Raw genomic sequence first — 56,377 nt, 5'->3', positions numbered from 1 at the left:
TATTCCATAAATAAAAGCGTCATGGCCAAACATACCTTTACTCTTCCTGTCGGGGTTGAACAGAAAACCAGTATGCCTTGGACATTTATTTTCCCAAGCGATAGTTTTGATGATGCCGAGTCATTTCAAAATGGTGTATTAGAAATAACTATTTAGTCTTTTTACGTATTTTCACCAAAATAATAATTATTACCTTCATGCTATTACTTACTTTTTACACATTTTTAACATAATCATTCCAAGTTCTATCTTTATTATAGTGCATGATCGTAATAATAAATGATTTGCTAGCAGTGACTAGAAAGACGGTGAAAAACAATGGAACTATTAAGTATAACTAGCTTATGCCATATTGTAGGTGTTCCACAAAACACTGTAGAGAACTGGATTGAGGATTATAATTGTTACATTCCGGAAACTGATCAATGGGGTGTTACTTATTATCATTTAGAAGCTATTAATGTGTTGAATTTCATCAAAAACTGCAAGGAACAAAACTATCACAAGTCACAAATTATGAGCATGTTAGCAAGCAAAAATTTTACCATCGCTGTAGAGAATTCAACAGAAGAGATACAAATGTCTCTAGATCAAGGAAATTACGATGAAAACATACTAGCAGTTATGCAAACGATTGGAAAAACTGTAGAAAAAGTCACTTCTCAAGATGAATCTATAAAAAATTTATTAGAAGAGCTAAGTAAACTAAAACAACGGATTAAAAACATTGAAAAACAACTGACCGAGGAACACAACTTAAAATTGGAAAACCAAACACTAAAGCAAGAGCTTGCCTCGAAAAAAGAATACGAAACAAAAAAGATATCTTTTGCTAAGATGTTTCAAAGTTAGTAAACGAGACTGTCTATAAATTAGGCAGTCTCGTTTTGTTACAAAAATTCCATTCAATTATTGTACGTGTATTATCTTTAAAGTTCTACACAAACTATTCAAAAATGAAAGGAGGATTAAAATGGATAAGAGTAATATTAAATTAACAACTGCAGAAATCTCTATTCTTTGGAGAACCTATATTCAGTGTACCGCCATGCAATGTTTTTACAAATACTTCCTTCATACTACTGAAGATAAGGAAATTAAATCCATCACACGTGAAGTTGTTAATAATGTAGATTCAGTTATAAACAAAATAGAATCAATATACAAAAAAGAACATCTGCCAATACCAAAAGGATTTTCAGATGAGGATATTAATTTTAAGGCACCTGCTTTGTTTACAGATCTATTTGCGTTGAGTTTTGTTTATCGTGGTGGACAAATGATAATACCGTATTATGCAATTACTCTGACTAAAATAAGTCGACTCGATATTTATGAATTATTTTCAAGCCTGTTAACAAAGGAATCGAATTTACATAAGAAAGCACTCAGCATTATGCTTTCTAAAGGATTATACGATAGACCACCAAAAATGGAATATCCAAATGATGTTGAATTCATTCAACAACATCCGTCCTTAATTGCTACGTGGGCTGGTGAAAAGAGACCATTAAATACGCTTGAAATAACGGAACTTTTCAAAGGAATTGAAAGAAATGCGATTGGTATGAACCTGTTGATGGGTCTAATACAGGTTACCACAGATAAGCAAATTAAAAATTACTTACTAAAAGGAAAGAAACTTGCTGAAAAACAAATCAATAAATTTGATACGTACTTAAAAGAAAATGATCATTTTGCTGGGTTCCCAACTACGATGGAAGTGAAGAATTCAACAGTTTCTCCATTCTCTGATAAATTAATTTTGTTCATTATAAGCACATCTAATCAGATAGCAGTTTCTGCACTAGGAGATGCTTTATCTGTTTCAATGCGGAAAGATGTAGGGGTCACCTTAACTTTATTTATTGCAGAAATACTGAAGTATGGTGAAGATGGGTTGGAGTTATTGATTGAACGAGGTTGGATGGAGCAACCTCCACAGCCAATTGATAGAAATCAATTTTATAAAACTTGATACCAATGTACTCGATAGAGACTGTTCGCATAATACTCTACATTTGCGGACAGTCTCGTGACGCAGTAAATGTTCGTTTAAAATCACCAAATTCTTTTTGCTTTTTCTAGATTTTCTAAGGAAATGAGTTCCTTTTGCATTGGTGTAGGACAAATTTTATTATGCTTTTTAACCTTTTTATTGATTTCATTAATATCCTTATCTGATTTAGCTTTTTGCAATAAATCAGCTATTTCCTTCTGCAATTTTAACCATGGTGGTAAAAATCCAGAATCCTTTGCGATTTTTTGAAAATGTTGAAAGGTGTCCATCTTCATATAATCTTTGGATAACGGTTTGCCCTTCCCGGACAGATTTTTTTCATAATCATAATTATTTTCTTTGATCATATCACCAATTAGATCATTGTACTTCTCATCCATTTCCCAACCTCCAATGGTTACCTTTTGGTTTAATGAAAAAATTAATTCAACGTTATCATAATTAATTAAATTTTATACGAACACAATTATTTAGGCAATGACATTGTATTTAGTATCACTTATATTGATATCCATAAAATATAAATTTTACTATCAATGATATAAAAAATCCTACTGGCAAAAACCAGTAGGATTCCTCTTATAAATAGATTGATAGATTAATTGACTGTTGGGAAACCAAAACCAGATGCATAGTCATCACCTGAAGCTGCTCCGTATCCACCCAATATATCATTGGTTGTTGCACGATTTTGTAACTCTTCGCGTAGTTGTGCTGCTGATAAACTTGGATTTTCTGCCCAAATTTTAGCTGCTAAACCTGATACATGAGGAGTAGCCATGGAAGTCCCGCTTATTGTATGATATGTTCCGTCGTTCCAAGTAGATTCGATAGCTCGTCCAGGTGCTGACAACTCTACATCAAGCGCACCAATTAAGTAATCACCATCTGTCTCTGGGTTACCGCGAGAAGAAAAATCTGCTACTCGGTACGTTCCATTTTCTTGAACATCCTCAAGAGCCGCTACGGCAATTGCATCAGGATGTGCTCCAGGATATCCAATTGTGTTAGCTGATGGACCAGAGTTTCCTGCCGCTGCAACTACTAAAACACCTTGATCATAAGCGTATGATACAGCGTCTGCCATTAGAGAAGACGAAGAACTTGCTCCTAATGACATGGAAATAACCGCATTCACATTTAAACGATTCGCTTCATCAGCTGCATGACGAATCGCTGCTGCAATATCATCAATATATCCTGATCCTCGTCTGTTTAATACTTTATAAGACCATAACTTAGCGTCAGGTGCTACTCCATAAATTCCATCACCTGACCCACCATCTGCAAGAACGGTTCCGGAAACGTGTGTACCGTGACCATTGTCATCTTCACACGAACCGACCACAAGATTCGCTCTCCTTCGGGTAAAGTCTTTACATTGTTCTATGTTGTTTTGTAGATCCTCATGGTTGATAACACCAGTATCAAGAACCGCTACCCTTACTCCCTCTCCACCAGAAGTAGTAAGAAGAGTCTCATTTTGATAGATTGCCTCCATACCCCAAGGCGTTTGATCATTTGGTACGACAGTAGAATTTGAGCCAGGCTTGGCATTAAGCGTTACCTTTTCTACAAGCTCTACCTTTAAATTCTTATTTTTTTGAAGGGCTTGGAACTGTGCTTTTGTAACGTCTGTAGTGAATCCTTGTTGATTAAAATCCCACCGCACACCATAATTCTTCTTGGCATGGCTTTTTGCATGCTTATTGACTGATGTAATCAAAACGCGGAGCTTTTCTGACTTCTCCGCCGCATCAGCCGCTGTTGCATTGAACGCTGGCGCGATAAGAATTACTGCCATCAAAAGAATTCCGAACAACTTTAAACTTTTCATCTGCAAATCCTCTCCCTTTAAAATTTTTTCTACTGAATTAGTAGATGTAGAAAATTCACGAAACATGACTTGTTTGAATTTTCTATATCTACCATATCACAGGATATTCATGTCGAGTATTGAGAAAATTAGTTGGAATAACCGGTCTTACAGCGTGGTTTTTGTCAGGTTTTCTAAACCAAGACAATAGTAATGGTCTGAATTATCTATTTATTAATTATCTAAAAAGTATTAATATATAAACAATAATTTCTTACCTGCCAACTGTATCATTCTTACTGATTTTCATAGGTCTTTTTCATGTAGAAAGAGAGGGATTTTATTGACAATAGTAGAGAGTTATCCCGAAATCGACTATGGAAAACTGATTTATCACTACCGAACAAAAACGGGAGTAACCCAGAACGAACTCGCATTAGGGATTTGTTCCATTCCTTATTTAAGCAAATTAGAAAACGGTAAGCTAGAGAGTACAAACAATGAAACCGTTCAACTGCTGATGAAGCGACTTAACGTTGATCTTACCTCCTTCGAAAAAGAAAAAAATGAAATACAGGAAATGTTGGAGGATTGGTATAAGTTCATCAAGTTTAAAAATATACAAAAAGCGAAAGAAGCCTACTTACAGTTGGAGGATTATTTTTCAGATGACGACTTATTCTTACACTTAACATACTGGTTTAAGTTATTTGAAATTAGATACTTTTTGTTACTAAATGAATTGGAAACTGCAAATGAATTGACTGTAAAAATGAGTAGATATGAAAAAAATCTCAGTGAGATGCAATACTGTTACTTCATCTATTTTACTGGAATCCTACGGTGTATAGAGAAAGAGTACAGTCAAGGGTTAACACTACTAAGTGAGGCTGAAGCAAAGTTTATCGAATTAAAGATAGCAAATGAAGAATTGTTCTATCATTTAGCCTTGACGCATAGTTATTTAAATAATATTACGCTAGCCATTTATTATGGAGAAAAGGCGTTAAAGTTATTTAACAAACTGGCTTTTTATCCACGAAGTATTGATTGTCAGTTAATACTTGCTATCAATTATACGAGGGTCCAAAAGTTTGAAGAGGCGAAAAAATATTATTCAAATCTACTAGAAATTGCAAAGTCATCTGGAGATGACACACTCACTGGAAAAATATTAAATAACCTAGGATATTTATATGCACAGGCGGATGATAGCGAGAAAGCAATAAATTATTTCGTAGAGAGTTTAAACTTCAAACATCCAGAAGGTGCTAATTATGGTAATACAATTTATGGACTAGTCGAAGTGTATTTGAACAGAAATGATGTTGATAATGCTGTCAAGACGCTAAATGATGGGCTTGAAAAGTTGCATCCAAATGACATCACCAATAAGCTTCATCTTACTATGAAAAGACTAGAAATCAATAAAGATAGCAAACTCAAAGACTATTTAGAAGATACGGTCATACCTTTCTTCCAGTCTAAAGATGATCATGTTCAATTGTGTAAGGCTTATGAAAAGTTGGCTCATTTATACGCTACTAATTTTTATTATAAAAAATCTAGCTACTACTATTCGCTAGCAATAAAACTTCATAATAAGCTTACTACCTTGAAAGGGGGGAAATTATAATGAAAAAAATGATTAAAGTACTTATGGTTACTGCGCTATTATTTGGAGGATATGTTTTCGTTGGTCATGCAAACAGCAGTGTGTCTGCAGCAGGTGACATTCAATATGGGGAGGATCATCCTGAGTATGGTGAAGATCACCCAGAGTACGGCGAAGATCATCCTGAGTGGTAAGAAATGAAATTAAAGAGACCTGGCACCTGTTACACTGTGTAACGAAGTGCCAGGTCTCTTCACGTAGTTCTAGTTTTTTATACATGAACAAGAATGTTAATCAGTTTGCCGAACGGATCACGTACGTAAAATCGACGAACTCCCCACGGTTCTTCAGTCGGTCCGTACTCAATCGGGATGTCTGCTTTCTGTATACGAGTTAATACTTCGTCAAGGTCATCAACTTCGATTGACAAATCAGGTGTGGGTGTTCCTGATCCCCCTTCTGAAGCGAAATTGATTTGAACTTTCATTTCCTCTTGGGAACCATACGTCGCTAACCAACCATGATCCATTAATTGATCAAGCTCGAGAATCTCATAATAAAAATATTCTCCTTTAGCAATGTTCTGGGTATCAATATTTGCAACGATTCGCTTAACCTTCAACTATACCCCTCCTATATTCAACTAGCCAACAATCGCGCATCTCACCTTCATGTAATTCATGTTTTGGCAAAAACCTTACCTTACGAAAATCACATTTCTCATAACAAGAAATGGCACGTTCATTCCATGCTTGTGGATCCATCACAACGCGATCTGCACCTTTTTCATCAACTAGATAAGCAATCATAGAACGGACAAGATGGGTTCCAACACCTTTATCCCAATAGTCAACTTCTCCGATAAATTGATCGGTTCCATAAATTGTTTCCGATAAACCAGTATATCCGTACTCGTCTTTTTCCGAATCATCTAGTTTATAGAACTGAATATAACCTATTGGACTATCATCGTATTCTACAATACAGCCAGTTACTCTATCATCACCTTGATTATAAAAATGTTCCGTGACAAGTTTTCTATCGTGAGGTCTATCGCGTCCTTCATAATACTGTAGAACAGTCGGACTTGATAACCACCTAACCAACAACGTTTTGTCAGTTTCGCTAAGCTCCCGAACAACCAATTTATCATTCTTGAATATCATGTATAATCTCCTTACTTTTTCAGCGGGCTAAATTTTTTATAAAGCATAAGTTCAATTCATCATCCAATCGAACCATTTCTCCAGGTTCGACTTCCTTATAAGCGTAAAGTGAAACTTCATTCAGTGGGGGGCCATTCCACTGAATGTTAGTTGAACAGAATCGGACCTTTACGGGCAGTTGAGCCCCTCTTAACTTACCCTAATTTTCTTTGTAATCTTGAAGAGGGGATTCTACTGCCCGTTAAGGCGGGATAAAATACGCCGCAGTGATCCGGGGTATATCCCCTTTTTACATATAAGCGCTGCGCACTACTGTAATCTTTATAAAGACCTACACCAAGACCAATTCGCTTATAATTTTCCGATTGAGCAAAAACCTCTAATGTTTCCAATAACTTGTCCCCAACACTGTTTCTTCTCCAAGAAGGAATAACCACAAGATCATTTATCTCCGGAATGTCCATTGATTTAAACTGCGGGTAGTTGGAATGGTACAAAAAGTGGGCCGTACCCACAAAATGGTTATCCACGCAAGCTACAAATGTCACTCGCACTCCATTTTTCATTTCATCTAGACAGAATTGAAAGTATTCCTTATTCCGATCCACACCTTCATTATTAAAATCATTAACAAGTTCTTCAACATCATTTTCTTGTAAAACTCTAATTTCTATATGACTCATCTGAAACCTCCGCTTACGTTTTCTTACTTTGTTTTATGTACGAATTTATATAATTACGGTATTCCTCCGATAAACTATCTGGTAGATTATCAAATTCAAAATACTGTAAATCAATTGATTCAGATCTATCCATTTTGATATTGCCCTTTATCTCGTGAGTTACATAAACAGCAGTTACAGAATACAATTCATCACCATTTGATACCTTGAAATAATAATCCGGACCTGAAAAAATATTTATTAATGCTATCTCCCCAATATCAAGACCAGTTTCTTTCTTCACTTCTCTTCTAGCAGTTTCCTCAAGGCTTTCACCTAATTCCATCAGACCACCAGGAAGTCCCCAATCGCCATCTGTTCTCAGTTGAAGTAACAATTCATTGTTCTCATTTACTATCAAGACAACAGAACCAGGAAGTATTAAAGGTCTGTGACCAACTACATTACGTAAATCTCTAACATAATCCATTATTAACTCTCCTTAAACGTACTTACTTCACACAAGAAAACGCTAAAACAATCGGTATTCTTTTTCTTCTTTCATATTCTTCATCACTACTAAAATGCTCCCGAACCGGTTTGCCTTCTCGCAAATCTTTAACCAAAAAGCCCGCTTCCGTTAGCGTTCTGAAGTATTGTTCAATTGTTCGATGATATTTCACAATTACTTCGTCAATCCATGGTTCCTTTCTTTCTCCTTCATGAAAGTAATCATCCACTATCCAATTTTCACGCTTATCTCCTGATTTTTTACTTATGAATGAAGAAGTAGTTAGAGGATGTTGAACACTGAAAATGAACTTACCCTTTTGCTTTAAAGATTTATATACATTCCTAAATAGATTATTTATATCTGAAACATAATGAATGGCAAAACGGGAAGTGACAATATCAAATTCTTCAGTTGGAAATTGAAAGGACTCCATAGTAGCATGGTGAACCAATCCATTTAGCCCACTTAAAGTAGTTTTTGCAAGTGTGATCATTTGTTCAGAGCCTTCCACCCCTTTATAATACTTCGCGCCTTTGCTAAGTAATTTTTTGCCAAAAAATGCATCTCCACATCCTAAGTCCACTATACATTTGCCTTCAACATCCCCAAACAATTCATTAATAATTGGACCTTCAATAGCATTATTTGGACTATCTTTTCTCTCTCTTCTTTTCATATAATTGGATAAAAAATTCTTTTCATCGTAAGCACTTGATCCTCTGAACTCCATCAGAAAACACCTCTCTAAAAGTTAATTACAATACCAGCTTTATCATCTGATTTTTTAAATCTCGGATATTCTATACATTCAGGGTCCGTTTCCTCAACACTTATTAAATTCTCTGTATAACGTTGTAATCCTTTATCTAGTATGGAGGAAGTAATGTAATCCCAGAAGTTTTCCCCTTCTGGTATCATTTTTTGTGGCAAAAACATTCCATCTGTCATTATAATGATATGTGTTAAGCCATTCCTATTGATTGTCCCTGATTCTATGTATTCCAATGCTGCGGCCTCACCGTTTAGAACACCATATCCGTTTACTGAATTACTCTTCTGACGATTAGCTAGTAAGATAGGTTTTACCTGCTTTATTAATTCATTTCTTGTCTTTACCCCACGGGATATATTTTCTTCCCAGTTTTGTAGTGCTATATTTTCTAAATGCTCTACTTGTAACCTAGTTAATACCCTTACCTTTTTATTGTCGTATACGGCAATACACATACAATCTCCAGTCTGTATATAGTGAAGTTGCTTATTTGTAATTTTAACAATAGCTAATGCTGTTCCCCATAATTGTTCCTTTTTATTAGTATCTATCTGATTTTCTTTCATTTTTTCTTGGATTGAATGATTGACTTTTGATAATCCGTGATAAAATTTTTCGCTACTTTTAATAGATTCAAAGTAACGCTTCACTTCATGAGAAGCCAAATATCCTCCAGTTAGATCTTCTTCATTTTTAAAGGAAACCAGCGAAGAAACACCATCAGCAACACCGTAAATCTGTAGTTCATTATTTATAATTAATGCATCCTCATTAAGTTGGTTAACACCCCTAGCAATATAGGATTGTATTTGCATTTATTCATCCTCATTTCATGAAAAAACTTTTCCACAAGCTTCTTCCCAAGCTTGGAAAAAATCCTCAATTGTTGTGAATCTATCATTTTTATCTTTTTCTATTGCTTTTAATGCAATCTGATATAGTTCTTTGCTTGTATCCCACTTTGAAAATGAACGATCAAGCTCTCCACCCAACAATACAAAAGCGGTTGCACCCATATTGAACACATTGGTTTTTTCATCAATTTCAGTACCCTGTTCAAATTCTTCAGGAGACATAAAGCGTGACGATCCCCACATTCTTCCCATTGTATTGATAAACGGCTTATTACTGTACAAGTCAATGTCACAAATTGTGGTAGTATCACGTTCAAAATCATAAATTATACTACCATCATAAAAGTCGACTGCAACATAGTTTTGCTTCGCTACATTTTGATGAAACGCATAAATACAATTTAAGGATTTTAAACGAAGTTCTACTGGCAGTTGTTTAAACCGATAAAATGGTGAATCTGGATGTGTATATTTAAGAGGTGGAGGAAACGACCAGTGAGGATGAAGACACTCACCATCGACCCATTCAAACACTAAAGCATACCCATTATCCACTTCAAAATGATTCAACAAGGTCACCGAGTTGGGGTGATTTAGTTCTTCATAATTAAGGACAGAGCGTCTTAAGTTTACTACTGCGTCTTCCGGATTTCCTTTATATTCTGTTGTTCTAGCACCAGCATACTTCACAAATTTTTTCCGTCCATTTTTGAGAATACCAAAGCAAATGTTTCCCGAATCTTGTTCAGGAAAGACGGAGAAAACTTCACCTAGTGTTTTTAACCATGTGAAATCGTGGTGTTCATTAAGATGAAATGAAACACCATCAATTTGAATCGTTTGTAACCCCTTCAACTGACCACCCCTTTTTCTTCACTTGATTCATCATACCATTTTTTAAAACCTTCTGAATACAAAAATAAGGAGCTATTTAGAAAAACTCGGCATTCGCCTTGTCCTTAATTGGGAATGCCGAAGTTTTTCTTATTTTATTATAAATGTCTATCATAATTTATATTTTCTGACGTTAGAAGATACGCTTCTTCGTATTTCTATTCGCTGAATTGTTGATTTTTCTTTTTAACTTCTTCTGTATCTGTACCACTATAAACTTTCGTGCCATGACCTCCAGTTGTTTTAGCAATCCATTCTTTCGCTTCATTATACGAAAGTCCTGAATTACTATTTTTCTGTTTAACAGCTTCAATATCTGTCCCTGCAGCTGTATATTTTCCGTAATGCTCATAATTATTGTCCATGTTTTTACCTCCTAAAACTTAATTCCTTTTCACCTTATAGTATTACCCTCATCATTGTTTCCATGTAATTTCAATTGGCTATACCAAACATAGGTATAATTCCTTCAGAACAACGAAAACTAAACTAACTTTATCAGTGAAGGTGATGAATAAAGAATGTCGGAAGAACAGCGAAAACGCTTGGCCGAAATCTCAAACCAAGAGGAACAAATTACACAGGAATGGTTTGAGTACTGGAAAACTTTCTCGACCTGGGATGATTGGCACTTTTGGGCAATTGCCATCATGTTAGTTATTCCACTTATTGTTGTGTTTTTTGCTATTGATAAACGTAAGGTGTTTCAAATTGGATTTTACGGATTCAATATTCATGTCTGGTTTGCATATTCTGATGCACTAGCGATGGTTACAGGACATGTAGCATATCCATTCCAAGTAATCCCCGTTATGCCTGTGAATTTTGCATTAGATGTTTCATTAGTTCCGGTCTCATTTATGCTGTTATATCAGTGGTGCTTAAACCATAATAAAAACGTATTCTTGTATGGCGCATTATTAAGTGCAATTTTTTCTTTTTTATTTAAGCCTCTATTAGTGGTATTAGATTTAATTCAACTTCATAAAGGGATGGGATATATTGATCTATTTTGGAATTATCTCTTAATTGTAGTACTGGCAATGTTCGTTACGCGAGTTTTTCTTTATTTGCAACAGAAAGGAATGGAGGAATAATTCAACAAAGTGGTAACATGAGTCAAAAATCAACTTTTCACAATACTTAACTAAAAGATAAGAAATATATGTTATGATAAATTAAATAGTTAAAAAAGAAAGTTGATTGGAGAATAGTTAATGGAAGCAACTTCTAAACAAAAAACAAATAAAGGCGTCTGGGGATGGATTGCTGTAATTGGTCTCTTTTTACTAACGAAAGCCAAATGGCTCTTGGTAGTCTTAAAGATTGGAAAGTTTGCTACATTGATTTCCATGTTCGTATCACTTTGGGCATATGCCTTAATTTACGGATGGAAATTTGCTTTTGCAATTATATACCTAATTTTTATACATGAAATGGGTCACTTGGCAGCAGCTAAAATTAAAAAAATCCCGACGAGTCCCGCAGTTTTTATTCCATTTTTAGGTGCTGCAATTGGAATTGATCCGAAAAAAATTAAAGATGCGAAAACAGAATTCTTTATTGCCTATGGAGGGCCCTTAGCAGGTTTACTTTCAATCATTCCAGCACTTCTACTTTACATGGCAACAAGTGATCCTTATTGGGTACTTGTTATCCATTTAGGGGCACTGATAAATTTATTTAATTTATTTCCTGTCTCTCCACTTGATGGCGGAAGAATTGTAAGTGTACTATCCACGAAAATCTGGTTCGTGGGACTGCTTATAATGATCCCGGTTATATTCATCTCACCGGATCCAATTCTTTTCTTAATCTTTATTTTTGGTTTTATTACCTGGTGGGGACAATATAAAGAGAGCAAGAACTTAGCAGTTAGAGAACACGAAACAAAGATTATATCGGATATTAATGACGATCTAAATCGATTTTTGCAAGCGTACGATGATGAATATGATGAGGAACGTAATTACAATGAATACAATGACTTAATCAAAAAGCTAAATACTCATAAAAATAATGCGAAACGTTACCTTGTAAACAATTCAAATTTTAAAATGCCTCTTTTACAAGGCAAGAAACGATTGGATATCAAGAAATACAAAGCAGAAGAAAAAATATTGATTAATACGTTAAATGATATTAGTCGAAAAAAATATGAGATGGGAGAAAACCCTTCTTTAGATAAAAATATTGAGTATGCTTTAGTAAAAAACCAATCTAGGCTAACAGAAATTAAAGAAGAAATAAATCGCACTAAGACATATTATAAAACCTCATTAGGTACAAAAATAATATCGCTCTTTCTCTATTTAGGTTTAGCGATCTTACTCGCAGTAATACTTGTTTACGCTATGAATCTATTGGATGCAAGTCCATTAGCAAATTATTAAAAAATGCATTCCTGCTTTGGTCAGGAATGCATTTTTTTACGTGTTTTTCTTTTCATAAACATGAAAATAATAGTCATATGGATTCTGGTCATTCTTTATTCCTTTTTCAACTGAAGTTTCTTTCCATTCATCATAATCAACCTCTGGAAAGAATGAATCACCATCGAATTCATGGCGTACCTTGGTAATGTACATCTTTTCCACGTAAGGCAAAAATAACGTATAAATGTGTTCTCCACCGAAAATGAAAATCTCACCTTCATCTTTACATAAAGATAGAGCTTCTTCGACTGAATGTGCAACTTCACAATTAGCACATTTAAAACGCTTATTTCGTGTCACTACAATATTTCTTCTATCTGGTAGGGCTCCATCAAGTGAATCAAGCGTTTTTCTGCCTAATATAATCGCATGTCCTTTTGTTGTATTTTTTACATACTGCCAATCGTTCGGAATGCTCCATGGGATGTCATTATCTTTTCCAATTACTCTATTTTTGTCTATAGCAACAATTAAAGAAACCTTCACTTATAACACATCCTTTTGGGTTAGGATATTTTCAAACACATTTGTACCATTTTTGTAATATGACCGTATAGGTTATCATCAAACTCTGATACTGTTTCAAACCCCTTTGCTTTATAAAAATTTTTACCCGTTATATTCTCTTTTTCCACATTAATATATATTTCCTTAATACCGTCTATATTCTTAACTCCTTCATTTAATAAAGCAGTACCTATTCCTCTACCTTGGGACTCTGGTAACAAATATATTGCCCCTAGCTCCGTTTCTCCTCCCTCTTTTACAGGAGAAAAATTAGCATATCCTAAAACTTTCTCGTTTTCTTCTGCAACAAATATGTACGATCGTTCTAACCGATTCCTCAACATTTCTTCGTTATAGGCTGATTTCAAAAAGTTTTCTTGTATTGTCAGTGGTATAATTCCATCATAAGTAACGTTCCAAGTAGTCGTTGCCACTTGTTGAACTTGTGGAATGTCATCTTGAATCATTTTTCTTATACTAAACGTCATTTGTAACTACCTCTCAATCTAGAATATTGTCAGGATTTAAAACTTCCAATTTTGACTGGACAAAACGGCAAAATTTCAATCAATAAATTCATTATAAACTAAATACTATATTTTCTGTATCTTCATTTTATAAAAATTCATAAGTCAGTAATAGGACCTAACCCATAGGATTAGAAATGAAGTGGTGGGAGTATTCATACTTCTTTTTGAAGCATCTTATCTTTTTTCTTTTTTCGTATTCGGTAAAATATATAAACGGCCGCTACTACTATTAAAACAAGAATAGCGTAAAACTGGAATTCTTCCATAAATGTTTTCACCGATTTTAGGTGACCGACACTTCCTAACCAAAGTACGCCCACTGTCCAAGGGAGAATTCCTAATAGTGTTAACGATAAAAAAGTCCATTTATTGACTTTGAAGGTTCCAGAAACATAAGAAATATAATTTCCAAGTCCTAGTGGTCTGGAAAATGCGATACTCCAAATACCGAACTTTTTAAACCAGCGCTCTGCCTTTTCTATTTTTTTGCGGCTCGTTTTTTCTTTCAACTTTTCCTCAAATTTATAACCGATGAGATATGGGACCAGGCTGAAAACTCTATACACCGTACTTGCTAGTAGACCATACAAAACAATTTCAATAAACGAAAGCTTTAAAACATACCCAAAAACCAACGTAACCAATCCACCTGGAAACGGGACGGCAGAGGCTTCAACTGCCAGACTAACCAATAATCCCCATATTCCATACTCTTGTATAACGTCTACTACAACCTGCAGCATTTCAAGAAGCCTCCTCTCTAAACGTATCATGTTAGTTAAATGTATTTCACTGTGTTATAAGGGTCTCTTCCCTAATGCTTGTAACCCAAACCATCCATTTATTGGTCTATTTTTGCGATTTAAGAAAAGTTGGTCTGTACTACAAAATTGCCACCAAACCAAATTTGATTATTCAGGAAACTTATATTTGTTTTGTTCATTAACTGCACTTAGTTCAACAACAAGTTTCTCATTTCTCCTGTAAAATGATCGTAAAAATAATATGGATTTATTTATCGTTTTCCTATATTTTGAAGTTAGAACAAAATTATGATCACGAGGAGAATTTGTTGATATGAATCAGACAAAAAATTTACTTAGGAGTATAAATTCCTTGAAAGGTCCATTTCCGAAATTTAATACATCTGATGTACCTGATGAACCGACTGACCTGTTTGTGAACTGGTTGACTATCGCGATTGATAAAGGTGTGCCCGAAGCTCATGCTATGACTCTGTCTACAGTTGATAAAGATGGAAAGCCTGATGCTAGGGTTTTGATTCTAAAAAACGTCACACCTAATAATTGGTATTTTGCAACTTCAGCAACAAGTAGAAAGGGTGAACAATTAGAGGACAATCCAAATGTATCCTTAACATTTTATTGGAAGGAACTCGGGCGACAGGTTCGAATACGAGGTATTGCCTCCAACATGGGTTTTAAAGAAAGTTCGAAAGATTTTCTAGAACGATCAAGCGCTTCACGTGCTTCTGCCTTAATTGGAAAGCCAAGTAAAGAAATGAACTCACGAGATGAATTAGAAAAATCATTAGCGGAAGCCAAAAGATTAGTCAAACTAGATCCTCAAGTTATTAATCCTAATTGGAAATTGTATGCTGTATACGCTGACGAAGTTGAGTTTTGGCAGGGGGATCCAGAGCGGAAACATACTAGGTTACAATACCAAAGAGATGGTCATAGTTGGAAAAGACGGTTGTTGTGGCCATAAATTTTAATGGCCACAACAACCGTCTTTTTCTTTCATTTCCTACAATTCATATTCCCACTCTTCCTTTAAGAGTAAGTAAAGAACCAAGAGTTCATTTTCTAATTCATGAATCGTTTTGTTGCCAACTTCTAATCCTATTTTCGGTAATAGAATCATTGCTATTTCTCTAGTTAACACCTTCCGTTCGATTTCAGGCAACTGCAAAAAGCGATTGCTATACGTTTTCATTATATTCCATTCTTTCGTTCCAAGGGATCTTAACGTCCACTCGTCGACTGAAATATACGTTTTTGAAAGTCCTCTTGATTCCATTTCTCGTTCAATTGCAGATGCTTTTTTCCTCTTCCCTTTTATTTCATGAACTACAATCGTACCTGCAACAAGGTCACCTAATCGTTTATGTTTCGAATGAAAAAAAACCATGAGCATTCCTATTAAATACGCGGTTGGTAAGGAATCTATAATACGCAGAAGATTACGTAGGAGACTTGATAGTAACGTTAAGCTATGTCCATTTTCTTGTATAACTCTTACACCCAATAATTTTTTTCCAATCGTTCTTCCACCTGAAAAGAATTCAACGATAAAATAATAGCCCCAATTAATCAAAAATAAAAGGATAATCGTAATTGCAATTGCTAAGGATGACGTATCTGGCATATACATCATTGATAACTGTCCGAATTCCATAAAAACCAATCCAAGAACCACCAAAATACTGACAATCGTTAAGATGATTTGATCAATAATGAGTGCCGCTGCCCTACTTCCTAATCCAGCTAATGGGAACTGGAGGGAAACATATTCAGGTGTTTTAATTTCGACTTGTTCATGAGTCATTTCAAAAACCTACCTTCTAATATCCGAATAACTGTTTTAATTTTTCAACAAATTATTTATAATGAGAACAGCCATACTAAAGAGGTGTCCAAATGAATGTAAGACAATTTATAAAGCAACACCGAGATGACTGGAAACAATTAGAACAATTGATTACACATATACATAAGAACAAAAGGAATCTTTCAACTGCTGACATGACACAATTTGACCGGCTCTATCAAAAAGCAGCCCACCACCTATCCTATAGTCAAACCTATTTTCCAAACGAGGAAGTGACAGCTTACTTAAATGGCATTGTATCAAAATCACATAATCTACTATATAAAGATCAAGTTTCAAGCGCTAAACAATTACACTATTTTTTCAGAACAAAATTTATTAGTCTGCTAATAGACCAATGGAGGTTTGTCGTCGTTGCTATGGTATTATTTGTTGCAGGTGGATTAGCAAGCTTTTTCGCTGTGCTAGACGATCCGAACCATATCTATTCCGTGATCCCAACTGAGCTGGCGCAAGGTGTTGACCCTGACAATCTTGGTAAAAACAATGGATCGGTTGATTCCGCTTCGATGTCAGCACAGATTATGACGAATAATATTCAGGTCGCCATCCTAGCATTTGCGGGTGGCATCACGTTTGGGATTCTCACTGTTTATATATTGATTACCAACGGCATTTTGATTGGCGCGCTTGCAGCCCTGTTTTGGTTAGACGGGAAATCGTATGAATTTTGGGCGTACATCGTTCCTCATGGGATGATTGAGCTTACAGCCATATTTATTGCAGGTGGTGCTGGATTACTAATGGGCTATAAACTATTTGTTCCAGGACAATTTTCACGCGGATATCAATTAAAGGTTCAAGCCGTGCGTTCCGTTCAACTATTACTCGGTACAATTCCTTTGTTCGTCTTGGCAGGTGTGATTGAAGGATTCATCACCCCGGCGTCACTTAGTTTAGAAACGAAGTATGTTGTGGCATTTGTCACGGTAATTGGCTTGATTCTATATGTTGCTTTCGGCCATTTTAGTAAAAGTAAATCTAAAGTAAGCCCCGGTTCATAACGTCAATGTAATGGGAAACGGCTGCAGTTGCCAGTCGTTCCTCTCTTACCTCAACAAGTTGTAATCCCTGTCGTTCCCAATTCCATTTCGCCTTTTTTCTTGAGTGAATTTGTAGCTGAGCCATACTTTTTTCCATCGCCTTATGTAATGTACTCGGCTCTGCTTTTGCTGTTAAAAATAACGCCGAATCTTCTATACCAATTGTTAAGAACAAATGCTTTTGCCTTAATCTTTTCACTTGAATAAGTGCACTTTCTTCGTTTAGAAGTGTTCCTACATCGCTAAATAATAATAGTAGACTTCGTTTCTTTTGTACCGTTTGAAGATAATTGAAAACTACAGCATAATTAGGCTCACTTGCTTCCACTTGTAAATCATAAATAGATTGTAAAATCGTCTGTAAATGACTGAGTCCTTTAGCAGGTGGTATATACACCTTAATATCTTTTGAAAAGGCAATGACAGAAACATAATCGCCTTTCTTTAATGCTGCAGCAGCAACAATAATCGCTGCTTCTAGCACTTTATCAAGACGATTACCTTTTGCCAATTCCTGCCCCATCATCCTACCGCAATCAATTAAAATCGTAATATATTTTCCATGCTCGGGTTCGTATTCATTTGTCATAACCTCTTGCAATTTAGCTGTTTGACGCCAGTTGATTGTCCGCGGGTCATCACCAACTACATAGTTTCGAACCTTATTGAACTCTCCTGCGCCACTTTGACGTTTGCGAAGCTTTTCTCCATCTGCCGTAAGAAACTGTTGTGCATTTGCTAAATAATGCTTCGTTTCGGTTAGATCTGGAATTACTTTGACAATATCCCCCAACTCAACAGTCGTTTGTTTTTCCCATAGTCCTATCACACTACGGTAACGGACATAAAGTTTTTCTAGTTGATATTTTCCACGCACAGTTGCCTTTGTCTGATACGTAATTGTTGATGTTGCCTGCCTTTCCATACGTCCACGAACAGGGAAAATTGTATGAAAGGACTGTGGCAAATCATCAGCAATGAGTAGTTTACCTGTATGTTCTGAAGCATTTTTCACTTCAATGGTGACGTGATAGGAAATACCTCTTTCGAACTCCTCAGAAATATTGCGAGTGAAAGCCAATTGCTTTTTTCTAGGTATTTGGAATAAATCTAGTAAACTGACTACCAAAAATGCACCATTGATGATAATGATATTTTCCCATGATAATTCTATGAAAGTAAGTAAGGTTACACAACTTGAAATTATAAGGAAAATTACAAGTAGTCGTTTCGTTGGTAGTATACCCCTACCGTGGAACAGGAATCGACCCCACAAGCTCTTGAATAATTTGGTCAACAGTCGCTCCCTCCAATTCCATATGCGGTGATAGTTGCATACGATGTCTAAGACCAGGTCGTGCAACCATTTTAACGTCATCTGGCGTTACATAGTCACGATCCGCAATATATGCCCACGCCCTTGCAGAACGTCCAATAGCTATTGCTGCTCTCGTACTCGCACCAAAGCGAATAGCTTCTGACTCACGCGTTTTTCGAACAATTTTCATGATGTAGTCCATTATGTCATCACTTAATGTAACACCTTCCATTTCTTTTCGAATTGTAAGAAATTGTTCGACAGTCAACACTTGCTCCTGCTCGACGCCTTCGTCACCCTGAATCAATTCATTTTTCAACACCGTGATTTCCTCTTCTAATGTCGGAAAATCGATTAATAGCTTAAATAAAAATCTGTCCTGTTGCGCTTCTGGCAACGGATATGTACCTTCAAACTCAATCGGGTTTTGTGTTGCTACTACAAAGAAGGCTTCTGGTAACTGATATGTCTCCCCTTGGATCGTTACTTGCTTCTCTTCCATTGCTTCAAGAAGTGCAGCTTGTGTCTTTGCAGGTGTCCTATTAATTTCATCTGCCAGCAAGATATTGGTGAAAATTGGCCCTTTGATCATTTGAAAATTACTTTCTTTCATGTTAAAAATCGTACTACCAGTGATGTCACTTGGCAGTAAATCAGGTGTAAATTGAATCCGATTAAATGATCCGCCAATTAATGTTGCAAGTGTCCGTACCATTTTCGTTTTCCCAGTACCTGGTACCCCTTCGATAATCACGTGTCCTCCAGCTAAAACAGCCGATAACAAGAGTTTAAGATTTGTACGTTGGCCAATTATCGTCTTTTCATACTTTGTCAGTAAGGATGTTAGCTCGTTCCTCATCCCCATCCACCTCTTTCCGTATTCTATCTATTTTTTTCGATCCTAATAGGTATTCTTGTTTCGTTATTTTTTCTTTATTCAATAATACTGTAAGTTCTGTGACGAAGGTTTTAATGTCTGAGTTTGGTAGTTTCTTTTCCAATTGACCCATTATGTCATGCCAATCTTTCTGATAGGGAAATCCGAATTTCTCCTGTAACCGTTGCTTTAAATAACTCGCTTGAATTTCAATAGAATCGCTATAATTTCGGCCGCGAAGATTCCATGCAGCTAAAGCTTTGATTCGTTCATCACTAAATCGTACTGTTTCTTCTCTAGCAATCATAATCGGTCCAAAGCGTTTTCCACGATACCATAACCAGAGGATGGTAAAAAGAATGGCTTGAAACGCGATAACTACCATCCATTTAGGATAGACGGCGAAAAGACTCGCAGCGTTTTCTGCACCATGACTATATTCATCAAACAATATAGTCGTACCTGGCCTGCTTCCTTCTTCCATTAACAATAAAATTAACGATAAATGGTCTTTTTCGAGAATTGCCCCATTTGTTATCCACTCCGGCGAATTCACTACAATTAAATGCCCGTCCCCAAATGAACGTTTGAAAGCAATTGTTCCGAGATCATCGTAAAGTAACACTTCATCTTGTTCATTCGTTTTCAGCCTAGCTGGAGACAATATTTCGGCCATATACTTTTTGTCTTTCTGATTAAACAGCTTTCCTGATGCCTCATCTTCTATGTAGGTTGTTTGCACACCAAACATCCCACTCGGATTAGACTGCAACAAAAGAATGGTATTCCCTGATTCCATAAATTCTGTATAAGCTTCCATTTCACTTGAATTTGGTATAAAGGAAGGCTCCACCATCACCAATATATTTTTCTCGTTTTCGTCTGGTAAAAGCTCAGGTCGATGTGACCATCTTTTTGCACCATCTAAATATGTATAAAAACCTTTTACACCTGTAGGGGAAGGCGAGTTGGAAACATAGCCTGGATAATTCTTTGGATCAGGTGAAGAGACGAAATAGCTAATGCTAATAAACAGTACAAGAATACATACAAGCCACAGCCATGTTCGTTTATTTGTTTTTGATTTCTGCACTACTTGCTCACTCCACCTTTCCACCCAACTGAAGGTTATTTTCTAAACTGTTCATGATTTTATCTTTGTATTCTAAAAATGCATCTTGTGTTATGTCTCGCTCACCATAAGCAATTTCATCAAAAACTTGTGCTAGGTTAAAAAATTGATCAGCTCTATTTTTGCTATCTTTTCGAAGTTCCTCATAATATTCCCAGTTCGTTTTCCACAACCTTGCTTCTAGCCACTCTTTATCATCAAAATAGAGTAATAATGCTAAAAAAAGATGACGCGAAGCAATGGAATATTGGTTCTTACTCTCTTGTTTTTGCGCCTCTGACAAATGGTTATGATACGACCAATTAACCTCACTTGTAGATTGAAGCGGTTTGGTATCACGAAATTTTCGCTTGCGATGGTAGTTACGTCCAACTAAAAAAACAAGTAATACGACTGCCGCAACAATACCGATTAATAGAACAATTCCTCCAAATCCACTGCCTGAAGGTTCAATTGAGTCAAATAGGTTCTTAAGGAAATCTCCTACCCAGCTTTTTACGTTATCCCACCAGATTTCTAGAAAATTTCGGTTGTCTTCATAATAGATTTGATATTCTTTTTGATTCAAAATATCTTTCAGCTCTTCTTTGGCTTGGTTCTTATCGTACATGTTTTCCCCCATCTATTCTTTAGAAGGTATTCTCCTATTTATTCCTTTGGCTCATTGTAATCTTCAATCATTTCCTTTAAATCGTCGGCGTTAACACGTAATCGCAAATCGAAGAACATAATCGCGTATCCAGTTGAGAAAATGACTGTTGTTACAACCGAAATTAGATTGATAATAATCCCATATAAAATACCATTACCTAGCAGTGCAACTACTGGAAGTTCTATTGCCAAGGAAATAATACCAGTAATAATACCAAAGATTAAATAAAGTCCTAATAGTTTCCACGTCCGACCATGTGTAAGACTCCAGCTTGGTGATAGGGCTGGAGCCGGTTCGTTAAACGCGATTAACCCTAAATAAAAACTCCATCGGATCACTAACAGTGCAACACCTAATCCGACACCTAGTAATATAAGCACAGCAAATAGAAAACCGCCAAATGGGTCTACCACTGCTCCTGCTATCCCTATAAACGTCACAAAAATAATTGGTACTACAATTAATCCAAACGTGATTACCGCCATTAACAATGTGCTTCCAGTAATCGGCCAAAATTTAGAAAAGGCTTGTTTAATTAGAGAGCCAACCGTATACGATTCTCCCTTTCGAATATGGTTCACCAGATATAAAATTGCCACCTGGGCAACTGCTAATAATACAATGTGCGGTATGCCAAGTAAAAAATATCCGATATCCGCCCCTACATTAACGCTAGGCTCGGTTTGTGTGTACGTAGTTTGTAATTGTTCTAAGAAATTATCACCTGAGCCCATTCCACCGATAAAGCTCATTCCGGCTAGCAATTCAATTAATGCCTGTAATACATAAATCGGCCCTAAGAGAAGAAGTAAAATTAGAAAAATATCCGAAAAATGATTTTTAACTACTCGAAAGGTATGATCGAGTATCTCCCCAAACCCTTTAGGTTTACTAAATTGTTCATTCATGCTAAAACCCCCTGTATCATTGTTATTGCTTTAACAGCACTCCGAAAGAAGTCTCCCACCTCAAGGAATGCGAAGGGCGACAGCCCAAAGAGTAGGTGGGAGATGAATTTCGGTTGGCGTTAGCCAAATGCTTTGTATGCCAATTGCCAATTGTTATGATGGCTGATTTGTGTTAGCTTCCTAAGGCTTACTTGTTTATAGGTTTTATTTGGTACGGTAATATAATCACCGTCAATCGTTTTGACATAAGCCCCACTTGTTCCTGTAAAGCCCGTAATATAGCCTGTTTTTCCATCTAATCTTACTTTATCATTCAGATAGAAACCACCCAACGATTTCTTGTTCTTCTCATTTCGCTTGCTGGTAACATTTTTCGTTTTCCGTCCTTTTCTCGCAGTTGCTTCATGCAATGACCGTTTCTTTTTGCGGAACTGCTTGATTTGGAAAACAGTTTGAACATCCTCTTTGATGATAGAAATACCACTAATAGCCACTGCATCATTCGCATGGGTCTTTTCCAATCCCAACTCTTTTCGTCTTGGTGTAGTTACAGATCCATACGTTATTTTTGCGTCGGGGTATTTGGCAAACACCCGCCTGCGAAACGTATTCATAAATGGTCCTTCTTTATATCGGGACAGCTTCTTTCCTTCTACCATCCAATTCCAAAGAATCTTACCCTTTTGATGATTGTCATGGGTATGGCAATCTGTGCAAACGGAAATGAGATTGTCTGCCCGGTTGGAACCGCCATGTGAACGGTATATAACGTGATGGGTGTTCAACATTTTGTTCTTTTTTTTGCATACCTGGCATGTATACTGATCCCTTGCCAATACAAAGTAACGGACATCATGGTAACCATACGTTTGGCCTTGCTGGTAGGCTACACCTTGTATATCCGGGTCGATCATTTTTTGCACGTTAAATTTGCCCACTTCCAGGCTTAACGCAGGGTCTGGTACACGTGCACAATAGTTATCAATCCAAAAGAAGGTGTTATCGATGCGACTCTGGATACTTGGCGGCAGCCATCCTTCTGGTCGCCTCCGATTTCGAAATTTGGGCTTGCGATAACGTGTTTTTCGGTTTCTTCTGGAACGCCTGTAGGTTTTTCTTGTATCCAAATTGTTTTTGACATCCTGGCGAAGTTCTATTTCCCCTTTGGCAAGCAGCTTATTTTCACTTGTAATGGCAATACCAACATGTTTTGCCCCCAAGTCCACGCCGATTTTCACCTTTTGGGTATAGCTGTTTGTTTCATACAATAATTGAATCTGAAATGGATCACGGGAAACAATTTTTGCTTTCTTATCTTGGAGCAGCAATCTTGCTTTTCTTGGTTTGCATGGCATCAAAGGTTGTCCATGCTTGTTAATAACGAACACTACCATCGTGTTCCTCCTCTCTGGGAGTGGTTACCCTTCGCCAATGTTGGTAAGACTTTGCGGTAATCCGCCAAATTCAGGTTGACCGTTCCTACCCAATCAGAACTGTTACAGCGCCTGCACAGAGCAACGGACTAGGGTATCATCCGAGGGTGTGATAACCAAACCAACGTAGTCAATCAAGACTTAGGCTAGACAACAAAGGCTTTTTCAAGCCCCCACTTCAATCAGACCGAAAGGTTGATAAGTGGTGGGTTGTTGACTGGTGTATTCATTCGCTATTTGTGTACTTATATTCTATCAGATAATTAGTAGAAATATGGGAATAATTGTTGAAAAGTCTAACTATTTCTCAGAATAATTTTTATTTCTTTAGTTACGGTTATTTTGTTTTATAATTACAAATAAATATATTTCCAAACAGTGAATTTTCTGATAAAATTGTAATGACGAATAGTAGAAGCTAGCTTTTACAAGGTGGTGATGGTCTTTGAAGGAACTCATCATAATTTTTATTAGCATCTTTATATCTGAAATTGTCTCTGATTGGATACATTCCCTTATCGGTCTTGATTATAATTGGTTTGCAGATAAATTTGATTTACTATTGCTATTGGCTGATTTCAGCATTTTCTTGGTAGTCTTCTTGCCTGTTTATGCAGTTTTAAAGAAGTTAATCATAAGAGATGGAAAATGAGAGTCGGATATTAGTATTTAAGAATGGTGTGAAAAAACGCTCCGGAAATTTTCTTCGCGCTTAGGGCTTCTAGTGAACATCGTCGTACTTTGTTTATCTGGAGCTCCTAGAAGCTTCCTTGAAAAAGCATCGCGCGCAAGAAGTAGTTTTTATCTTTTTCAAGGAGCCCTACGTGTATTTCCGGAGCTAAAATTGACCTTTGTTCGCCACTAATAAAATTAACCTTTCTTCGTCAGTGGAAAAAAGACACAATCTTTGATAGTATCGCTATCTGTCAGTACCATCAGCAACCGTTCAATTCCAAATCCCCACCCTGAAATCGGCGGCATTCCATATTCCATAGCGATTAAATAATCTTCATCCATTTCCATTGCTTCTACATCTCCGTTATTTCTGAGTAACGCCTGATTCTCCAACCTTCTTCTTTGCTCAAGCGGATCGACTAATTCAGAATAGGCGTTTATTACCTCTGCACCATTTATTATCAATTGAAAGCGATCTGTCAAATTTGGATGGTCATCATTTGCTCTTGCTAGAGGTGACAAATCAATTGGATGCTCGACTAAAAAAGTCGGTTTTACTAAATAAGGTCTACACATTTTTTTGTACAGAAGATCAATAAGATTTCCCCTTCCAAGAGTCTGGATATCCGTATGTTCAAGTTCAATATTTTTTCGTTTGGTCTCCTCATACAAATCGTTCACGTCTGGAAAATGATCAATGTCAATACCTGTATCCTTTAAAATTAAATCCCTAAACGAAACAATATCCCATTCTAACGAAAAATCAATTGTTTCATCATTGATTTTTATCGTAGTTTCACCAAAGATCTCGTTAAGAACATATAGCACCATCTCACGCATTAATTTCATAGTGTCCTTAAAGTTCCAGTAAGCAGCATATCCCTCGACCATTGTAAATTCTTGAAGATGCTGAGGACTGATCCCTTCATTCCGAAAGCATTTAGCAAACTCGAATACCTTTGTAAATCCACCAACAATTAATCGTTTTAAATAGGTTTCTGGAGCAATTCTCAAATAAAAATCAGAATCTAAAGCATTATGATGCGTCTTAAATGGCTTAGCAAGTGCACCAGATGAAGTTTGTTGTAAAATCGGTGTATCTACTTCTAAGAATCGTTGCTCTTCAAGAAACTTGCGAATGGAGCGAACCATCTTTGTTCTGGCTATAATACGATTTTTCGTTTCTTCCGTCATGATAAAATCTAAATAACGTTTTCTATAGCGTGTTTCAATATCTGTTAACCCATGCCATTTTTCAGGAAGCGGACGCAACGCTTTACCGAGAAATTGGTAATCTTGAATCCGAAGCGTTTTTTCATTGGTTTTTGTACTGTACATGTGACCTTCCACGCCAATAAAATCACCAATGTCGATTAATTCATGGAAATTAGTAAAAGACTGTTCATCAATCTCCCCTTTTTTCAATAAGAGTTGTAAGCTTTCATTGATCGTTGAAATAGTTATAAAACTTAGCTTACTAAACCTTCTAATTCCCGTTATTCTTCCAGCCACGCGAACACTTGTAACACCATCCTCTAACAGCGCCGCTTCATTCAATTCATAATTTGTTGAAAACTTATCTGGATAAGCGAAAATTCCACGTGCCGTTATACCATCTAACTTTTCTTTTCTACGCATTGTTTGCTCATTATTCATCTTTTCACTCCTTTTCTAGAATTCATTTCTGAGACATCTATTATTAAGCAACAAAAAACTCCCACCCCCAAGATTTATCATCTTAAGGACGAGAGTTGTTAACTTTCGTGGTACCACCTTAGTTTATTGATACGTTACCATATCAACCTCTTCGGGTACGTCAATAAAAATTGGTTATACCCTATCTCGTTAACGGGAGAGCCCGTCGCATTATCATTAAGAATTATCTTAAATCGATGCGAAGTTCCAAGTCTTTTTTCATCAAGTTCATTATTACCCCATTTCAGCTACAGGGGCTCTCTGAAAATAACTACACTTAACTACTCGTCTCTTCATCACTGTTATAACTGTTAATAAATATTAGATGTTATTATATGCAACGACCTTGTTAAAGTCAATACCTTCATGTTTGGTATCCTTTTTAAATTCGTTGAATGTGTCTCCTTAGTTTGATAGAGTAAATAAAACTATAAGAAAATGGGGCGATCGCATGCAAAGTAATGTTGCACTAGTAACTGGTGCGAATTCCGGTATGGGACTGGCAACAACCATTGAATTAGCTATCCAAGGCTATCAGGTAATCATGGCTTGTCGAAGTGCTGAGCGAGGAAACCAAGCATTGAAGCAAGCTAAACAAGAAAGTGGTTCTGAATTAATTGATTTAATGCTTTGTGATCTTGGTTCTTTAGAAAGCATCCGTTCCTTTGTAGCAGACGTTAAAGCTACATATAACAGCTTAGATGTTTTGATTTTGAATGCTGGTGTCGTATCGGTAAAAAGAGAAACAACAAGTGATGGATTCGAAAGCATGATTGGCGTAAATCATCTTGGGCACTTTCTTTTGACGAATCTATTACTCGATTCTTTAAAGACAGCTGAGCAAGGTAGAATAGTCGTATTATCTTCTGGTGCTCATAAGGCTGGCCATATCGATTTTCAAGATCCGTATCTTTTAAATGGGTTTAATGTTTGGAAGGGATATGCTCAATCAAAACATGCGAATGTGTTGTTCACTAAAGAACTTGCTGATCGTCTACAGGGAACAAATGTTACCGTAAACGCTGTCCACCCTGGAGCAGTCAGTACAAGTCTTGGTGTAAGTAGAAAAACAGGGTTCGGGAAAAGTGTCCATGCTGCGCTAAGACCATTTTTCCAAACTCCAAAACAAGGGGCAGAAACTGCTCTTTACTTAGCAACTAGTCCTGAAGTCGAGCATATTAGTGGCGAATATTTCTACAAAAAGAAGGTTGCTCATCTATCCTCCAAAGCAAAAGATATGGAGTTAGCAAGAAAATTGTGGGAGTGGAGTGAACGAGAGATTGGTTTAAGCTCGCATTTGTCTAGAGGCATACTTAGGGGCTGAAATTTTTTCAAAAAGCTATCACGTAACAACCAATTACGCGATAGCTTTCCTATTATCCTTCCTGTTCCTCTAACCTCACACCAATAAATTTCATTTCGGTCATATCCTCGATAGCGTATTTGACACCTTCTTTACCCATTCCGCTCTGTTTCACACCGCCGTATGGGTGATTATCCTGTCTATACGTGGATATTTCGTTAATCCAAACTCCGCCCATCTCGAGTTTATCAGCCACGCGTAATGCTCGATTAATATCTTTTGTGAAGACTCCTGCTTGGAGACCATAAATGGAATCATTCGAATAACCCACAACCTCTTCTTCCGTTTCAAATGGAATGACTGAAACAATTGGTGCAAAAACTTCTTGTGCAATAACTTTCATGTTAGCATCAACATCAGTCAAAATCGTTGGAGATAGCATGGTACCATTTCGTTCTCCACCGGTTTCGATTTTTGCTCCATTATTTGCTGCATCATCAATCCACTCTTTTGACCGTTTGGCTGCCTCTTCATCAATCATTGGGCCAATATCAGTCGCTTCATCAGCCGGATCACCTAGCTTTAATGCTTCTGTATTTTTAACGTATTTTTCTAGGAATGAATCGTAAATATCCTTTTGAACGTATACACGTTGTGCTGAGATACATACCTGACCAGAAAAAGCGAAAGCACCTTTGACCAAAGCTTTTGCAGCATAGTCGATATCCGCATCGTTAAATAAAATGTTTGGGGAATTGGAACCAAGTTCAAGTGTTACTTTTTTAAAACCAGCATTTTTCGCGATGCTTTCCCCGACCTTTAAGCTTCCGGTAAAACTTATTTTGTGGACTTTCTCATGGGTTACAAGTGGGGATCCAACATCCTCCCCTGTACCGATAAGTAAATTCAACGCACCTTTTGGCATGCCTGCCTCGTGAAATAATTGCACGAGTTTGTAGCCTGTGACTGGTGTATTTTCCGCCGGTTTAAAAACAATCGTGTTTCCGGCTGCAATGGCTGGTGCAAGCTTGTGCAGTGCCAAATTTAATGGAAAGTTGAATGGTGTAATCGCACCGACAACACCAAGTGGAATTCGTTTCACAAAGCCTAACCGATTTTCTCCACCAATTGCCGCATCCATCGGGATAACCTCACCTGAGATGTTTTTCGCAAGCTCAGCTGCAAAACGGAGTACCTGGATGGATCGTCTAATCTCACCACGACTCCCTTTAATTGGCTTTCCTGCTTCTTGGCAGATTGTTTGGGCAAAATCCTCCCTTTTTTCCTCCAAAAGATCTGCTGCCTTTTGTAAAATGGCTGTTCGTTCATGTGCTGGCATGGTTTTCATTGTTGAATGGAAAGCATTAAAACTTGAATCCACCGCATCATCTAAATCTTTTTTTGTAGCCAATTTTAGTTCTGCGACGTTCTCTTGATTGTATGGGTTTTTTACCATTAACGATTCCCGCGAATCTTCTTTTCGTTCCTTACCGTCTATTATGGAACCTATTATCATGGCTTCTACCTCCTTTTAGCATGTGATATTATCAAGTTTTTCTGTGAGCTTCATGTTCTCGTCATAATCGACAGGGCAATCGATTAGTACTGGTTTATTTAAGTTAATAGCTTTCTGTAATGTATCTTTAAGTTTCTCTGTTTTATCAACTTTTAATGCTTCAAAACCATACGACTTGGCAAGTTGAATAAAATCAGGATTTCCAAATTTGATATGGGAAGCACGTTTAAATGCTTTCAATTGATGCCATTCGATTAAGCCGTATCCTTCATCTCTCCACAACAGGATTACAATAGGGACTTGCAAACGCATGGCCGTTTCAAGCTCAGCTCCCGTCATTTGAAACCCACCATCCCCACACACGGCAACAACATTTCGTTCTGGGTGAACCATTTTGGCAGCAATTGCTCCAGGTACAGCTACACCCATGGATGCTAGTCCATTTGATATCAAGCATGTATTCGGTTCATGGCAATGAAACATTCTTCCAACCCACATTTTGTGAGCACCTACGTCTGAAATTACAATACTTTTTTCATCTAAAATAGCACGTAAATCCGAAACAATTTTTTGCGGTTTAATAGGAAAAGCATTGTCATGTTGAAAGCTTTCCAACTCATCTAAAGCTTGTTTTCGTACGTTTTGAATCCAATCAAGTGTACGTTCCTTCTTTGGTATGAAATGTTTAACCTTCTTAATATTTTCTTTTATATCACCGATAACATTTATAGCAACAGGATAGTTAGCATCCGTTTCCGCTTCCTGTGTATCAATATGAACGATCTGCGTATCGGCATTTGGATTCCAATTTCGTGGTGGGTATTCGGCTATATCGAAGCCAATCGCAATGATTAAATCTGCATCCTTGAACCCGCATGTAATATAGTCCTTGCCCCCCATTCCGGCAGTAAGCATACTGCGTTCATCTGTCCACGGTAATGCACCTTTTCCCATGAATGTATGGACGACTGGAATATTCGTTTGTTCGACTAACGAACGGAGATGATCAGTGGCATAATCACGCGTGATTCCATTTCCAGCTAAAATTAGCGGTCGCTCAGCCTGATCGATTAGTTTGACGGCTTTTTCAACTACCGGATCATCCGCTTCGTTCATCGTGTGAGTCACAATAGGGAGTGGTGATTCTTCCACTTCTAGTCCAGCTACATCCTCTGGTAAATCAATGTGTGTTGCCCCAGGTTTATCATGCGTTGCAACGTGAAACGCCTTACGAACCACCTCTGGGACTATTTCTCCTTTTTTAATTTGGGTGTTCCATTTTGTTACAGGCTTAAAAACGTCGACCATATCGTAATACTGGTGCGAAATTTTGTGTTGTCGTTCTAGTCCTGCCTGCCCCGTTATAGCAACAATCGGGCACAAATCCATATTCGAGTTTGCAACTCCAGTTAACAGATTGGTTGCACCTGGCCCAAGCGTTGCTAAACATACCCCTGGTTTGCCAGTAAGCCTGCCGTATGTACCAGCCATAAAAGCAGCACTTGTTTCATGTCTCGTCACGATAAATTCAATACTCGAGTCAAGAAGCGCATCCATGACATCAATATTTTCTTCTCCCGGTACCCCGAAAATATATTCAACCCCTTCATTTTCCAAACATTTCACAAGTAATTCAGCAACTTTCATCTAAACCCATCCTTCACAAAAGTTAGTTCTTTGTATTTTTTGTAGAAAGTGCTAATTTTATTTACTTATTGGCAAAGTTTTTTCGTTTGTTGAATTTGTTGTTTATAACAGTTGTCAATAAAGTGGCATTTGGTTTTAAAAAATAGCAGTAAGGGAAACCATCAAACCAAAGGGGGTAATAAATTATGATTTATCTTTTAGCTCTCCTACTCCCACCAGTTGCAGTATTGATGACTGGAAGACCAGTGCAAGTTGTAATCAATGTACTATTAACAATCATTGGATGGGTACCTGGTGTGATACATGCTATATTTGTGATTAAAGGATCGAGATAATTGAAATGTGGAATCTGCCTACTTTTGCTAGCAAAGTAAAAAGACGTTCTGGAGATTTATAACTTCTCCCGAGCGTCTTTTTTTCTATCTATAAAAATCTGCAATAAAACAGCAAATAATTCTCCGAATATTGCTAGACAATGAAAAAATATAATCATTGGACTGATCACTCCAGTGATTATGTTTCTAATAACCTCTACAACATGACCCTTTAACGATAATTGTTATTATTGAACCGCCTAAAAATGCAACTGAACTTAATTATCATTCTCAATTAAAATAAAACATTATCAATTGATGCTTGATTTATTTATTGATAAGTAGTATTATTATTACATTATAATAATTATAATTAAAGAGGTGATGTAATGAATACTACGGAAGAACACAAAACTACAAAGAAAAATAAAAAGTTATTTATTTGGGCTGCTTCCCTAACCCTTATTTTTGCGGCACTTGAAATCGTATATGGGTATATATCTGGTTCACTCATGATTATCGGTGACGGATTCCATATGGGTTCGGATGCAATGTCGTTAATTCTTTCTTTAGTCGCGACAATCATGGCAGCAAAGGCGGTTACTTCAAAGCGGACCTTTGGATATAAACGATTTGAACCAATTGCGGCTTTCATTAACGGACTCATGCTTATCATTATTCCGCTTTATATCGTCTATGAGGCAATTACACGGATGATAGATCCAGTTGAGATAATACCTAACCAGATGATTGTTGTAGGTATCATCGGTTTAATCATAAATGCTCTAGTAGGATATATTTTATCCAAAGGAAATGCGAACCTTAATATGCGGAGTGCATTATTACATGTATTTGCAGACATGATTACAAGCTTGAGCGCAGTAATCGTCGCACTTGCCATTTTATTTTTTGATCTTGTATGGTTAGACCCAACAGCAAGTATTATTACGTCAATCATTATTATTCGTGGCGGTGTTTTAATAACGAAGGAATCGTTCAATATTTTGATGGAAGGTACGCCAAATGGCTATTCTGTTGATGGAATAAAAGATGTCATATTAGGAATGAACTCGGAATTGTCCATTGAAGACGTAAAAGTATGGTGTGTGAATGAAGATGAAGTATACACATTGATTCGGGTCAGATCTTCAAAAGTGGTTACAAATATGCAAAATGGAATTAAGGATTTAGTTGCAAAAACAATGAAGATCCCATCTGAGCATGTGTATGTGGATGTGAGTTGAGGTTTAGGTACCGAGCACCTACACCTCAACCAACTTTAGAAATTCTCTGACTGTATTCATAAATTTCTTCTCTTCTTCTATATGTGCATAATGCGAGGAATTTTTAAGCTCTATGTGGCTACTATTTCTAATACCATCATTAAACAGTCCTGATTGACCAACTGATATGCCATCATATTTACCACTTATAACAAGTGTATGACATTTTATTTCACGTAATCTATAACAAATATTATAATCAGCCATTTCTCTATTAATTTCTGGATTCCAAATTAAGTTATTCGTTTTTGAATCTTTATCATTCAATGCTTTCGTTAAGTAATTTGGATAATTGCTTCTACAATAAAAGAGGCTATTAAACATTCTCTTATAATTCTCTAGTTCATTTTTCGTAAAATTTCCTTCATTTATCTTCTTATAAAGCAGTTTTAAATCATCAGTAAAGTGTTCTATTTGAAATTGTTTTCTTGCCAGAAGACATTCTTTCCAGTCAGCAATACCACTATGTAAAATTAAACTTTGTACATTCTCTGGATATTTCAATGCAATGTTTACGCCTAATACTGTACCCCATGAATGCCCCAGAAGATGATAATTTGAAATTCCGAGATGTGTCATCAGACTATTAAATTGAACTATAAAATCTTTTACACTTAACGAATTAAACTGTTCCGATCTAGTTGAATTTCCACTACCGAACTGATCATAAGCAATAACTGATCTTCTATCAGATAAATTTAATAAAGGAGTTAGAGTTGTATAGGATAATCCGGGTCCCCCCGCCAATAATATAATAGGTTTCGAATTTCCATTAAGTAAATCAGGATTATGTATCTCATAATAAGTTTTATACTGATTATTTCTTAAGTAACCATGCTTTGTTCTTATTGAAGCTTTTTCCTCCTCAGTTTTCAAACTTACCCCCCCTTTACTAATTACCTTATATGATTCTTGTTTACTGCAATTAAATAATGTTATTTATTTTTTGTTTTTGATGGAGTCAATTTTTTCTTCCATCCTATTAAGTTGGCTCTGCAGATTTTTTCTACCATGAAAGAAAGAACGAATAAACCTAACGATTAAAACAGTGATTAGTAATAAAACTAGCAAAAATATTATTTGAACAATAACATCACCGACGTGAATACCACCAATAGCTGTAGACACTCTCATCTATTCCCCCTAAATATATCAACATATTTTTACTATATTGTATCAAATATCATATCAAATACTATGAGAAACGGTAAAAAATGCCACCATCCAATAGTTATGAATGGTGGTTTATTAAAGTTTACTAATTAGCCTCTAAAGGAGTAAAGTAAGCTACATTATCCGATTCAAATACTTTAAAATGCTGCTGTCCAACCTGCATCTGCTGTAATCACAGTACCGTTAACAAAACTTGAATCATCAGAAGCTAAAAATAGTGCTACTTGAGCTATTTCCTCTGGTTTACCTGTACGTGGCATTACGGCCTGTGCTTTTTGCGTTCGGCTGTAACCGAATTCATTAATGTTTTTCATAGTAGACGCAATATTTGTTTCCACACCACCTGGTGCAATCGCATTGCAACGAATTCCATTATTCGCATACATGTATCCAGTGTTTTTGGTGAAACCAACTACTGCATGTTTAGAAGCTGCGTAAGTTGCCCCGGCGTGAGCTCCGTTTAATCCACCAGTTGAAGCTGTATTAATGATAACACCTTTTTCCTTCTCTAGAAAAATTGGCAATACTTTACGTGTAGCACGCATGACAGCCTTCGTATTGATATCAAAAAGTAGATCCCACTTTTCATCATCGATATCCCCTGCAGGTTCCATGCTGTCCATAATTCCTGCATTATTTACTAGAATGTCTAATGTTCCATACTCATTCACAGCAGTATCGATCATATTCTCAATGTCTTTCAAATCTGCAACATTCGCTTTTACCGCCTTGGCCGAACCACCATTAGTTGTGATTCCATCTACTACATTTTCTGCACCTTCTAAATTTAGGTCAGCTACAATGACTTTAGCGCCTTCTTTTGCATACAGTTCTGCAATAGCTTTTCCCATTCCAGATGCTCCACCTGTTACTACTGCTACTTTATCTCGAAGTTTCATCAATATGCCTCCTCTTTTTTTGAATGCATCTACTATAGAGATAATGAACAGATGTCCATTAACCTACATCTATAGTATAATGGACATATTGTGCTTGAACAATAAACAACACGATGGCCGTCTGTTGTTTACCAGACACCATTAATAATTTTGTTTATTTATTTGGAAATAATCAACACAGGGGGATTGAAATGTCTATGAAAAATGTTGGAGTCGATAAACGTGTTAAAAGAACAAAAAAAGCATTACACAAATCGTTATTAACCTTGATGCAACAAAAGGACCTTAAGGATATTACGATTACAAATATAGTTGAACTTGCAGACTACAATCGCGGAACATTTTATAAACATTATAAGTATAAAGAAGATCTGCTCGATGAAATAACAGAGGATATCATTTCGGATTTGGTTGAATCATACAGAGAACCGTATCATAATGTAGAAACGTTTGAAGTTAGTAAGTTAACTACTTCCGCAATTAAAATATTTGAGCATGTAGCTATGCATTCAGATTTTTATCAAATCATTATTCAATCGAATGCTCTTCCTGGATTTCAAAAAATAATCACAAATGAATTGAAAAGATTATCTTTAGAGGATCTTTCAGTTATTGAACCAAAACATGAGATAGCCTCCGATTTGTATGCAAGTTATCATGCTTATGCAATACTCGGGATGATTATCGAATGGGTTGATGGTGGTTTTAAACTAACCCCTGATTACATGGCACAACAATTACTTGAAATACTTAAAGTTAGTCCACTAACTACAAAGTTCACAACAAGAAAACATAGATGAGAACTAACTATGTTTTACTGTTCTCCAATGCTGAAATTCTTTTATCTAGCTTTTCCAAGTGCTTACTAGTGGGTTGGTTAATACGCTGTGTAATCCTCATTGACAATAGCAACAATCAAGATAATTATGCCCACAAAAAAAGAAGCATTATTTCCAATGATAAAAACTCCACTACAATTTATATTAATTAAAAAACACAATCTCCGCTCGAACTTCATCCCCAATTTCAAGTACACCGTACGAGTGATAAGGAAGTTTTCTTTTATACGTTGGAGAACCCGGATTAATTAACATTGTTTGTTTGAAATATCGCACAAGCGGTATATGCGAGTGACCAAAAATAATGATATCTACTTCCTTATCTTGAAATGCCGCTAATGCCCTTTTTTCAGTTGTTTTCTTTTCACCGTCTCCATGGACAATACCAATTTTATAACCCAAGACCTCTACAATTTGTTCAGCAGGAAAATTTTTTCTAATATCATCCGAATCAACATTACCAAAAACACCTTTTACCTCAGCTAATTTCGATAATTCACTATACACGTCCATTGAATTCCAATCTCCAGCATGGATAATGAGGTCAGCTGTTTTACATGCCTCCATCAAACGTGCTGGTAATGCTTTACCTTTTTCCGTAACATGTGTGTCAGCCGTTATGATGATTTTCATTTTGCGTTGCTCCTTTTAAAAAACTCTCTTTCTAGCCTACATAAACATGAATTAAAAAAAGTACTTTATTGTACTTTACCCATATGTAAATAAAAATGATGCTTAATTTTAAGCACCATTTTTATTATATCTTTCTCTATTACTCACCAACCATGGAATCGACCAATGTTTTAGCTAGAACTTTATTTGACAATACTCCACCAAAAACAGGTGTATCTCCTGGGATTTGATGGGTATTACCTGCCTTTACAAAACTTAACTCTTCCCAAATTGGGTTGCCTTTAAGTTGATTTTCGAAAACATTATCATTTTCTTGAACGATATACAAGAATTGTAGATTTTCTTTTTGGAAGTTTTGAAGTGCTTCAATTCCTGCTTCAGTAAATCCATACGGTTCGACCTTATCCGATTCATACGCATTTTCAAAGCCCAGCTTCCCCATCACATTTGCCACGATAGAATTATCTGTATAGAGACGTAATGTTGGTGTGTTTTGTGTAGAGAATGCGAGTGTCGCGATATATTCTGATCCCTTTAATCCTGCTTCTGCAACGCGTTTCTTTTGATCCTCATAAAAAGTATTCAATTCAGCAATCCTTTTTTCAGCCTTTTTCTCTTTATCTACTATTTTTGCAACCGTCTTAAACTCATTCATCATGGAGCTATAAAGATTTTTCGATGCTTCTTCACTGTACGGTGCAAATGTTACCGTTGGTGCGATATCCTTTAATTGCTCAAGAATACTTTCGTGTCTGAACTTTGCAGCAATAATCAGGTCAGGATTTAAACGTGAGATTGCTTCTAAATTCGGTTCCTGACGCGTTCCAACGTCTTCCACACTATCTGCTAGATCTTTTTCAATATTAATCCAGCTATTATATCCTTCAATATCTGGTACTCCTGCTGGTTGAATTCCTAGTGCGAGTAAATGTTCAGCAAACCACCATTCCAGTACAACAATTTTTTTAGGTGTTCCTTTAATGGTTTGTTCTCCATAAGCATCCTCAATTGTTACGGTACGGTTTTCATCTGTAGAAGTATCGTCATTAGAAGTACTCGTTTTCTCACTACTATCCGCGCATGCTACTAGTAAAGATAAAGTAAGGATCCCTACTATTAGTACCCACTTCTTCATAAATTTCTCCTCCTTGGTTATGTATTAATACGAATGATAATGATTATCAATTTCATTTACATAACAACTATACTATAACCAACTCCAATGTCAAGGTACCTTTTTAATTTGTTTTGTTTTCCTTTCTTCCATGTAAAATATCCTTAATTATCTCGATATGAAACGCCGCCCAGGCTTTCTCTTTAAAGTGAAAAATAACACTTACAGTTAACAAAATGAGATAGAACAAAATAAATATCGTCCAATGAATACCATTATGTGAAAACAAAATCTCCTGTACTTTACTTGATATTAAAAATAATAACCAAGGAATGGATGTGACAAAAATAGGGATAATCCCCATCCCGTTTTGTTCTTTAATCATTCGGTAATGCACCAATTGAAGTGTTTTACTGTCAAGTGATTCATAAAAGGACTTAATTTCAGCAGTTTCTTTTAGTTCTTTATTGGTTTTAATATCGTTTTGTTCCTTTAATTTTAGATATTCTTTATGTGCGTCACCTCGATAGGAAAACATGCCACCCCACCTTTCTTCAACTTCTATTATTTGTTTACGTTATGGTGAAAAAACATACACTGTTCACATGCTTTGTCTTCTTGTCAAATTAGGTTTAGAATGTTCATGAAAGGAGTTCTCTCAATGATTGCAAACTATAATCTACCTGAAAATATTGTTGGAATTTTAACTAAAAATAAACGTACAAACGACGATCTAATTGATTTAATCAGACAAGGGGGCTATATGCCTCCCCATATTGATTTATTAATCGATGCCATCACAGCACTAAGTATGGGCAAAAATATTTTATTAAAAGGACCAACTGGTGCTGGAAAAACCAAATTTGCCGAAACCTTATCTAACCTATTTCACCAACCTATGTACAGTATCAATTGTTCGGTGGATTTGGACGCAGAAAGCTTGATGGGATTTAAGACATTAGCCTACTCAGATGACAGGCAAAAAATTGAATTCGTTCCGGGTCCCGTGACAAGTGCCATGACAGCTGGTACCTTTCTTTATATCGATGAAATAAATATGGCAAAACCTGAAACATTGCCACTTATTAACGGTGTACTTGATTACCGTAGAACGATTACCAATCCCTTTACAAACGAAATCATTACGGCGGAAGAAGGTTTCAACGTAATTGCCGCGATCAATGAAGGCTATGTAGGAACAGTCCCCTTAAATGAAGCATTGAAAAATCGATTCATCGTTATCGATGTGCCATATATTGAAGGTGAACAACTAAAGGAGCTTATCCAAACGAATACAAGTTTGTCTAAAGAAAAGACCATTGATTTATTTGTTACCTTATCTAGTGATTTGATACAAGCCGTTTCCCAAGGAAAGCTAGCCGAAGATGCAGCATCGATTCGTGCATTGCTTGATGCGTGTGATCTAAGTGTTGTCATCCCACCTGAACGAGCAATTTTACGTGCAATCGTCGATAAGTTGGACGAAGAACGAGAACGAGAATTTGTACGAAATTTGGCTGGGACGTTGTTTTAGATGGGAATAGAATAGTGGCACGATTTAGTGGTGCGGTCGCATGAGTTCGGGTGCTTGTCTCCCGGGTTGATAGTACCGTCGCCCGATTTCAGGTGGTTGACGCCCAACTTGATGGCACTGCCTCCCGAGTTCGGGTACTTATCTCCCGAGTTAGTGGGGCTATCGCCTGAGTTCTCATGGTTGGCGCCCGAGTTGAGATCGGCCCGAGCTAAGACTATTCTCTCTAGGAAATAAATTCCCGAGCAAGCTACAATTAGTCCGGAACGAAAGGAGGTTACTATTATGAAATTTAACCGTTGGGATGATTCAAAGATAGACACAGATCTATTCTTACTACTACAAGATATGGCAAGTCTTCTATCTAAAAAGCCTGACTTATCTTTTGAATACAAGTATGGTTCCTATATTGATCTAATTGGTGAAAAAGTTACGGGCAGTCATTTTTGGGATGTTATTGATAACACTACTAGGGAATCCGGCTACAAATCGGATATTTTTTTACGAACAATTGGCACGTTAAAAGCATCTCACATTCCGACATTGAAAACCTATTTGCAGACAATAGCAGAATCCAATCTACCTAAGTTTGCTGTTCAAATACTCACATTGCTTGAGGACATACGGTTAGAGGGACTTATTACGAAAGCTAGACCTGGAACAAAGAGAGACTTTACTGTACGGACAGCGTATTTGAAGCACCATTTCGAAACTGAATTAAATGCCCATATTACCCGAGGATTTGCCCTTGATGAATTGTATTGTCTCATTTATTTAACCATCCAGGCAGATCAACCAGATCCCATTTTTTCAAGAGCAAATCAACAGCAGCTAAATCAATTAGAAAAAATAAAACCGATTCTTTATGAATCGTTTGAAGCAAAAACAACCAAAGACATTTCCAAAACTGCCGAGAAAATTGTCTTTCAACTAGAAGGTTATTACAAAGACATGTTAAGTGATTATTTTACATTTCCGATTTTACATATCGAAAAATATGAAATGAACACATTATTTGATGAATTAACCAGAACGGATGATTTAGCGAACGAAGACGAAGAAGAAGTTGATCAGGAAAACAACGAATACATGGATGAGAAATTCTCTTCCTGGCATAGGGAAAATCAGAATAGTGACCGAAAACAAAACTTCTTACAGTTTGAATTAGAAGTAGGTACAAAAACAAACATCATGGGTGGTGGAGCAAGAGAAACAGAAGATGCGGATCAGGCAATGGGATCGATTCAAGGTACCTCTGGTCAAAGTGACCAAAATGATTATTCAGAGGTTGATACACTAGAAAAGCAAAGTGAAAATCAAGGAAAAGAAACTAATGAAGCACCATTCGGTGAGGAAAATAAAGATGCAGTCGCAATCTTTAAGGAAGCATCGAAGCCCTCCAAGAATGACGAACTAGCTTATCAAGAGGTAGTTAGCTCAATTGAAGCTTCCAAACGAAGACTTTCAACCACAATTGAAAAAGTATTGGAACATAAAAAAAATGCTCCTCGAAAGGATTTAGCTATCGGAAGGCTTTCAAAAAAATTATTGCCAATTGTATTAGAAGAAAATCCGAGAGTATTTTATAAGAAAAATCAAGAATCAAAAGAAATTGATGCTGTTTTCACCTTACTCGTCGATTGTTCAGCATCAATGCACAATAAAATGGAAGAAACAAAACGAGGCATTGTTCTGTTTCATGAAGTTCTAAACAAGCTAAAGATCCCCCACTCCATCGTCGGGTTTTGGGAAGATGCAAATGACGTCAAGGAAAATTATCAACCGAATTATTTTCACGAAATTCATTCCCATAGAGACGCTTTTCATCAAAATTCTGGAGCCAAAATCATGCAGCTTGAACCTCAGGAAGATAATCGTGATGGCTTTAGCATTCGTGTCGTTACAAAAGAACTTACGGGAAGAAGAGAAAAAAATAAATTCTTACTCGTATTCTCAGATGGTGAACCAGCTGCTATGAATTATGATCAAAACGGAATTATCGATACGAATGTAGCTGTGATGGAAGCACGTAAAAAAGGCATCGATGTCATCGGGATGTTTCTGGCTGACGGAGAAATCGACGAACGTGAAGACCTAACAATGAAAAATATTTACGGTAAAGAACGTGTTATGGTTCCAAGCGTTAGCGAGTTACCAGATCATTTCGCACCGTTATTGAAAAAGTTACTGCTACGATCAATGTAAAGGTACTGGATGTTCATCTAGTACCTTTATGCTGATTTCAACCAATCACTATGCTATACTTTTTCATACTGACTTCTTTAGAAAGTGTGAAACCGATGAAGCAACTTATCGTATTAATCGCAGCTTTTTTAGGTGGATACATTTTCACCTTTCTAAACATACCCGCTGGGTGGTTATTAGGTGCAATGGTCGTTGGGGCATTGTATCAAATTTTTATCGACGACATAACTTTTCCATCGGTTTTGTTTGATATCGCACTTGCTATTATTGGGGTAAGTATAAGCTTGTCCATTAGGCTTACCATGTTCCAAGATGTAGCCAGTTATTTGCTACCCTTTTTTATATCATTAATTATCATGTTCGGTGCGAGCTGGTTTTTGGGGAAGTTTCTGGAGCGCTTCTCTAACCTAGATTCGAAGACAGCACTTTTTTGCTGTATTCCTGGTGGGGCATCGGTGATGATTGCTTTAAGTAGAGATTACCAAGCAAATGTAAGTATGGTAGCAGCATTTCAATCCGTCCGGATCATGTTACTCGTCTCAACCATCCCAATCATTGCTGGTTATATTTCTCCGTTAATTGACTCAAAAAAGGTACAAAATAGCGACATGGAAACAGTTGTCCATTCAACAATTCCCATGTGGGCAGCAATTCTTTTCTATGCACTGATAATCGTTGTTACGTTAGCGATTGCAGTTAAATGGCGAATACCAATTGCACCATTTTTATATTCGATAATAGTTGGATTTCTTTTTCATACATTCATTCAACCACTACCATCCATGCCAGACCTACTAGTCGGAATAGGATTGGTTTTGCTAGGTGTAATAATCGGATCGCGTTTTGACCGCAAATCACTTTTGGAGTTCAAAAGTATTGGTCTAGTTAGCCTAAGTATTGTATTATCTTTTTTCGTATTAACATTTGTGGCTACCATTGTTTTTTTCCTTTTGACACCAGTTGACCTCTCAACGAGCTTGCTTTCAGTCGTCCCGGCTGGAGCACCTCAAATGTCATCTGTTGCGGCAGTATTAAACCTCGACGCGAGCATCGTAGCTGCGATGCAAGTTCTCAGGTTATTGTTCATTATCATATTCATTCCAATGATTGTACCGTTGTTAGTGAAAAAGGATGCAGCGAAAAATAGATCATAATCGTGAAATCGTTCCGTTATATTGAATACAAGCAATCAACTTTAAGTGTTGAAAAAAACACAATTTTTTTAACCTACATTTTTAAAGCAGATTGTAGAAAAGTACCCGCTTTTCTACAATCTGCTTTGTTTTTATTACTTAGTACCAATATTCGTTTCGTTCAATTTGAGCATCATGGTCCGCATCCCAATAATCCACTTGGTAAGAGTAATCATAATTCATAATGCAGCGAATACCACTACCTTGGGCATCATGTGGTAATCCGAAATTATGTGAGAATTCGTGTTGAGCTGCGTGCCATGTATTATACGTTCCTTGATCTAAATTAACACTAAATGCGCTTCCTCTTGGTTCATAAGAGTAGCGATACGCAATACCACCAGCATTGAAATCACTTTCTCTCGTGAAGCCTACAACAAAATCATAATTGTATCCACTCCAATCACGACTTAAATCAGATAAGATTTGAGACGCATTTCCACCTTGTGAACTCCAATTAGCAATTGCTTGTACCTGAAAATCGATTGCATGATCGCGATTAAAAGCATCATCTGCTTGTTCTACAATATTTTGAATACGTGACTGCCAATCACCATAAGCTGCACGATATTCTTCATCCGCAACCGCAAGAACTGTTACAGTACGTGTAGCAGCCAACGAAGCTTTACTTTGTGATTGTAATTTATCATTTTGTGTTGTTGCCTTAAATTTTTTGATTCCAACGTTTTTACCTTTTTCATCAAGAATCTCTACTGTTGTTGAACGTTCGACTACTGCTTCTTCCTTATCTTTGTTCTTGTGCTTTTTCTTCGCTTTTGGCAGAATTTCCACTTCGATACCGTTTACGGTTTTCGTTGCTCCATCCAAATTAATTGATGCAGCTGATGCAAATGTTGGTGTGAGAATTACTGATAATGCAAGTGATATTGTAAGTAATCGTTTCGCTTTCATATTTCAGTTCCTCCTCAAAATTTTTAGCGCGCGCTTATTACTAACATTACGACATCACCTGTCAAAAACCTTCTAGTTTTTCCAAAAACAGGAAGATATTCCTTGTCTATTATTCTATTCGGTTCAATCCTACCAAACCAAAATCTAGTTAACTTTAGAATACCTCAACCATTGTATTAATCCATTTGTCTCACTTTTGACAAATATGGAATTGCTTTCTAAAGCTTTGTAAATGTTAAGCCCTTTTTCTGTTCCGTCATCACTATCAGTAACTTCTCCGGTTGGTTGTAACTCAATATCCTTTATTTCATCAGCTGAATAACTCGCTTCATAGATATATTTATTTCCTTGAAATACTATCCACGATTTTGGGATTGAAGACTCAGGGCTAGATTCTGCAGTAGAACATGCATATAACAATGGTAGGATTAACAAGATTACTACAAGCAATTTTCGGTTCATTAACATAGCCTCCCTCTCTTTAAATCTATTAAAAAGTCGGATAAAAATGCATAGTAAAAACGGCAGAATCCTTGAATCCACCAAACTAAACATTTAAGATGAAAAATTTTCGATTCATGCGTATCTTTTTAATCATTATATTCGTTATACGTAATGACCAATAACAAGGAGGAGTATGTATGGGCAATTTAAAAATTGGAGCAGTGTTTGTACCTGTAACAGATATTAATAATTCAATAGAATGGTACAAAAACGTGCTGGAAATAACGTTTGTTAGAAAGTGACCAGACAACGGTGGTGCCGACTTCTATTTCCCCGAAGGTGAGGAGTACCTGACTATTGTTAAGGTTGAAAAGAAACAAAGCATGCATTTCAAAGCATACAATAATATGAAAATATGTTTTTTTAACTTAACATCAACTAATCTTGAAGCTACGCATGAAAAACTGAAAGAGAAAGGAGTGGAAGTCACAAATATAGAGGACGAAGGACCAATTATTGGATTCGAATTTCATGATCCAGATGGAAATACATTTGGCGTTATAATAGATAAAGATAAATATTAATGTGAAGAAATATCCTAACGAATGATAAAGTTCAGTAGGATATTTCTTTTTAACGCATCTATATGCTCACGATAATGTTTCGTAAATCGAATAATCCACTTCACCAGTTATAGTCGCCAATCCATTCGGATATAGTTCGAGTGCCATTAGGTATTCTTCAGATGGCGGAAGGTTTTTCGTAGAAGCAGAAATTCCGAAATCTGTGGAAGTTTTAAAACCAAAACGTCGATAATATCGAAAGTCACCCTCCACTATTATTCCTTTATATCGCAATTCAGTAGCTAATCTGATCCCTTCACGCAACATAAGGTTTCCGATACCTTGTCGTTGTTTGGAAATAGCAACTGAAACTGGTGATAACATCAGCATTTCATTTTCGTGCTGTTTACATATCGGAAATTTTGATAAAATGAAATGTCCAATTATTTCTCCATCATCTTCAACAACTAAGTCTAATTCAGGAATGTAATGCCGCTTCTCACGAATCTCTTTAACTAACTTCTTTTCCACGACTCCATCTGAGAATGTGGTGTTTTGAAAAACTTCGTGGACGAAGTTTTCCGTTTTCATAAATTCTTCTATTTTTGTAGGTCTAATTTTCATGAGGTACCTCCTAGAAAACTCTATCATCATGCCACCCATCCACTTGATAAGTCGATTGTAATAGTGGATACCTTTATAATAATAATCTAAAACAAAGTGTTATAAGGTGGCATGATTTATTTATTTTCCATTTAAATATATTCTAACCGGATCTAAATACATTGGTATGTTAGAACTTATTGCCCCTAAATTAACTCTCACTACGTAATCATCTGGGTCAAAATTGTTTCCAATTTGAAAACTACTTCTAAAACGTAAGCTGGCTTTATCTAATACTTTTATATCATGGTTTATAGGTTCTTGATACACATCTTTTTCTGATTTTTTTACTAACAACACATCATTTTTCGCGAGGTTCTCAAAAAACGTAGCGTGTTTATCATAATTTTCACCTTGATTAAACTGAAAATCCAATACAAACTTATTATTCTCTATTTTCATATCTTCCACGATTACAGACAAGTTCTGTCTACTCGTTTTTACATTGATAGGTGTTTGCTGGTCTAATTCAACAAATTGATCCTTTAGTGATAAGGCTATCTTCGGATGAATTTCTATATATTTAGTTTTTCCTACAATTTCTTGTGGAATAATACTTCTCCCTTTTACAGTAAATTTCTTATCAAGATTCGTTTTTTCTAAATCAATCCCATCAACAGAAATGTGAATTTCTTTTCCTTTGTCATCATAAGCTTCTAACCGAATTTGATCATGCTTTCCTTCTCTTGGAAAAGTTGCCGTATAGTTTATTGAAGTAGATGCTTTTCCTGCAATTATCGAATCAATATGCACTTGTACGTCCGCTTGCTTATTACTTCGTTCATAATCCAAAAGTATTGTTTCATATGGTAATTGTTTTATCGGTACATTAAATTTCCAAATACCTTCCTCTTCACCAATCCGCATAAACTTTAGAGGCACGGAAGCAGTGTCAGGCAATTTTGTTGCCGGATAGCTCATTTGTATGTGACCAGTAAATCCCTTATCAGTTGGTTCTAAGTGTGCGATTTCTTTTGTCTCCGATAAGGTTTTATTTCCATCAAAAATTTCATAGAGTGCCAGTAAACTATCATCCTGAACTGACTCAACATCTCCTTTCACATTAAATGTCACTCCAATAACCGCACCATCATAATAGGCACTTGTTACGGTGAGGTCTATTCCGTTATAATGAGAGGTTTCATTTAACTGTGTAATTAATTTTTGCGATTCCAGATTTCTTCCTACAAGATCATTAAAATTAGTATACAAATGGCCAACTAACGGAACATTTGCCATTACATGTGATACAGAAGGAACAAGGAAACTTGAAGAAAATAAGACAACAGCTGCAGCGGTTGAAATAATATAGTTTTTAGTTCTACTCATTCTATTTTTTCGTGCAGCCTGCTTATTCACTTTTTGTACTCCATTTCTGATTGCCAATTGTACATCATCATATGGTACTTCAATTTCATTGTATTTATCTTGAAATAATTTTTCTTTCATTGTACCCCATCCCTTCTAGAATTGTTCTCAATTGTTTCTTTCCTCTTTGTAGATATGTTTTCACCGTATTATCTGGAATGTTCATGATGGTAGCTACTTCTTTAATCGGTAAATCATTAAAGTAAAATAAAATGATGGCATCACAATATGTACTTTTTAACTGCCCTATTGCACTAATTAGATCCATATAATCGATATAACTTTCTTCTTTTTTCAATGGTAATTCTTCTATAGTTTCAAACGGAATTTCCTTTTTTTGTTTTCTTCTCAAATCATATGCAGAGTTAATAAGTATTCTTGTTAACCATGTTAAAAAATACTTATCATCTTTTAATTTTCCAATAGCTAAAAAGGCTTTGTAGGCTGTCTCTTGAACAATATCGAGTGCGTCTTCCCGATTTCGTGCATATAGAAATGCAGTACGATAAAGCTGTTCAGTATGTAATGAAAGGAGATCCTCAAAAGTTTTTTGGTTTCCTCTCTTTGCTTTTTTTATCAGTTTTAATTGTTCCATGTTTGCCCCCCTTAACCATTAGAGCATCATTCCTCTTAAAAAGTTTCAACTTTCCCACAAAAAAAATGTAGAAAATCTAGTATGATTTTCTACATTAATTATAGATGATAGTTACTAGCTACCCATCTTGCGTCGAGTATTACTAGGTTTCTTTGTTTGTTGACTTCTCATTCTTTGTGTTGTATTAGACATATTCATATTGTTCTTATTGGTCGCTTGCGCCTGCTTTTTCTTTTCCAGAAGTTGCTTCATTTTTTCTTGTGGACTTAATTTTTTCTCTTCAGTCATTGCGTGTCACCTCGATCTTTTTCTAGTAGATTTATTATAATACAAGACCACCCTAAGCACCATTTATTTTAAAAGAAAAAGCAATAAAATTGTGATAAGATTAATATTACCTAGATACTAAATTACTGATTTAGGTTACATTTATTTATGGAGGGTATTATTAATTGACGCTTGCAATAGGGGTTCTTATCATCCTAATTATATTAAATGGCTTTTTCGCAGCTTCTGAAATTGCTTTGGTTTCATTAAATGAAAACAAAGTCCAACGAATGGCATCAAAGGGAGATAAAAAAGCAAAGAAAATCTATGATCTAATCTCTGAACCTAGTCGTTTCCTTTCAACAATTCAAATTGGAATTACATTGGCTGGATTTTTGGCAAGTGCATTTGCGGCAGATTTTTTTGCAGGGCCTCTAGCAGAAACGCTATATGAGATGGGTATACCTGCTTCACAAGCTTTTCTTGAAACATTTTCAACAATTGTTATAACAATTGTTTTATCGTATTTCACATTGGTTTTTGGCGAACTTGTCCCGAAACAACTTGCCATACAAAAAGCTGAAGCAATTTCCAACCTTATGGTCACGCCTCTTACTGTATTGTTTAAAGTTTGTTTACCAATCGTAAAATTTCTATCTTTTTCTACAGACACTATCGTACGGCTGTTTGGTGTTGACCCAAATGCACAGGGGGACGATGTTAGTGAAGAAGATATTCGTATGATGGTAGATGACGGTGGTGAACGAGGCACGATTCAAAAAACTGAAAAGCAAATGATCAACAATATATTTGAATTCAATGATAAATCAGCTTCGAATATTATTACACACCGTACCGATATGACCGCTTTATCCGCTGATGCATCTTTAACAGAGGTTATTCAGTTGGTAAACGCTGAAAAATATACCCGTTTTCCAGTATACGGCGAAGATCTTGATGATATCATTGGAATATTGCATTCTAAGGATTTAATTCAATTTCTAGAGAATTCAGTCGAAGGAGTATTCCAACTTAGCGACATTGTGCGTGAACCTTATTTCGTATTAGAGGCACAAAAACTTGATGTTATATTTAGAGATATGCAGCATCAAAACCTGCACATCGCAGTAGTACTCGATGAATATGGTGGCACAGAAGGGATTATTACAATCGAGGATATTATTGAAGAAATTGTTGGCGATATATTTAGCGAGAATGCTAGAATCGATACACCAGTTGAAGAAATCCAGAAGCTTACCCCAAGTAAATTTTCAATCTCTGGTACATGCCACCTTCATGAGGTGGAATCCCAATTAGAGATTTCATTACCAACGGATGACTTCGATACGTTAAGTGGTTTCTTAATTGACCAACTGGGCTATATCCCGAATATCGGTGAACAACCTGTAATTAACTATAAAGATATTCAGTTTGAAGTTGATGAGGTGGCTGATAAACGTATTGCAAAGGTAACTGCCACAATTGAATACAGCAAAAAAGTAACTAGCTAAACTAATCATAAAATCCGAGGTAACAGCGTTAGTGCTAACCTCGGATTTTATGTTTCCACATCTTTTTCGTACAAGATCTACACATATAAAAGAATTTGACCTGTCTTGGTGTCATTTCAAGCACTTCTTCCTATCTTATCCGTCCCATCACTATCGTATCGTAAAATTTTCCATCAGAAAGAATCTTGTCTTTCTTCAAAACACCCTCGATTTCAAACCCCAAATCTTGGTATAGTTTAATAGCCTTTTCGTTTGTTTCTAATACATTTAAAGATACTTTTTTGATATTATTGGTCTCTGCCCATGAAATCGATTCTTGTAAAAGATTTTTTCCGATACCATAGCCCCAAAAATCTTTCAAAACACATACACCGAATTCTACTTTATGGGAGAATCGCTTCAAATTACTACCTTCACACCTTGAAAAGGCTACAATTTTATCACCTACAACTGCAACTAAAAATAAGTTCCTTGGATGTACAGTGTCAGTGTTGATAATCTCTTCAAAACCTGCGGAGTCGATAAAGGCTTCCCCTTTTTCTCTATCCATATTTTCCGTTTCTCCATCAATCTGTAATCTAACTGCAGATAATTCGTTTGCATCATTTTCGATTGCAGATCGAATAGTATACACTCTTCCTTTAACATGAAACACTTTTTCATTCATAATCATAAACTACTCCGTCCCCTTACCACCAATCTCGGGTCTGCATCTTTTGTTTATTTCGCTTATGTTCGTTCATTTCCTGATCAATGTTTTTCCCTCTAAATAACCCAGCGACGACAAAGATTACAATAATCGGGACAATGATCCAGAACATGTTAGCACCTCCATTCAACTTAAGCTAAATTGTTTCCCCACAAAGCATTCAAAAATATCATATATAGTGCCATCAATCCAGTTAAGATAATGAAAACGATTGGGATGCTTTTCTGTGACTTACACTTTTTTAAAGTAAGAAAGTACATAACAAATGCTAGTATCACAACCGCATAGTATAGATAAAACATCCCAAAGTATGAGAATGGACCTAAGAACAAACTTAATACCGAAAATTGAAGTAGGAATACTACTATCGACAATGCTGTCCATCTTCGGTCACTTTTGATCGTCACACTACTTCTAATTGCAAACATTAAAGAAAAGATGATTAAAGCTAACAATAGCCATTCGTATACGAAAAACAAAGATTCGTTGTTTGATGAAAAATAAATTCCTAACGCCAACACCGGTATGATTGCAGCCAGTAGGTATACACTTATTTTAATCGAAACAATCCCTTTCATAAATGCTCCACCTCTATTCATCAACATCAATAAAATAATGACTTTTACGATAAGAAACAGAATCCATTGTTGCTATTAATTCGTCTTCGTGTAATATGTCAACACGGTAAAATCCTGTGCGAAAATTCCGTTTTAACTCAGTCGCACGGGCAATAATCCTGTCACCTGGCTTCGCTGCTTGAACAAACTGAATAGTTGTCGACAGCCCAACAGAGGTTTTTCCATAAGCATTACAAGCCACTGAAAAAACGTGATCGGCCAACGCATAAATAATTGCGCCATGAACAGTGCCATGTGTATTTACCATATGGTCCTGTACTTCTAACGTTGCTTCTGCAATTCCCGCTTCAAACTTCGTTAATTGGATACCTAACGATTTCGCATACGGATCGTTTTCTACTTGCTTCAAGATAGCTGTCCGATATTTTTCATGTATATAACTCTCATCAATTTGCTTCATTTTATCCCTACTTTCATTCTATGAAATTAGTTCGGTTGGACATTCTAAGAATTCACTTATTTCATCTAAGCATTTATCACCAGTCCAATGCACATAGTGATGACTATCTAATTTTGATATGGTTACATGTTCAGGAGGTTTGAGTTTTGTAATTGCTTTTTCTGTTTTACTTGCCCTTTTTTTATCGATTCCGTAAAAAGATGCGTAGATAAGTAGACTTTGAACGGATATATTTTTAAGTATGTGAGGCAAATTCAAACGATAATAACCAAATAAAAGACGAAGACCTTCGGCCGTGAAGTTTACTTCCTCATTAAGAGCTTTTCTTATGTATTTAGATTCTTTCACTTGAAATCTTTCACAAAAAGCTTTTATCTGTGCATCAAGTTCTTCAGAAGTTGGTTGATTGCCTTCACTCGAAATAAAAAACCTTTTAATCTTTGAAATGAATTTATCACCAAATGTTTTTTCAAATGTGTTCAATATTGGCATGACAAAGCCAAATACCGATCAGCTTCCCTTTGGAACTACCTTTTCTTAAACAAATCCATCCTTCATTTCTAACCATCTTCTTTGCTCTATCTTGTGAATTCCAGTCAATCATTTCATCGGTCCATTCACTTGGAATATCTAGTGTATATGGAGCAGCTTTTCTCATCGAAATAACATCTTCAACATATTCCTTACCTTTTGGTATCATCTCAGGGTATTCACCGAATGATGGAACGATGGCTGGACCATAAAAAGTAACAAGTCCTATTTTCGAATAAATACCTAACAGCAATGCTGTCACATCACTGTAACCCATGAAGATCTTAGGATTTCGTTTGAGATACTCATAATCAATATAAGGTAATATAGAATTAGAATTTGTTCCACCTATTGTACTAATTATTGCCTTAATATCGTCGTTACGAATAAATTCATTTATTTCAGTTGTCCTACCATTTATGGTTCCAGAGCGATAAGACTGTTGTTTATTGGAACATGATCCCTCAACTATTTCGTACCCAAGCTTTTGTAAAAATGTTAATCCTCTTTGATATCTCTCTGGAAATTTCACTGGTGCAGGAGTAGACGGTGTAATAATACCAATCTTATCTCCTTTTTCTAATTTTCTTGGCTTTAACATGTATAAACATCCTTTTATCCCTTATTCCTAGAGCTTTCCGCTTCGTTTTTAACTCGCTCTAAAAATTGAACGACTACTTTGTCATTACCGAACAATAAGAACAAGTTAACGTACCACTTTAACGGGCGATTGGTTACCGTATAAGTTAATGAAGTTTTTGTATCATTGATTTTGTTTAATTCATAAAGAGCTTTAATTTCAAACATATTCGCAAGCGTAAAACCAACCATTAGTTTCTTTCTGTCTGCGCTATTCATATATTCCAATGTCTCGACATCATACTCTTCTACCCGTTTACCTTCTTTGTAGCTTTGACGATATACACTTCCAACTACCTCATCCGTTACTTTCACCGGTTTGTGTTCAATTACTTTTGGCATAATACGCTGCATGTTTTCTAACGAACCATCAAAAAATTTCCATACCTCTTCAATCGGTGCGTTTATTTCTATATCCCGCTTCCATTTCTTCACTACTCTTCACCTCTACTCGCTATTTTTCTATTTTTCGCATATATCTTAATGAAACTTGTTCTTCCCCTGTTTCAGTTTTTGTCAATCTTTTTTCCTGAAAAATAAATCCTCTAGCTTCATAAAAAGGGATTCCATGCTGATTCCCATCTTGTACGGATACCCACTGTTCCTTAGCCCCTAGTGTAATTTGTTCATTTGTAAATGACTTAAGGAGACGACGTCCAATACCCTGATACCGATATGTTTCATCAACATACAAAACAAATATTTCGCAAGTTTCTTTACCAGTCATTACTCCACCGATAACACCAGCTACTTTTCCGTTAGATATAGCTACATATGTGTAGTTCTCGTTTTGTATGTCACGCTTAACACGTTCTAGGTTGTACCAAAAATCCACATTCTTTATGATATATTCTTCAGTTAACTTCCCTTCTACCGTGAGCCTCCATCCCTCAGAACAGATTCTAGCAATGTCCCTTACTTGGGTGGCAGTTGGCTTTTCTATAATAATAGCCATTATATACCTCCAGACATAGGTGAAAAACTTTACAAGACAAATCGAAATTTTCTTATTAATTATACCATATAAACCTTCGTGCAAATAAAAAGGCGCGGTTGGTAGGTTTCTACTTCCTGTACCAATCCAACGCTTTTTTTTCTAACTCTTTAACGAAAGAATCTTTTCCATTAACATATGATTTGCTGTCACATGGAAATTGTTTCGCAAGTTCCGCCTTTAAATCTCCATATGTTTGAGCATCATCAGCATGTGTACGTAAGTAATCTCGTACAGCCAAATGACGATCTATTTCCTCGTTATTATTTTTTTGAAAGACATGTATATGATGCGTCCGGTTATCTCCACCTTTTCGGAAAAACCTTCTACCTTTAATCCCGTTTTCTCCTAATGCTTCGTACCCAATAGCAGCCATTTCATCGTTAAAATCATCCACATTTTCAATATTTCTGACTACCGGCATCATGTCAATGATTGGCTTTGCTTTTAAGCCCTTTACGGAAGTGCTCCCAATATGATGAATTTCTACTAATTCTTCACCAAAAATCCCCTCTAGTTTTCGAGCTTCCTCTATGAATAGTTGTCCCCACTGATCATTGTATTCCGTCACCTTGATAGATCTCATATCCCCTACTCCTTCCCAATCATGGTACTATTTCATCTTCTCCAAAATTAGATAATCCTTTGTTTTCACTACATTTACTGCATGCTTGTCTGCAAAATCAAGTAAGTCATCATAGCCACTTTTTGGTTCAAGTACTTTAAGTCTAATTGCAAATCCTTTTTTTAGCTTTATTATTGCACCTTTCTTAGCCCAGCCAACTCGTATGAATTTCATCTGGTCTATATGTTCATAGGAGACTACTTTTCGATATAAAGGCTTCGTGAATAATTTGATCTGGTAAATTAAATGGCTATCATTTATTTTTAATGAAAAACGAGTTAACGCTAGTCCGATTGCCAACAATAAAAAGAATACTAATGGTAGTGTTGATGTTCCCACAAAATCAGTAAAAATGTTCCAAGAAATTATGAAAATGAAAATCAAAATTATTGGCAATTGGTGAGGATTTATTCTATAAAGCATGTAATGTCTCCTTTAACAAACTTCTAACAATTCATATAATCCCGATAAATGTCACCAATAATACCTTTCAGCTGATGTACACCTAAATCCGTATTCGTTAGAATAGCCATCCCGGATCCAGATTGGGGAAATCCCACTAGCATGCACTGGAAACCAATTCCCCAGCCAAGTGATGAGATTTCAAATTCATCTCCTGAATCATCTAGGAATACACCTAATCCTGTCCATTCCATGCCATTTTGGGATTGAATCATTTCTTTTGCGACTGATGACGAAATTCCAAGTCTACTTTTCTCCCTAATTGCCTCGAGCAACTCAAGTAGTAGTTTCGCTAAATCACTTGCAGTTGTCCAAAATCCACATGCCGCTGGATACGGGTAAATCGGGTGTTTTCCATCAACGATTTCGCCATATTTATTGTGACCACATGAAACCTTGAAACCATTTATATCAAAAGTACTATTTTCCATGTGTAGAGGCACAAAAATTTCTTCACTCAAAACCTCTTGGAAAGGCTTTTTCATAACATCTTCTATTAGTTGCTGAATGATACAAAAACCTGCATCAGAATAATGAAATTTGGTGCCTGGTTCATATGTAACTTCAATTGGTATAGTGTTGTACAAGGAAGTCCCTTTCAATAGTCCTGTCATTGAAGGGAAACCTTTATCAGTTTGATATTCATTAAAACTACCATCTGGATCTATTATTCCAGATTGATGACTAAGCAAGTTTCGTAACGAAACCTTGTTAACTGCAGTATATTGGTTATCAGGAATTTCCCAGGATTTAAGCTTGTTATTTACGTTTTCATCCAAATCAATGATACCTTGTGCCGTCAACTTCATCACTAGTATAGATGTTAGAAATTTACTAATCGAACAAGCATTAAAAACAGAATTGTTGTCTACAATCCGCTCTGTTCCAGCTTCAAGTACACCATAGTGTTCCGTATTGATAATTTGGAAGTTATTTATTAAGGAAAGACTTAAACCTTGTACTCGATAATGTGTCATACATTCTTTAATATCCATAACATGTCCTCCAAAACTTTTATATATATTATATCACAATAAGAGAACGTATGTTTCTGTTATTTTTTATAGAGAACATAATGATCATATTGTTCGGATTCAATTTCAACAGTTCCTTTAAATTGAAAACCACTTTTCTGTATTACTCTAACCGAGCTTTCATTCCTTTTCAAAACAACTGAATTTATTACCTTGACGTTTGTATGATCAAACAAGTAGTTAATCAACCCTTTAACTGCTTTTGTCGTGTATCCCTTATTTCTATGGTTTGTCGAAATTGCATAAGCAATTTCTCGGTTAGGTGCTGGCAACTCTTCTTTAATCCCAGTATTGCAGAAGCCAATGAACTCGTTCGTTTCCTTTAATATAATTCCTAGCTTCAAATAATTTTGTCCATCAATGTTCGGCACTGCATTCAAAAAGGCATTATTTGATGGTATTTCGTAATTGGTAACCCACTCCAATCGTTGCTCTCTCGTAGATTTCCAATCTGGCAAAAATTCATAGACTTCAGGTTGAGAAGTTAGCTCATAAATAGCATCAACGTCATCAATACTGAATTCCTTTAATAAAATTTCACCACAATCAATAGTGAATTCTTGTTTCATTTGCAATCCTCATTTCGTTCTTTTTCACCTATAACTAGTTTTTCATCTCTAATTCTTTTAACTAAAAATCTTTTTTTAAATCCTCTAAAAATGCTAAAAAAGTCTCTCTATCATATGTCTGAAAAATCATTTCATTATAGTCGAAAACCATAAAAGCAGGTGATTTTAGTAAATCTAGGAATGGATAGCCTTTCCTAGCGTTTTCTATCGATTGTGTTGTCTGGATTGTATTTGCAATCATTGTTTCTTTTTCCCTTAAGATTTTTATCCAGTCAGTTCCAGAAGAGTCAACTATAAAAAGTGAGTATTCACCTTTTCTTTCAGCAAGTAATGGATAGACTTCATCAAAATTAAATGTTTCAATTGCATGCAGAACTGTATCTTTTTCACTATTAAAGGTAATATTCTCAGGTTTTTCCTCACTAACATAAATAAAAAATCCATTGTGCAGAAAACTAATGTATTGATTGTGCTCTGTTTGAACGCGAACTTTCTCTATAACCTCCACACCTGATCCAAAACCAATTCCATGCTTCACGTCATACCAATGACCATATCCAGAAAAATCTTCCGCTGCTGCAAATAACAATTTCTTTTTAGTACCATTGTTATTCATTTTAACTTCAACAATTGCGTGATAAGGAAATCCATCACCGACAGTATACTTCATCAAAAGAATCCACCTGGAATCCTGCTCCACCGAAGTTAAAATTTCTATACTATGTATGTCTTCTTTTGTAATTGCACCAAAATACCCTTCTGTTAGCGCGGTAGTCATCTCTTCCGGTTCAAACGGAGATTGTTGATACTTAAAAATATTTAGTGCTTCCGTAGCAGTTTCATGATTCGGTGATGCCGGAGTATCTACAAACTGAAAATAGGACACTAGGAACCCAAAGAAAATAAAAGATCCGATAGCTATTATTCTTTTTCTATTCCTACTCAACCTTAACCACAACACTTTCGTAATATTAATAATAGAAACAGCTATTTCTATATACCTGTTTTTGAAAAATACATACTTTATTTTACCATAAATATTCTGAATATGTTGAAATCATTATAAATTTGCGCGGATTATTCTTATAAAATGTGTTAATAGATTATTTTATTCTATCAAAAATCCTTATGTTACTAGGATATTATTGTAGTAACTACTGACGAAAAAGTTAATTGGCTTTTAACATTTTACTAATAGTTAGTATATAAATACTTACAAAAAAATAAGCTCTGTGCCTCGAAACGAGACAAGAGCTATATTGAATTATTTACACCATATTAAAAACTATCCAGATTATCTAAATTATTTTCTTTTATTCCATCTGGTTCACTTCTGATGATATCTCTCCCATATTTATGGAATACATCAACATGGGCCAGTTTGCCATTTTTTGCCTCATCAAGAGCTGTCATATAATCAAGTTCTCTTCCACTTTCTGTTTTGAAAGCAATGATATCACCGCCATCATTTTTGCGAACAGCAACTATTTTTTCCTGTTCAGATCCGGCTTCTGATTGATCTTGACTTTCACTTTGACTTTTATACTCGTTATAAATTTTTTCAAAGTTTTTATTATCAAAAAGCGGCGTAAAACGTCTGCATTCATGTATGGGGATATAAGCCGTGTTGATTTAAACTAGCTTTTGATTT

Annotated in this window: 66 protein-coding genes, 1 pseudogene and 1 other annotated feature (1 of these 68 cut by a window edge); of the genes and pseudogenes, 18 read left to right on the top strand and 49 right to left on the bottom strand. The window is 36.1% G+C overall.

The genetic code is table 11. The features are described 5' to 3' along the window. From ACY9Z2_RS09110 to ACY9Z2_RS09100, 3 genes are all read left to right on the top strand, one after another. Nucleotides 1–156: the 3' portion of an SLAP domain-containing protein gene (locus ACY9Z2_RS09110; RefSeq protein ID WP_463609321.1), read on the top strand. Its footprint begins 222 nt before the window's first position; 156 of the gene's 378 nt are visible here — the last part of the coding sequence; its start codon lies off the left edge, out of view; the stop codon is at nt 154–156. 162 nt (nt 157–318) lie between these two features. Next, complete coding sequence (locus ACY9Z2_RS09105) at nt 319–852, top strand: MerR family transcriptional regulator (protein WP_463609320.1); 534 nt, start codon at nt 319–321, stop codon at nt 850–852. A 121-nt stretch (nt 853–973) separates the two neighbouring features. Next, complete coding sequence (locus ACY9Z2_RS09100; RefSeq protein WP_463609319.1) at nt 974–1,978, top strand: DUF3231 family protein; 1,005 nt, start codon at nt 974–976, stop codon at nt 1,976–1,978. Between the two features lie 83 nt (nt 1,979–2,061). Here ACY9Z2_RS09100 and ACY9Z2_RS09095 read toward each other — a convergent pair whose 3' ends face one another. Beyond that, nucleotides 2,062–2,400, bottom strand: coding sequence for a DnaJ family domain-containing protein (locus tag ACY9Z2_RS09095; RefSeq protein ID WP_463609318.1), 339 nt, complete (start codon nt 2,398–2,400; stop codon nt 2,062–2,064). Nucleotides 2,401–2,618: 218 nt separating this feature from the next. Beyond that, entirely contained in the window at nt 2,619–3,857 is a 1,239-nt protein-coding gene (locus ACY9Z2_RS09090) for a S8 family peptidase (protein ID WP_463609317.1), read from the bottom strand. Between the two features lie 322 nt (nt 3,858–4,179). On the opposite strand from ACY9Z2_RS09090, the gene ACY9Z2_RS09085 reads away from it, so the two are divergent. Continuing rightward, entirely contained in the window at nt 4,180–5,472 is a 1,293-nt protein-coding gene (locus ACY9Z2_RS09085; protein ID WP_463609316.1) for a tetratricopeptide repeat protein, read from the top strand. Then, entirely contained in the window at nt 5,472–5,645 is a 174-nt protein-coding gene (locus ACY9Z2_RS09080; protein ID WP_463609315.1) for a hypothetical protein, read from the top strand. The genes ACY9Z2_RS09085 and ACY9Z2_RS09080 overlap by 1 nt, the downstream gene beginning before the upstream one ends. A gap of 77 nt (nt 5,646–5,722) precedes the next feature. Here ACY9Z2_RS09080 and ACY9Z2_RS09075 read toward each other — a convergent pair whose 3' ends face one another. The 8 genes from ACY9Z2_RS09075 to ACY9Z2_RS09040 form a co-directional block, all read right to left on the bottom strand. Then, on the bottom strand, nt 5,723–6,073 hold the full coding sequence (locus ACY9Z2_RS09075) for a VOC family protein (protein ID WP_463609314.1): 351 nt from the start codon (nt 6,071–6,073) through the stop codon (nt 5,723–5,725). Further along, the gene (locus tag ACY9Z2_RS09070; protein WP_463609313.1) at nt 6,063–6,617 is read right to left on the bottom strand and encodes a GNAT family N-acetyltransferase; all 555 of its coding nucleotides are present in this window, start codon (nt 6,615–6,617) and stop codon (nt 6,063–6,065) included. The genes ACY9Z2_RS09075 and ACY9Z2_RS09070 overlap by 11 nt, the downstream gene beginning before the upstream one ends. A gap of 194 nt (nt 6,618–6,811) precedes the next feature. Further along, on the bottom strand, nt 6,812–7,300 hold the full coding sequence (locus ACY9Z2_RS09065; protein ID WP_463609312.1) for a GNAT family N-acetyltransferase: 489 nt from the start codon (nt 7,298–7,300) through the stop codon (nt 6,812–6,814). Nucleotides 7,301–7,313: 13 nt separating this feature from the next. Further along, complete coding sequence (locus ACY9Z2_RS09060; protein WP_463609311.1) at nt 7,314–7,769, bottom strand: NUDIX hydrolase; 456 nt, start codon at nt 7,767–7,769, stop codon at nt 7,314–7,316. Nucleotides 7,770–7,791: 22 nt separating this feature from the next. After that, nucleotides 7,792–8,523, bottom strand: coding sequence for a class I SAM-dependent methyltransferase (locus tag ACY9Z2_RS09055; protein ID WP_463609310.1), 732 nt, complete (start codon nt 8,521–8,523; stop codon nt 7,792–7,794). Between the two features lie 14 nt (nt 8,524–8,537). Further along, a complete protein-coding gene (locus ACY9Z2_RS09050; RefSeq protein ID WP_463609309.1) occupies nt 8,538–9,380 on the bottom strand; it encodes a PP2C family serine/threonine-protein phosphatase in 843 nt (280 codons plus the stop codon). Between the two features lie 15 nt (nt 9,381–9,395). Further along, a complete protein-coding gene (locus tag ACY9Z2_RS09045; protein WP_463609308.1) occupies nt 9,396–10,274 on the bottom strand; it encodes a protein kinase family protein in 879 nt (292 codons plus the stop codon). A gap of 197 nt (nt 10,275–10,471) precedes the next feature. Further along, the gene (locus ACY9Z2_RS09040; protein WP_463609307.1) at nt 10,472–10,678 is read right to left on the bottom strand and encodes a gamma-type small acid-soluble spore protein; all 207 of its coding nucleotides are present in this window, start codon (nt 10,676–10,678) and stop codon (nt 10,472–10,474) included. Between the two features lie 156 nt (nt 10,679–10,834). Between ACY9Z2_RS09040 and ACY9Z2_RS09035 the strand changes: the two genes are divergently transcribed. Both ACY9Z2_RS09035 and ACY9Z2_RS09030 read left to right on the top strand, forming a co-directional pair. Further along, on the top strand, nt 10,835–11,410 hold the full coding sequence (locus ACY9Z2_RS09035) for a CBO0543 family protein (protein WP_463609306.1): 576 nt from the start codon (nt 10,835–10,837) through the stop codon (nt 11,408–11,410). 120 nt (nt 11,411–11,530) lie between these two features. Next, on the top strand, nt 11,531–12,706 hold the full coding sequence (locus ACY9Z2_RS09030) for a site-2 protease family protein (protein ID WP_463609305.1): 1,176 nt from the start codon (nt 11,531–11,533) through the stop codon (nt 12,704–12,706). A gap of 36 nt (nt 12,707–12,742) precedes the next feature. Here the strand turns inward: ACY9Z2_RS09030 and ACY9Z2_RS09025 are convergent, their stop codons facing one another. The 3 genes from ACY9Z2_RS09025 to ACY9Z2_RS09015 all read right to left on the bottom strand — a co-directional run bounded on the left by ACY9Z2_RS09025 (nt 12,743) and on the right by ACY9Z2_RS09015 (nt 14,528). Then, complete coding sequence (locus tag ACY9Z2_RS09025; protein ID WP_463609304.1) at nt 12,743–13,234, bottom strand: dihydrofolate reductase; 492 nt, start codon at nt 13,232–13,234, stop codon at nt 12,743–12,745. Between the two features lie 20 nt (nt 13,235–13,254). Then, a complete protein-coding gene (locus ACY9Z2_RS09020) occupies nt 13,255–13,743 on the bottom strand; it encodes a GNAT family N-acetyltransferase (protein WP_463609303.1) in 489 nt (162 codons plus the stop codon). Nucleotides 13,744–13,937: 194 nt separating this feature from the next. After that, the gene (locus tag ACY9Z2_RS09015) at nt 13,938–14,528 is read right to left on the bottom strand and encodes a DedA family protein (protein ID WP_463609302.1); all 591 of its coding nucleotides are present in this window, start codon (nt 14,526–14,528) and stop codon (nt 13,938–13,940) included. A 373-nt stretch (nt 14,529–14,901) separates the two neighbouring features. On the opposite strand from ACY9Z2_RS09015, the gene ACY9Z2_RS09010 reads away from it, so the two are divergent. Then, nucleotides 14,902–15,516: a pyridoxine/pyridoxamine 5'-phosphate oxidase gene (locus ACY9Z2_RS09010; protein ID WP_463609301.1), complete on the top strand. Its 615-nt coding sequence runs from the start codon at nt 14,902–14,904 to the stop codon at nt 15,514–15,516. 39 nt (nt 15,517–15,555) lie between these two features. Here ACY9Z2_RS09010 and ACY9Z2_RS09005 read toward each other — a convergent pair whose 3' ends face one another. Further along, nucleotides 15,556–16,356, bottom strand: a complete 801-nt coding sequence (locus tag ACY9Z2_RS09005; protein ID WP_463609300.1) for an RDD family protein — start codon at nt 16,354–16,356, stop codon at nt 15,556–15,558. A 92-nt stretch (nt 16,357–16,448) separates the two neighbouring features. Here ACY9Z2_RS09005 and ACY9Z2_RS09000 point away from each other — a divergent pair, with 92 nt between their 5' ends. Continuing rightward, entirely contained in the window at nt 16,449–17,423 is a 975-nt protein-coding gene (locus ACY9Z2_RS09000; RefSeq protein ID WP_463609299.1) for a stage II sporulation protein M, read from the top strand. On the opposite strand, the gene ACY9Z2_RS08995 is transcribed toward ACY9Z2_RS09000, so the two are convergent. The 7 genes from ACY9Z2_RS08995 to lysS form a co-directional block, all read right to left on the bottom strand. Beyond that, on the bottom strand, nt 17,401–18,759 hold the full coding sequence (locus ACY9Z2_RS08995; protein ID WP_463609298.1) for a DUF58 domain-containing protein: 1,359 nt from the start codon (nt 18,757–18,759) through the stop codon (nt 17,401–17,403). The genes ACY9Z2_RS09000 and ACY9Z2_RS08995 overlap by 23 nt on opposite strands. Continuing rightward, nucleotides 18,710–19,639 carry an AAA family ATPase gene (locus tag ACY9Z2_RS08990; RefSeq protein ID WP_463609297.1) on the bottom strand — a complete coding sequence of 310 codons (930 nt, stop codon included), beginning with the start codon at nt 19,637–19,639 and terminating at the stop codon, nt 18,710–18,712. Before ACY9Z2_RS08990 ends, ACY9Z2_RS08995 begins: the two co-directional genes overlap by 50 nt. Further along, nucleotides 19,602–20,750 (bottom strand): DUF4350 domain-containing protein, encoded by a 1,149-nt coding sequence (locus tag ACY9Z2_RS08985; protein WP_463609296.1) that lies wholly within the window; start codon nt 20,748–20,750, stop codon nt 19,602–19,604. Before ACY9Z2_RS08985 ends, ACY9Z2_RS08990 begins: the two co-directional genes overlap by 38 nt. Before the next feature lie 7 nt (nt 20,751–20,757). After that, complete coding sequence (locus ACY9Z2_RS08980) at nt 20,758–21,399, bottom strand: DUF4129 domain-containing protein (protein WP_463609295.1); 642 nt, start codon at nt 21,397–21,399, stop codon at nt 20,758–20,760. A 38-nt stretch (nt 21,400–21,437) separates the two neighbouring features. Further along, the gene (locus ACY9Z2_RS08975) at nt 21,438–22,349 is read right to left on the bottom strand and encodes a hypothetical protein (RefSeq protein WP_463609294.1); all 912 of its coding nucleotides are present in this window, start codon (nt 22,347–22,349) and stop codon (nt 21,438–21,440) included. A 119-nt stretch (nt 22,350–22,468) separates the two neighbouring features. Beyond that, nucleotides 22,469–23,743 carry an RNA-guided endonuclease IscB gene (iscB, locus tag ACY9Z2_RS08970; RefSeq protein WP_463609293.1) on the bottom strand — a complete coding sequence of 425 codons (1,275 nt, stop codon included), beginning with the start codon at nt 23,741–23,743 and terminating at the stop codon, nt 22,469–22,471. Between the two features lie 909 nt (nt 23,744–24,652). Continuing rightward, the gene (gene lysS, locus ACY9Z2_RS08965; RefSeq protein WP_463609292.1) at nt 24,653–26,113 is read right to left on the bottom strand and encodes a lysine--tRNA ligase; all 1,461 of its coding nucleotides are present in this window, start codon (nt 26,111–26,113) and stop codon (nt 24,653–24,655) included. A gap of 81 nt (nt 26,114–26,194) precedes the next feature. Further along, nucleotides 26,195–26,458 (bottom strand) — a binding site (T-box leader). Nucleotides 26,459–26,603: 145 nt separating this feature from the next. On the opposite strand from lysS, the gene ACY9Z2_RS08960 reads away from it, so the two are divergent. Continuing rightward, nucleotides 26,604–27,476 (top strand): SDR family oxidoreductase, encoded by an 873-nt coding sequence (locus ACY9Z2_RS08960; protein ID WP_463609291.1) that lies wholly within the window; start codon nt 26,604–26,606, stop codon nt 27,474–27,476. Nucleotides 27,477–27,528: 52 nt separating this feature from the next. Here ACY9Z2_RS08960 and ACY9Z2_RS08955 read toward each other — a convergent pair whose 3' ends face one another. After that, nucleotides 27,529–28,971 (bottom strand): aldehyde dehydrogenase family protein, encoded by a 1,443-nt coding sequence (locus tag ACY9Z2_RS08955; protein WP_463609290.1) that lies wholly within the window; start codon nt 28,969–28,971, stop codon nt 27,529–27,531. Between the two features lie 15 nt (nt 28,972–28,986). After that, a complete protein-coding gene (locus tag ACY9Z2_RS08950) occupies nt 28,987–30,618 on the bottom strand; it encodes an acetolactate synthase large subunit (RefSeq protein WP_463609289.1) in 1,632 nt (543 codons plus the stop codon). Nucleotides 30,619–30,803: 185 nt separating this feature from the next. Here ACY9Z2_RS08950 and ACY9Z2_RS08945 point away from each other — a divergent pair, with 185 nt between their 5' ends. Further along, nucleotides 30,804–30,953 (top strand): YqaE/Pmp3 family membrane protein, encoded by a 150-nt coding sequence (locus tag ACY9Z2_RS08945; RefSeq protein ID WP_463609288.1) that lies wholly within the window; start codon nt 30,804–30,806, stop codon nt 30,951–30,953. A gap of 368 nt (nt 30,954–31,321) precedes the next feature. After that, the gene (locus ACY9Z2_RS08940) at nt 31,322–32,176 is read left to right on the top strand and encodes a cation diffusion facilitator family transporter (RefSeq protein ID WP_463609287.1); all 855 of its coding nucleotides are present in this window, start codon (nt 31,322–31,324) and stop codon (nt 32,174–32,176) included. Between the two features lie 18 nt (nt 32,177–32,194). Here the strand turns inward: ACY9Z2_RS08940 and ACY9Z2_RS08935 are convergent, their stop codons facing one another. From ACY9Z2_RS08935 to ACY9Z2_RS08925, 3 genes are all read right to left on the bottom strand, one after another. Continuing rightward, nucleotides 32,195–33,091: an alpha/beta fold hydrolase gene (locus tag ACY9Z2_RS08935; protein WP_463609286.1), complete on the bottom strand. Its 897-nt coding sequence runs from the start codon at nt 33,089–33,091 to the stop codon at nt 32,195–32,197. A gap of 63 nt (nt 33,092–33,154) precedes the next feature. Beyond that, nucleotides 33,155–33,349 (bottom strand): hypothetical protein, encoded by a 195-nt coding sequence (locus tag ACY9Z2_RS08930; RefSeq protein WP_463609285.1) that lies wholly within the window; start codon nt 33,347–33,349, stop codon nt 33,155–33,157. Between the two features lie 176 nt (nt 33,350–33,525). Next, on the bottom strand, nt 33,526–34,287 hold the full coding sequence (locus ACY9Z2_RS08925) for an SDR family oxidoreductase (protein WP_463609284.1): 762 nt from the start codon (nt 34,285–34,287) through the stop codon (nt 33,526–33,528). A 191-nt stretch (nt 34,288–34,478) separates the two neighbouring features. Here ACY9Z2_RS08925 and ACY9Z2_RS08920 point away from each other — a divergent pair, with 191 nt between their 5' ends. Beyond that, nucleotides 34,479–35,087 (top strand): TetR/AcrR family transcriptional regulator, encoded by a 609-nt coding sequence (locus ACY9Z2_RS08920; RefSeq protein ID WP_463609283.1) that lies wholly within the window; start codon nt 34,479–34,481, stop codon nt 35,085–35,087. A 183-nt stretch (nt 35,088–35,270) separates the two neighbouring features. Here ACY9Z2_RS08920 and ACY9Z2_RS08915 read toward each other — a convergent pair whose 3' ends face one another. The 3 genes from ACY9Z2_RS08915 to ACY9Z2_RS08905 form a co-directional block, all read right to left on the bottom strand. Then, the gene (locus ACY9Z2_RS08915) at nt 35,271–35,759 is read right to left on the bottom strand and encodes a metallophosphoesterase family protein (RefSeq protein ID WP_463609282.1); all 489 of its coding nucleotides are present in this window, start codon (nt 35,757–35,759) and stop codon (nt 35,271–35,273) included. A 139-nt stretch (nt 35,760–35,898) separates the two neighbouring features. Beyond that, nucleotides 35,899–36,894: an ABC transporter substrate-binding protein gene (locus ACY9Z2_RS08910; RefSeq protein WP_463609281.1), complete on the bottom strand. Its 996-nt coding sequence runs from the start codon at nt 36,892–36,894 to the stop codon at nt 35,899–35,901. A 103-nt stretch (nt 36,895–36,997) separates the two neighbouring features. Further along, nucleotides 36,998–37,411 carry a hypothetical protein gene (locus ACY9Z2_RS08905; protein WP_463609280.1) on the bottom strand — a complete coding sequence of 138 codons (414 nt, stop codon included), beginning with the start codon at nt 37,409–37,411 and terminating at the stop codon, nt 36,998–37,000. Nucleotides 37,412–37,534: 123 nt separating this feature from the next. Between ACY9Z2_RS08905 and ACY9Z2_RS08900 the strand changes: the two genes are divergently transcribed. The 3 genes from ACY9Z2_RS08900 (at nt 37,535) to ACY9Z2_RS08890 (ending at nt 41,763) form a co-directional block, all read left to right on the top strand. After that, the gene (locus ACY9Z2_RS08900; RefSeq protein ID WP_463609279.1) at nt 37,535–38,407 is read left to right on the top strand and encodes an AAA family ATPase; all 873 of its coding nucleotides are present in this window, start codon (nt 37,535–37,537) and stop codon (nt 38,405–38,407) included. A gap of 282 nt (nt 38,408–38,689) precedes the next feature. Next, nucleotides 38,690–40,609, top strand: a complete 1,920-nt coding sequence (locus ACY9Z2_RS08895; RefSeq protein WP_463609278.1) for a vWA domain-containing protein — start codon at nt 38,690–38,692, stop codon at nt 40,607–40,609. Nucleotides 40,610–40,704: 95 nt separating this feature from the next. Next, on the top strand, nt 40,705–41,763 hold the full coding sequence (locus tag ACY9Z2_RS08890; RefSeq protein ID WP_463609277.1) for an AbrB family transcriptional regulator: 1,059 nt from the start codon (nt 40,705–40,707) through the stop codon (nt 41,761–41,763). A gap of 138 nt (nt 41,764–41,901) precedes the next feature. On the opposite strand, the gene ACY9Z2_RS08885 is transcribed toward ACY9Z2_RS08890, so the two are convergent. Further along, a complete protein-coding gene (locus ACY9Z2_RS08885) occupies nt 41,902–42,714 on the bottom strand; it encodes a zinc-dependent metalloprotease (RefSeq protein ID WP_463609276.1) in 813 nt (270 codons plus the stop codon). Nucleotides 42,715–42,858: 144 nt separating this feature from the next. Continuing rightward, nucleotides 42,859–43,176, bottom strand: a complete 318-nt coding sequence (locus ACY9Z2_RS08880) for a hypothetical protein (RefSeq protein ID WP_463609275.1) — start codon at nt 43,174–43,176, stop codon at nt 42,859–42,861. Between the two features lie 317 nt (nt 43,177–43,493). Between ACY9Z2_RS08880 and ACY9Z2_RS08875 the strand changes: the two are divergent. Next, nucleotides 43,494–43,742 (top strand): annotated as a pseudogene (locus tag ACY9Z2_RS08875) (VOC family protein); the annotation flags it as partial. A 66-nt stretch (nt 43,743–43,808) separates the two neighbouring features. On the opposite strand, the gene ACY9Z2_RS08870 reads toward ACY9Z2_RS08875, so the two are convergent. The 4 genes from ACY9Z2_RS08870 to ACY9Z2_RS08855 form a co-directional block, all read right to left on the bottom strand. After that, nucleotides 43,809–44,345, bottom strand: coding sequence for a GNAT family N-acetyltransferase (locus tag ACY9Z2_RS08870; RefSeq protein ID WP_463609274.1), 537 nt, complete (start codon nt 44,343–44,345; stop codon nt 43,809–43,811). Nucleotides 44,346–44,465: 120 nt separating this feature from the next. Further along, on the bottom strand, nt 44,466–45,833 hold the full coding sequence (locus ACY9Z2_RS08865) for a DUF4179 domain-containing protein (protein ID WP_463609273.1): 1,368 nt from the start codon (nt 45,831–45,833) through the stop codon (nt 44,466–44,468). After that, complete coding sequence (locus ACY9Z2_RS08860; protein ID WP_463609272.1) at nt 45,808–46,347, bottom strand: sigma-70 family RNA polymerase sigma factor; 540 nt, start codon at nt 46,345–46,347, stop codon at nt 45,808–45,810. Before ACY9Z2_RS08860 ends, ACY9Z2_RS08865 begins: the two co-directional genes overlap by 26 nt. 114 nt (nt 46,348–46,461) lie before the next feature. Further along, a complete protein-coding gene (locus tag ACY9Z2_RS08855; protein ID WP_463609271.1) occupies nt 46,462–46,635 on the bottom strand; it encodes a hypothetical protein in 174 nt (57 codons plus the stop codon). Between the two features lie 164 nt (nt 46,636–46,799). Here ACY9Z2_RS08855 and ACY9Z2_RS08850 point away from each other — a divergent pair, with 164 nt between their 5' ends. Next, nucleotides 46,800–48,125, top strand: coding sequence for a hemolysin family protein (locus ACY9Z2_RS08850; protein ID WP_463609270.1), 1,326 nt, complete (start codon nt 46,800–46,802; stop codon nt 48,123–48,125). A 130-nt stretch (nt 48,126–48,255) separates the two neighbouring features. Here the strand turns inward: ACY9Z2_RS08850 and ACY9Z2_RS08845 are convergent, their stop codons facing one another. The 14 genes from ACY9Z2_RS08845 to ACY9Z2_RS08780 form a co-directional block, all read right to left on the bottom strand. Next, nucleotides 48,256–48,798: a GNAT family N-acetyltransferase gene (locus ACY9Z2_RS08845; RefSeq protein ID WP_463609269.1), complete on the bottom strand. Its 543-nt coding sequence runs from the start codon at nt 48,796–48,798 to the stop codon at nt 48,256–48,258. A gap of 16 nt (nt 48,799–48,814) precedes the next feature. Further along, on the bottom strand, nt 48,815–48,946 hold the full coding sequence (locus tag ACY9Z2_RS08840; RefSeq protein ID WP_463609268.1) for a hypothetical protein: 132 nt from the start codon (nt 48,944–48,946) through the stop codon (nt 48,815–48,817). 19 nt (nt 48,947–48,965) lie between these two features. Then, entirely contained in the window at nt 48,966–49,412 is a 447-nt protein-coding gene (locus ACY9Z2_RS08835) for a hypothetical protein (protein ID WP_463609267.1), read from the bottom strand. A gap of 13 nt (nt 49,413–49,425) precedes the next feature. Next, the gene (locus tag ACY9Z2_RS08830; RefSeq protein WP_463609266.1) at nt 49,426–49,872 is read right to left on the bottom strand and encodes a PaaI family thioesterase; all 447 of its coding nucleotides are present in this window, start codon (nt 49,870–49,872) and stop codon (nt 49,426–49,428) included. An 18-nt stretch (nt 49,873–49,890) separates the two neighbouring features. Beyond that, nucleotides 49,891–50,355, bottom strand: coding sequence for a hypothetical protein (locus ACY9Z2_RS08825; RefSeq protein WP_463609265.1), 465 nt, complete (start codon nt 50,353–50,355; stop codon nt 49,891–49,893). Further along, nucleotides 50,342–51,004: a S66 family peptidase gene (locus tag ACY9Z2_RS08820; RefSeq protein WP_463609264.1), complete on the bottom strand. Its 663-nt coding sequence runs from the start codon at nt 51,002–51,004 to the stop codon at nt 50,342–50,344. Before ACY9Z2_RS08820 ends, ACY9Z2_RS08825 begins: the two co-directional genes overlap by 14 nt. Nucleotides 51,005–51,018: 14 nt before the next feature. After that, a complete protein-coding gene (locus ACY9Z2_RS08815) occupies nt 51,019–51,477 on the bottom strand; it encodes an SRPBCC family protein (RefSeq protein WP_463609263.1) in 459 nt (152 codons plus the stop codon). A gap of 19 nt (nt 51,478–51,496) precedes the next feature. Continuing rightward, complete coding sequence (locus tag ACY9Z2_RS08810; protein WP_463609262.1) at nt 51,497–51,997, bottom strand: GNAT family N-acetyltransferase; 501 nt, start codon at nt 51,995–51,997, stop codon at nt 51,497–51,499. A 109-nt stretch (nt 51,998–52,106) separates the two neighbouring features. Next, nucleotides 52,107–52,622 (bottom strand): GrpB family protein, encoded by a 516-nt coding sequence (locus ACY9Z2_RS08805; RefSeq protein WP_463609261.1) that lies wholly within the window; start codon nt 52,620–52,622, stop codon nt 52,107–52,109. 27 nt (nt 52,623–52,649) lie between these two features. Next, nucleotides 52,650–53,084, bottom strand: coding sequence for a hypothetical protein (locus ACY9Z2_RS08800; RefSeq protein WP_463609260.1), 435 nt, complete (start codon nt 53,082–53,084; stop codon nt 52,650–52,652). 23 nt (nt 53,085–53,107) lie between these two features. Next, nucleotides 53,108–54,118 (bottom strand): serine hydrolase domain-containing protein, encoded by a 1,011-nt coding sequence (locus tag ACY9Z2_RS08795; protein WP_463609259.1) that lies wholly within the window; start codon nt 54,116–54,118, stop codon nt 53,108–53,110. A gap of 59 nt (nt 54,119–54,177) precedes the next feature. After that, on the bottom strand, nt 54,178–54,726 hold the full coding sequence (locus ACY9Z2_RS08790; RefSeq protein WP_463609258.1) for a GNAT family N-acetyltransferase: 549 nt from the start codon (nt 54,724–54,726) through the stop codon (nt 54,178–54,180). A gap of 61 nt (nt 54,727–54,787) precedes the next feature. Then, nucleotides 54,788–55,612, bottom strand: coding sequence for a hypothetical protein (locus tag ACY9Z2_RS08785; RefSeq protein ID WP_463609257.1), 825 nt, complete (start codon nt 55,610–55,612; stop codon nt 54,788–54,790). Nucleotides 55,613–56,004: 392 nt separating this feature from the next. After that, the gene (locus ACY9Z2_RS08780; protein WP_463609478.1) at nt 56,005–56,337 is read right to left on the bottom strand and encodes a DUF3892 domain-containing protein; all 333 of its coding nucleotides are present in this window, start codon (nt 56,335–56,337) and stop codon (nt 56,005–56,007) included. Nucleotides 56,338–56,377 lie beyond the last annotated feature (40 nt).

This window comes from Virgibacillus sp. GM2-2, from assembly GCF_055329585.1.
Note: the sequence above shows the minus strand (reverse complement) of the source record. Positions and strands in the feature narration are given on the sequence as shown.

Bases quoted from the DNA above. Each gene is read 5' to 3' on its own strand.
- ACY9Z2_RS08810 (WP_463609262.1), bottom strand. From the start codon at position 51,997: ATGGCTATTATTATAGAAAAGCCAACTGCCACCCAAGTAAGGGACATT.
- ACY9Z2_RS08950 (WP_463609289.1), bottom strand. From the start codon at position 30,618: ATGAAAGTTGCTGAATTACTTGTGAAATGTTTGGAAAATGAAGGGGTT.
- ACY9Z2_RS09095 (WP_463609318.1), bottom strand. From the start codon at position 2,400: ATGGATGAGAAGTACAATGATCTAATTGGTGATATGATCAAAGAAAAT.
- ACY9Z2_RS09090 (WP_463609317.1), bottom strand. From the start codon at position 3,857: ATGAAAAGTTTAAAGTTGTTCGGAATTCTTTTGATGGCAGTAATTCTT.
- ACY9Z2_RS08945 (WP_463609288.1), top strand. From the start codon at position 30,804: ATGATTTATCTTTTAGCTCTCCTACTCCCACCAGTTGCAGTATTGATG.
- ACY9Z2_RS09040 (WP_463609307.1), bottom strand. From the start codon at position 10,678: ATGGACAATAATTATGAGCATTACGGAAAATATACAGCTGCAGGGACA.
- ACY9Z2_RS08890 (WP_463609277.1), top strand. From the start codon at position 40,705: ATGAAGCAACTTATCGTATTAATCGCAGCTTTTTTAGGTGGATACATT.
- ACY9Z2_RS08940 (WP_463609287.1), top strand. From the start codon at position 31,322: ATGAATACTACGGAAGAACACAAAACTACAAAGAAAAATAAAAAGTTA.
- ACY9Z2_RS08805 (WP_463609261.1), bottom strand. From the start codon at position 52,622: ATGAGATCTATCAAGGTGACGGAATACAATGATCAGTGGGGACAACTA.
- ACY9Z2_RS08855 (WP_463609271.1), bottom strand. From the start codon at position 46,635: ATGACTGAAGAGAAAAAATTAAGTCCACAAGAAAAAATGAAGCAACTT.
- ACY9Z2_RS08900 (WP_463609279.1), top strand. From the start codon at position 37,535: ATGATTGCAAACTATAATCTACCTGAAAATATTGTTGGAATTTTAACT.
- ACY9Z2_RS08910 (WP_463609281.1), bottom strand. From the start codon at position 36,894: ATGAAGAAGTGGGTACTAATAGTAGGGATCCTTACTTTATCTTTACTA.
- ACY9Z2_RS09020 (WP_463609303.1), bottom strand. From the start codon at position 13,743: ATGACGTTTAGTATAAGAAAAATGATTCAAGATGACATTCCACAAGTT.
- ACY9Z2_RS09005 (WP_463609300.1), bottom strand. From the start codon at position 16,356: ATGACTCATGAACAAGTCGAAATTAAAACACCTGAATATGTTTCCCTC.
- ACY9Z2_RS08955 (WP_463609290.1), bottom strand. From the start codon at position 28,971: ATGATAATAGGTTCCATAATAGACGGTAAGGAACGAAAAGAAGATTCG.
- ACY9Z2_RS08980 (WP_463609295.1), bottom strand. From the start codon at position 21,399: ATGTACGATAAGAACCAAGCCAAAGAAGAGCTGAAAGATATTTTGAAT.
- ACY9Z2_RS09070 (WP_463609313.1), bottom strand. From the start codon at position 6,617: ATGATATTCAAGAATGATAAATTGGTTGTTCGGGAGCTTAGCGAAACT.
- ACY9Z2_RS08845 (WP_463609269.1), bottom strand. From the start codon at position 48,798: ATGATTATGAATGAAAAAGTGTTTCATGTTAAAGGAAGAGTGTATACT.
- ACY9Z2_RS08990 (WP_463609297.1), bottom strand. From the start codon at position 19,639: ATGAGGAACGAGCTAACATCCTTACTGACAAAGTATGAAAAGACGATA.
- ACY9Z2_RS08915 (WP_463609282.1), bottom strand. From the start codon at position 35,759: ATGAAAATCATCATAACGGCTGACACACATGTTACGGAAAAAGGTAAA.
- ACY9Z2_RS08895 (WP_463609278.1), top strand. From the start codon at position 38,690: ATGAAATTTAACCGTTGGGATGATTCAAAGATAGACACAGATCTATTC.
- ACY9Z2_RS08960 (WP_463609291.1), top strand. From the start codon at position 26,604: ATGCAAAGTAATGTTGCACTAGTAACTGGTGCGAATTCCGGTATGGGA.
- ACY9Z2_RS08905 (WP_463609280.1), bottom strand. From the start codon at position 37,411: ATGTTTTCCTATCGAGGTGACGCACATAAAGAATATCTAAAATTAAAG.
- lysS (WP_463609292.1), bottom strand. From the start codon at position 26,113: ATGAATAATGAGCAAACAATGCGTAGAAAAGAAAAGTTAGATGGTATA.
- ACY9Z2_RS08790 (WP_463609258.1), bottom strand. From the start codon at position 54,726: ATGAAACAAGAATTCACTATTGATTGTGGTGAAATTTTATTAAAGGAA.
- ACY9Z2_RS08795 (WP_463609259.1), bottom strand. From the start codon at position 54,118: ATGGATATTAAAGAATGTATGACACATTATCGAGTACAAGGTTTAAGT.
- ACY9Z2_RS09060 (WP_463609311.1), bottom strand. From the start codon at position 7,769: ATGGATTATGTTAGAGATTTACGTAATGTAGTTGGTCACAGACCTTTA.
- ACY9Z2_RS08865 (WP_463609273.1), bottom strand. From the start codon at position 45,833: ATGAAAGAAAAATTATTTCAAGATAAATACAATGAAATTGAAGTACCA.
- ACY9Z2_RS09050 (WP_463609309.1), bottom strand. From the start codon at position 9,380: ATGCAAATACAATCCTATATTGCTAGGGGTGTTAACCAACTTAATGAG.
- ACY9Z2_RS09015 (WP_463609302.1), bottom strand. From the start codon at position 14,528: ATGCTGCAGGTTGTAGTAGACGTTATACAAGAGTATGGAATATGGGGA.
- ACY9Z2_RS09030 (WP_463609305.1), top strand. From the start codon at position 11,531: ATGGAAGCAACTTCTAAACAAAAAACAAATAAAGGCGTCTGGGGATGG.
- ACY9Z2_RS08820 (WP_463609264.1), bottom strand. From the start codon at position 51,004: ATGTTAAAGCCAAGAAAATTAGAAAAAGGAGATAAGATTGGTATTATT.
- ACY9Z2_RS08835 (WP_463609267.1), bottom strand. From the start codon at position 49,412: ATGAAAGGGATTGTTTCGATTAAAATAAGTGTATACCTACTGGCTGCA.
- ACY9Z2_RS08840 (WP_463609268.1), bottom strand. From the start codon at position 48,946: ATGTTCTGGATCATTGTCCCGATTATTGTAATCTTTGTCGTCGCTGGG.
- ACY9Z2_RS08860 (WP_463609272.1), bottom strand. From the start codon at position 46,347: ATGGAACAATTAAAACTGATAAAAAAAGCAAAGAGAGGAAACCAAAAA.
- ACY9Z2_RS08830 (WP_463609266.1), bottom strand. From the start codon at position 49,872: ATGAAGCAAATTGATGAGAGTTATATACATGAAAAATATCGGACAGCT.
- ACY9Z2_RS09000 (WP_463609299.1), top strand. From the start codon at position 16,449: ATGAATGTAAGACAATTTATAAAGCAACACCGAGATGACTGGAAACAA.
- ACY9Z2_RS08870 (WP_463609274.1), bottom strand. From the start codon at position 44,345: ATGAAAATTAGACCTACAAAAATAGAAGAATTTATGAAAACGGAAAAC.
- ACY9Z2_RS09080 (WP_463609315.1), top strand. From the start codon at position 5,472: ATGAAAAAAATGATTAAAGTACTTATGGTTACTGCGCTATTATTTGGA.
- ACY9Z2_RS08930 (WP_463609285.1), bottom strand. From the start codon at position 33,349: ATGAGAGTGTCTACAGCTATTGGTGGTATTCACGTCGGTGATGTTATT.
- ACY9Z2_RS08880 (WP_463609275.1), bottom strand. From the start codon at position 43,176: ATGAACCGAAAATTGCTTGTAGTAATCTTGTTAATCCTACCATTGTTA.
- ACY9Z2_RS08975 (WP_463609294.1), bottom strand. From the start codon at position 22,349: ATGAATGAACAATTTAGTAAACCTAAAGGGTTTGGGGAGATACTCGAT.
- ACY9Z2_RS09065 (WP_463609312.1), bottom strand. From the start codon at position 7,300: ATGAGTCATATAGAAATTAGAGTTTTACAAGAAAATGATGTTGAAGAA.
- ACY9Z2_RS09035 (WP_463609306.1), top strand. From the start codon at position 10,835: ATGTCGGAAGAACAGCGAAAACGCTTGGCCGAAATCTCAAACCAAGAG.
- iscB (WP_463609293.1), bottom strand. From the start codon at position 23,743: ATGGTAGTGTTCGTTATTAACAAGCATGGACAACCTTTGATGCCATGC.
- ACY9Z2_RS09100 (WP_463609319.1), top strand. From the start codon at position 974: ATGGATAAGAGTAATATTAAATTAACAACTGCAGAAATCTCTATTCTT.
- ACY9Z2_RS08800 (WP_463609260.1), bottom strand. From the start codon at position 53,084: ATGCTTTATAGAATAAATCCTCACCAATTGCCAATAATTTTGATTTTC.
- ACY9Z2_RS08885 (WP_463609276.1), bottom strand. From the start codon at position 42,714: ATGAAAGCGAAACGATTACTTACAATATCACTTGCATTATCAGTAATT.
- ACY9Z2_RS09055 (WP_463609310.1), bottom strand. From the start codon at position 8,523: ATGGAGTTCAGAGGATCAAGTGCTTACGATGAAAAGAATTTTTTATCC.
- ACY9Z2_RS09105 (WP_463609320.1), top strand. From the start codon at position 319: ATGGAACTATTAAGTATAACTAGCTTATGCCATATTGTAGGTGTTCCA.
- ACY9Z2_RS08925 (WP_463609284.1), bottom strand. From the start codon at position 34,287: ATGAAACTTCGAGATAAAGTAGCAGTAGTAACAGGTGGAGCATCTGGA.
- ACY9Z2_RS08920 (WP_463609283.1), top strand. From the start codon at position 34,479: ATGTCTATGAAAAATGTTGGAGTCGATAAACGTGTTAAAAGAACAAAA.